Here is a 54,395-nt window from a genome sequence, read left to right as displayed (position 1 = left end):
TTCGTGCTTAGCGAGACGAATTTAGAGAATATCGAGGCGGCCATCGATGAGATCAGTCCCGATTTTGTCGTAATCGATTCGATTCAAACCGTGTATCATCCGGCGGTCACTTCGGCGCCGGGCAGCGTATCGCAAGTGCGGGAGTGCACCGGTCATTTCATGCGTATTGCCAAAATCAAAGGAATTGCGACCGTTGTAGTTGGTCATGTTACTAAAGAAGGGGCGATTGCCGGTCCGCGCATGCTCGAACACATGGTCGATTGCGTGCTGTATTTCGAAGGCGAGCGGCATCATTCGTACCGGCTGCTGCGCGCGGTCAAGAACCGCTTCGGCTCAACGAACGAAATCGGCATATTTGAAATGCAGGAGATCGGTCTCGTCGAAGTTAACAATCCTTCGGAGCTATTCTTGTCTGAGCGGCCGCTTGGCGTATCCGGTTCGACCGTTGTCGCCAGCATGGAAGGTACCCGTCCGGTGCTTGTCGAGCTGCAGGCGCTCGTGTCGGCGACGAACTTTCCATCGCCGCGACGAATGGCGACTGGGTTCGATCATAACCGGCTATCGCTCATTATCGCCGTTCTTGAGAAACGAATGGGGATGTTCCTGCAGAACCAGGACGCTTACCTGAATATTGCCGGCGGGGTTAAACTGGATGAACCAGCAGTCGACTTGGCAGTGGCCGTGAGCATAGCGTCCAGCTTTCGCGATCAGCCCACGCAGCCGTATGATGTGATTTTCGGGGAAGTCGGCTTAACCGGCGAAGTACGCGGAGTATCCCGGGTCGACCAGCGCGTACGCGAAGCGCAAAAGCTGGGCTTCAAGCGCGTCATTGTGCCGCAGAAAAGCTTGAAAGGCTGGACTCCGCCGGCTGGCATTGAAATCATTGGCGTGAATACGGTAGCCGAAGCGCTTTCGGCTGCTTTACTATAACAAGAAACATCGAGAACGGAGGGACATAATGTGAGCAAGGAAACAGCCAAAAGGGATGTGATGAGCCAGCTGCTGCAGCTCGTCGCCCCCGGCACACCGTTCCGTGAAGGACTGGAAAATGTGCTGCGGGCCAAAACCGGCGGCTTGATTGTCGTCGGCTACAGTCCGGAAGTCATGGAAATCGTAGACGGAGGTTTTTCCATCAATTGCGATTTTTCGCCCAATTATTTATATGAGCTGGCCAAAATGGACGGAGCGATTATTTTAAGCGAAGATTTGAAGCGGATTTTGTATGCGAATACGCAGCTTATTCCGGATTCGTCGATTCCTTCTACGGAAACCGGAATTCGCCATCGGACGGCCGAGCGGGTGGCAAAGCAAACCTCCAAACTCGTGGTCTCCATCTCGCAGCGCCGGAATGTCATTACGCTGTATCAAGGGAATTTGCGGTACGCGTTGAAAGATATCGGCGTCATCTTAACTAAAGCGAATCAGGCGATCCAGACGCTGGAGAAATACAAGTCGGTGCTTGACCAAGACCTTACGAATCTCGGCGCGGCCGAATTCGAAGAGCTGGTTACGCTGCATGATGTGACCGGTGTCGTTCAGCGCGTGGAGATGGTCATGCGGATTCGGGCGGAGATCAAGAGGTACATCAATGAGCTGGGCAATGAGGGACGGCTGATCAGCATGCAAATGGAAGAATTGGTCGGTCATACCGAGCTTGAATCGTATTTGCTGATCAAAGACTACGTGCGCGATCCGAGCGACGAGAAGGTGAAGGAAGTGACGTCGTCGTTACGCCGGCTCGCTTCCGACGAAATACTCGACCACTCGCATATCGCACGGGTGCTCGGCTATGGGCATGCGGCGATCAACGCCGAAGAGACGGTTTCGCCGCGCGGCTACCGGGTGCTGAACAAAATTCCGCGTCTGCCCGCGGTTATCATCCACAATCTGGTGGAACGCTTCGAGTATCTTCCTCACTTGATGATGGCTACAATAGAAGAACTCGACGATGTCGACGGCATCGGCGAAGTACGCGCGCGCACGATCAAAGAAGGGCTGAAACGTATCCAAGATCAGGTACTCATTGACAGACATATATAACTTGCATACAATCAGAGGGTAGCCTAATATAATATGAATGATTGGGGTACAGTAAAACAGAGGTGGACTATAATCATGATAACGAAATCCCTGCCGAACTTATTTACCGTTGGAAACCTGTTCTTGGGAATTATTTCTATTATTTTGGTGTTTAACAATAATCCAGAGCTTGCGGCAATCATGGTTATTGTAGCCATGCTGCTCGACGGCTTGGATGGACGCGTGGCACGAGCCTTGAATGCGCAGAGCGAATTCGGTAAAGAGCTCGACTCGTTGTCGGACGTCATTTCGTTTGGCGTTGCTCCGGCTTTTATCATGTATGTGGTAGCATTTACGGAGTTGAATGCGGCGGCTGCATGGATTGTGACCGCGATTTTCCCGATTTGCGGAGCGCTTAGACTGGCTCGCTTCAACGTAGTGGCGGGTACGCCAGGCTATTTTATCGGCCTGCCGATTCCTGCGGCCGGCGGTGTGCTCTGTACACTTGCCCTGTTCCATAATGAATTGAGTACGCTTGTTCTCGTGCTTTCTACGCTGCTGCTCTCTTATTTGATGGTCAGCACCGTGAAGTATCCGAACTTCAAGAAGGTCGGTATTCCGAAGGCCGCTTTGTGGATTACGCCTGTTGTCGTCGCAGCCGCAGTGCTGCTTGCGGTCTTGTATCCGGGGCTGCTGTCCAAGATGATCTTTGTCCCGCTTGTCATTTATGCGCTGTGGGGGTTAAAAAAAAACGTTGATCGACTCTTCTTCTGGAGAAGGGCGAAGAACAAAAAAGTAGAGGAAAGCGAAAAGAAAACAACGACGTTCTGATCGTATACGGCTCTATAAAAGAATCGGCGAAAATGAAAAGCATTTATTTTCCGAAAGGAAAGTAGATGCTTTTTTTGTATTTTCTTGGACTTTCTAGGATTAGGCAGGAAGTTTTTGGTTCATAATTGTAACGAGGAAGATGAAATAATTGATTTATGGAGGTGAAGTCTGTGATGAGAAAGTGGTTTCAGCTTTTGTTTGCAGTTATCGGCGGTGCGCTTGGAGTACAATGGAGTGATACGATTCGTAAGCCATTTTTTGAAGGTTCGGGATTGGATTCGATGCCTGGATTTCAAATTTGGATGTTTGTACTGGGAGCCGCCTTGTTTTATTCCTTAGGTTCGTTCGTGCTTCAATACGTATCCAGACTGGTACAACGAGGAGAGGAGCATGTCGACAGCGTCCCGATAACGGAGCTGCTCGCCGGTTCCGCCGGTATGGCGATCGGTCTGCTTGTATCGTCCGTACTGTTCGGACCGCTGGATCATATCGGCATGACCAGTCCGCTCATTCATATGCTGTGTGTCGCGCTGTTCGCTTGGGCAGGGTACAGACTCGGTTCGGTCAAGAAGGATGAGCTCATGTCGCTGCTCGACAAGCGTCAGTCCGGACGGGATCGGGGAGGATCGGGGGAAGCCAAAGGCTTCGAGGAGCATAAAATTCTCGATACGAGCGTCATTATCGACGGCCGCATTGCGGATATTTGCAAAACCGGTTTTATCGAGGGAACGCTCGTCATCCCGGAATTTGTGCTTGAGGAGCTTCAGCATATCGCTGACTCGTCGGATTTGCTGAAGCGGAATCGCGGGCGTCGCGGGCTCGATATTTTAAACAAAATTCAGAAAGAGCTCGATGTGAAGGTGCTGATCTATGAAGGCGACTTCGAGGAAATTTCCGAGGTCGACAGCAAGCTGGTTCGGCTGGCCAAAGTGCTTCAGGGCAAAGTAATCACGAATGATTTTAACCTGAACAAAGTGTGCGAGCTGCAGGGCGTATCGGTGCTCAACATCAACGATCTGGCGAATGCAGTTAAGCCGGTGGTACTGCCGGGCGAGGAAATCTTGGTGCAGGTCATCAAGGACGGCAAGGAGCACGGACAAGGCGTGGCCTATCTGGATGACGGGACGATGATCGTCGTTGAGGGCGGACGCGACTTTATTGGCACGACGCTCGATGTGCTCGTGACCAGCGTATTGCAAACTTCCGCAGGCAGGATGATCTTCGCCAAGCCGAAGCTATTGGAAAAAGCGCTCTAACAAGGTATGATAAGGGAGATGCGCTTTTGGAGGACAGCGGCGAGGCGTACCGTGCCGCTACTTCTTGAGCCGATACGTTGTGGCAGGTGAGAGCATTGAAGGACAAGCTGGGAATTGTCATCGTCGCTGCGGGCAGAGGCTCGAGAATGGGCACGCAGGAGAGCAAGCAGTATTTGCAGATCGACGATAAACCGATACTGGTACATACGCTGCTTCGCTTTGAGCGGATGGCGGCCGTGGATGAGATCGTCCTTGTCACCGGCGCGGACGATGTGGAACGCTGCGAAGGATATGCACAGCAGTACGGTCTCGACAAAATAAAGCAAGTTATCCCGGGGGGGAAGGAGCGCCAGGACTCCGTGTATCAAGGTCTTCTGGCGCTGAGCGGGCAAGTGGAATGGGTGATGGTGCATGACGGGGTAAGGCCTTTTGCGGCGGAAGAACATGTAACGGCATGCTTCGTCAAATCGAAAGCGACCGGCGCCGCCGTGCTCGCCGTACCCGTGAAGGATACGATCAAAGTCGTTGACGGCGACGGCTTCATTAAAGCTACCCCCGATCGAAGCAGCTTGTGGGCGATCCAAACCCCGCAGGCTTTTCGCTTTTCATTGTTGCTGGAAGCGCATGAGCAGGCGCGCCGGGAGTCGTTTCTGGGGACGGACGACGCTATGCTGGTGGAGCGGCTCGGCACGAAAGTGGCCGTGGTGGAATCCGATTATTACAATATTAAAATCACGACGCCGGAGGACTTGCCTTGGGCCGAGTGGATCATACGTCATGTCAGGGGAGAGAAGAAATGATGATTCGTGTAGGACAAGGGTTTGATGTACACCAGTTGACGGAAGGGCGCAAATGCATTATCGGCGGAGTCGACATTCCTTATGAAAAAGGGCTGCTCGGCCATTCCGACGCCGATGTGCTGCTGCACGCGCTCAGTGACGCCATTCTCGGCGCGCTCGGGCTCGGCGATATCGGGAGGCATTTCCCCGATACCGACCAAGCGTTCAAGGACGCCGACAGCTATAAACTGCTGGAGCAGGTATGGACGATGGCCAAGGAAGCGGGATATCGTCTGGGCAACGCGGATTGTACGATCATCGCGCAAAAGCCGAAGATGGCTCCGCATATTCCCGCGATGGTAGAGCGGATCGCCACAGCGCTGGAAGCGGAGGAGCGGACGCAGGTCAACGTCAAGGCGACGACGACCGAGCAGCTTGGGTTCACGGGTCGTGGCGAAGGCATAGCGGCGCAGGCGGTTGTTTGTCTGGTAAAAGGTGTGCTATGATAACGAATAAACTTTTTTAGGAATTATCGGTTGCGTTATTTTTGAGAGGAGAACATGGCTATGGATTTTCGTGTAAGATACGCCCCGAGTCCGACTGGACATCTGCACATCGGCGGAGCCCGCACGGCGTTATTCAATTATTTGATCGCGCGCAAGGAAGGCGGCCGCTTTATTATCCGGTTCGAGGATACGGACCAGACCCGTCATCAGGAATCGGGCATCGGCAACCAGCTGGACGGGTTGAAATGGCTTGGCGTCGATTGGGACGAAAGCGTGGATATTGGTGGTCCGTACGGCCCTTACCGGCAGACGGAACGGCTGCACCTATACAAGCCGTTCATCGAGCAGCTGCTCGGCAGCGGCGATGCGTATTATTGTTATTGTTCGGAAGCGGATCTGGAGCAGGAACGGGCAGAGCAGGAAGCGCAAGGCTTGATGCCGATGTATTCCGGCAAGTGCCGTCATTTGACTCCGGAGCAGGCGGAAGCTTACCGCGTGGAGGGCCGCAAGCCTTCGATCCGGTTCCGCGTGCCGGAAAACCGTACGATCTCGTTTACCGACCGGATTCGTGAGCAGGTGGAGTTTGAAACCAATGGGATCGGGGATTTCATCATCGTTCGTCCCGACGGTATTCCGACGTATAATTTCGCCGTTATTCTCGACGATCACCTGATGAAGATCAATCTGGTTATCCGCGGCGAAGAGCATTTGACCAACACGCCGCGGCAAATCATGATGTACGAAGCATTGGGCTTGCCGATACCGGAATTTGCTCATCTGTCGCTCATCCTCAATCAGGACCGCAAAAAAATGAGCAAGCGCGACGAATCGATTATTCAATTCATGGAGCAGTATCGCGATTTGGGCTATTTGCCCGAAGCGATAATGAATTTTATCGCGCTTCTGGGGTGGTCGCCGAAAGGGGAAGAGGAGATCTTCTCCAAGGAGGAGCTCATCGCTCAGTTCGATCTGAGCCGCGTTTCCAAGAGCCCGGCCGTATTCGATATGGATAAGCTGAATTGGATGAATAACGTTTACATCAAGAAGGCCGACACGGATCGCATCGTCGCGCTGGCGCTGCCGCATTTGCAGAAGGCGGGGCGCTTACCGGAGTCGCTTAGCGCTGAGCAGGAGCAGTGGGTACGCTCGCTCGTCGGGCTGTATCAAGAGCAGCTGCGCTTCGCCGCCGAGATCGTGCAGCTGTCGGAGCTGTTCTTCCGAGAGGACGTCACGTTCGAGAATGACGAAGCGAAAGCGATGCTGGCGGAACCGCATGCGCCTATTGTGCTGGGCAGCTTCTTGTCCCAGGTCGAGCAGGCGGCCGACTTTACGGTAGACGCCATGAAAGGCATTATGAAAGCTGTCCAGACCGAGACCGGGTACAAAGGAAAGCCGCTGTTCATGACGGTTCGCGTGGCTCTTACCGGTCAAATGCACGGCCCGGATTTGAACATGACGATGTATTTGCTCGGCAAGGAAACGGTGATGAACCGGGTGAAGAAATTATTGTAATAGCGGATTATTTCCGTTATACTTAACAAACATAAAGCGAAGGCGACGAACGGGAAAGTACGGGAATGCCGGGATTTTCAGAGAGGACAATCGGCGTATGTTAATGTGCCGGCTGCGAGTTGTCCAGTCCTTGTCCCCGGAAGTGCACCCGGGAGCCGTAAAGACGATCTGGCGCAGCCGTGCGGCTGACAGACAGGGTAGTCTTTGCCGTGTCGTTCACGATATGAACGAATGAGATGAATGACGGGAAGCATCCTGTACGGATGTAACGGTTCGCATGGGAACTGTTCTTCGCATGTCATTCAAGCAGAGTGGAACCGCGATGCAACGCCTCTGCAGCCTGACGGCTGTGGGGGCTTTTTGTTGTGATTGTCCAATGAACGAGAGGCGCAAGGGGAGAAGAGGTGTGCTGAATGTTTGCGAGAATGCGTGAAGACGTCGCTACGATATTCGAGAATGATCCCGCGGCAAGAGGCTGGTTTGAGGTTGTATTTACGTATGCCGGGCTGCATGCGCTTTGGGCGCACCGGGTGGCGCACTGGTTTTACAGGAAACGGCTGTTTACGCTCGCGAGAATCATCTCGCAGGTGAGCCGGTTCATGACGGGAATCGAGATCCATCCCGGCGCGGTCATTGGCCGACGGTTCTTCATTGACCACGGCATGGGCGTCGTCATCGGGGAAACGTGCGAGATCGGCGACGATGTGCTGCTGTACCATGGAGTTACGCTTGGCGGTACGGGGAAAGAGAAAGGGAAACGCCACCCGACGATTGGCAACAACGTCGTCATTTCGGCAGGGGCGAAGGTCACGGGCTCTTTCAAAGTCGGTGACAATTCCCGAATCGGCACGAACGCGGTCGTATTGAACGAAGTACCGCCGAACAGCACCGTTGTAGGCATACCCGGCCGTGTAGTGAAGCGGGACGGTGTGCGCGTCGGCCGACTGGAGCACGACAAGCTGCCGGACCCGGTAGTGGATATGTTTCGTGAGGTGCAGAAGCAAATCGACGACTTGAAAGCAGAGCTGGCGGAAGCGAAATCGAAAAACGGAGGCAAAGAAACGAATGACGCTCAAGATTTACAATACCATGACGCGGGCCAAAGAAAAGTTCGAGTCGATTGAGCCCGGCAAAGTCAAAATGTATGTGTGCGGTCCGACCGTGTATGATTATATTCATATCGGTAACGCGCGTCCGGTCATCTTCTTCGATGTGGTGCGGCGCTATCTGGAGTCGGTAGGCTATGAAGTGCATTTTGTCGTAAACTTTACCGACGTGGATGACAAGCTGATCAAGAAAGCGGCGGAGATGGGAACGACAGTGCCCGAGGTCGCTGACCTGTTCGTGCAAAAATATTACGAAGACACGCAGGGGCTGGGCGTGCGTCAAGCGACGGTTCATCCCCGGGTAACGGAGAACATGACGGAGATCATCGCTTTTATCTCCGGGCTTGTCGAGAAGGATCTGGCGTATGAGGGCGGCGGCGACGTCTTTTACCGGACGGCGAAGTTCGCCGAATATGGCAAGCTGTCGCATCAAAACATGGAGGAGCTGCAGTTCGGCATTCGTGTGGATGTGGACGAGCGCAAAGAAAATCCGCAAGACTTCGTGCTGTGGAAAGCGGCGAAGCCCGGCGAAATCAGCTGGTCCAGCCCTTGGGGCGAAGGCCGTCCGGGCTGGCATATCGAGTGCTCGGCGATGGTTCGCAAATATTTGGGAGAAACGATCGATATTCACGGCGGCGGCCAAGATTTGACGTTCCCGCATCACGAGTGCGAGATCGCCCAATCCGAAGGCTTGACCGGTCATACGATGTCCAATTACTGGATGCATAACGGATTCGTCAACATCAATAACGAGAAGATGTCCAAATCGCTGGGCAACGGCATCAATGTGCATCAACTGCTTCAAACGATGCCGCCGCAAATTATTCGGTATTTCATGCTTTCCGGCCACTACCGCAATCCGCTCAACTTCAGCGATGAAGCCGTTGAGCAGGCGAAGGGCAGCCTGGCCCGGATCGAGAACTGCATCGCAGGCATCAAGCATCGGATGAAGACGGCGGATGCGGGAGACGCGGAACCAGCGGTCGAGGAGGCCGTGCGTAACGCGAAGGAAGCCTTCGAAACGAAGATGAACGACGATTTCAATACGCCGGATGCGATCACGGCCGTATTCGATCTTGTGCATGCCGCCAATTTATACATGAATCGGGACCGGGTCACGGCCGCTTCACTGCAGCTACTGGAGCAGCAGTTTGCGGCGATGGATAACGTATTGGGCATACTATCCCGTGCGGAAGAATCGCTGCTCGATGAAGAGGTCGAGCAGCTGATTATCGAACGGACCGAGGCGCGGCGCACGAAAAATTGGGCGCGGGCGGACGAAATTCGCGATCTCTTGACGGAGCGGGGCATAGTGCTTGAAGACACGGCCCAAGGCATCCGTTGGCGGCGGAAATAAAATGGCGCCGGATGATCTGTCCATTGCGGGAGGAATCCCATTGTTCGATTTTCCGCCGGCGCGCGACCCGAAGCTGCTGAATCCTTTGGTGCTGGCTTATATGGGCGATGCGATCTATGAGGTGTTCGTGCGGCAATATGTCGTATCGCAGCCGAATCACCGGCCCAATCACCTCCATCGTCAGGCGACGCAGTATGTGTCCGCCAAAGCGCAAGCCCGTGCGCTGGAGCGCTGGATGCCTGAGCTGACGGAGGAAGAAGTCGATATCGTGAAGCGGGGACGTAACGCCAAATCGGGTACATCGGCCAAAAACGCCGATATATTGGAATACCGTCACAGCACGGCGTTCGAATGTCTGATCGGCTATTTATATTACATGCAGCGGTGGGAACGGCTGAAGCATCTGATGATGCGCTCGCTCGACCACAGCATTTCCGGATAGAAGAATAGAAAGGGGATCACGACATGGAAGAATTTATTGGAGGCAAGCATTCCGTGCTTGAAGCGCTCCGCTCCGGTCGAACGATCAATAAAATATGGATCGCCGAGCAGGCGCAAAAACAGTTGACGCAGCCGATTATTGCCGAAGCGAAGCAAAACGGCGTGATCGTTCAGTTTGCGGACAAGCGGAAGCTGGATCAAATGGCTGCCGGCGTGCAGCACCAGGGCGTCGTTGCGCAGGTGGCTGCCTATGAATACGTCGAGGTGGAAGATTTGTTGGCCAAAGCCGCGGAGAAGGGGGAGCAGCCGTTCCTTCTTATTCTGGATGAAATCGAGGATCCGCATAACCTTGGCTCGATATTGCGTTCGGCCGATTGCACGGGCGTACATGGGGTTATTATTCCGAAACGGCGTTCCGTCGGCTTGACGGCAGCCGTCTCGAAAACATCGGCAGGGGCGGTAGAGTATGTTCCCGTCGCGCGGGTGACCAACTTGGCGCAGACGATCGAGCAATTGAAGGAGCTCGGGCTGTGGATCGCCGGAACGGATGTGGACGCGAAGCAGCATGTGTATGCAACGAACCTCAATTTGCCGATCGCCATCGTGATCGGGAACGAGAGCAAAGGGGTAGGGCGGCTGATCAAGGAAAAATGCGATTTTCTGCTGAAGCTGCCTATGTTCGGTCAAATCAACTCCTTAAACGCCTCCGTCGCCGCTTCCGTCTTGATGTATGAAGTGGTCCGTCAGCGTATGGCCGCTCAATAGCGACGGCGAGGCAAATGTGAATGATTCAAGAAATTTTAATTGTGGACGGCTACAACATCATCGGCGCTTGGCCGGAGCTGCAGAAGCTGAAGGACATTCGGCTGGAAGAGGCGCGCGACCGGCTGATCGCCATCATGGGGGAGTACCAGTCGTTTTCAGGAATGAAGGTCATTCTTGTATTTGACGCTTATTATGTGCCCGGGCTCGGACGCAAAGACGTGCATCATAAGCTCCCCGTCTATTTTACCAAAGAAAAAGAGACGGCCGATGAATTGATAGAGCGGCTTGTAACCGCTCATATCGGCCGTCGCAAACAAATCTACGTGGCTACCAGCGACATGACCGAGCAGCACGTCATTTTCGGCAAAGGGGCATTTCGGGTGCCGGCCAGCGAACTGCTGGTTAAAGTGAGGCAAGCCCGGCAGGAAATACGGAAGAAAATCGAAGAGGATAACCAGGCTAGTAGACATAATTCTTTCGACAGCAGGCTGACAGATGATGTCAAGGCGATGTTCGAAAAGTGGAGAAGAGGGCGTTGAAATATGCCTGAAAGTCTCGTAATATGAAGCTTTTTCAAGCGTAATCTTGTTGACGGTGATAGATTACATAATGTATACTAATCCTATCTTTGAAGCGCAGGGCCGGAGGGATATTGGTGAGTGTCGACCTCAAAGAACTGAGAATGTACGAATACGACCTCAAGGCAGACGAAGATATTGTGGATTCGGTCCGCGAAGGCGACAGCGATGCGCTCGAATATCTGATCAATAAGTACAAGAATTTTGTTCGCGCCAAAGCGCGTTCTTATTTTTTGATCGGAGCTGACAGAGAAGATATTGTGCAGGAAGGCATGATCGGCCTGTACAAATCGATTCGAGACTTTCGCGGCGACAAACTATCATCCTTCAAGGCGTTTGCCGAGCTTTGTATTACCCGCCAGATCATTACGGCTATCAAAACCGCTACCCGCCAGAAACATATTCCTTTGAATTCTTACGTTTCGCTGGACAAGCCTATTTATGATGAAGATTCCGATCGTACGCTGCTCGATGTCATTTGCGGCTCCCGGGTTTCCGATCCGGAGGAACTGATCATTAACCAGGAAGAGTTTAGCGGTCTGGAAGATAAGATGGGAGAAATCTTGAGCGATCTTGAGCGCAGAGTATTGATGCTGTATTTGGATGGCCGGTCTTATCAGGAAATTGCCGTTGATTTGGATCGGCACGTAAAGTCGATCGACAATGCGCTGCAGCGAGTGAAGCGCAAGCTTGAGAGATACTTGGAAGTACGGGATGCTTAGTACCAGGATTCAGAAAATGTAAGTCAGAACTGGTGTTTAACTGTTCTCATCTTTCAACGAACCGACGAATGTATGTATAATTCATAGTCCCGATTCGATGCTTTTCTTAAATAAGTGCCGTTGCTACGAAGCAGGGGCCTTTTTATTTTGCCTGCATTTCTATGGACGGTACGTGCCGCACGGCACGGTTTCCGTTTATTGGATACTTCTATAGTAGAACAGGCGTTCCCTGATGTCAACTATTTTGCGTTTTCGGTTGTGTTTAAGACCCGCTAGGTTTGCCAATAATGGGAAGACGCGGGGCGGATTGTTCATGTTAATCCTTTTTCCTTGACAGAAAAAAGGGCGTGTGCTAAAGTATTTTGGTAGCCTTAAGCTTTGGGGCTTTTTTTGCTGATCGCTTAAGTGTGAAAAAAATTAGGGCTAGAACGTAGGAGGTGTACATCATGCGGGTGATCATCACGTTAGCGTGCACAAACTGCAAGCAAAGAAACTATACATCCACCAAAAATAAGCGCAACCATCCTGACCGCATGGAGCTTAAGAAATATTGCAAGTTTTGCAATGAACAAACCGCTCATCGCGAAACTCGCTAGTTTTTGGAGGTGTGCAGGCCATGGCCTTTTTGGCTAGAATGAAGCAAGGGTTTGGCAGCACGTTTTCTTTTTTCACGGACTGCTGGTCTGAATTGAAGAAAGTCAAGTGGCCTACACGTAAGGAAATGACTAGCTATACGCTGGTTGTATTATTTACGGTCGCCTTCGTGACGTTGTACTTCTACGTTCTTGACTTGGGTATTTCTGAGCTGCTTCGCCTTGTATTCCAATGATGATGACAATGGGTGGCGCTATGGAAATGGAGAAAAGATGGTACGTCGTACATACCTATTCGGGGTATGAGAACAAGGTAAAGGCAAACTTGGAAAAACGTGTTGAATCCATGGACATGAAGGACAAGATCTTTCGAGTGCTTGTGCCTATGGAAGAAGAACTTGTGAATAAGGATGGCAAGAAGAAGACGGTCATGCGCAAAGTGTACCCAGGGTACGTGCTTGTGGAGATGATCCAGACGGACGATTCCTGGTATGTCGTGCGCAATACGCCCGGCGTTACCGGGTTCGTAGGTTCGACCGGATCCGGTTCGAAACCGACGGCGCTGCTTCCCGAGGAAGTGGATTCGATCCTTAAACACATGGGTATTGAAGAGCCGAAGCCGAAAATCGATTTCGAGCTCAAGGATACCGTTCGCGTCAAAGTCGGGCCTTTCGCCAACTTTGTCGGTACGGTTGAAGAAATACTTGTGGACAAAAGCAAGTTGAAAGTTCATGTCAACATGTTTGGTAGAGAAACGCCGGTTGAGCTTGACTACCACCAAGTGGAAAAGCTGTAATGCGGTGCAAACTGCCATACTAGAACGAGGAGGTGTCACACAATGGCAAAAAAGGTCATCAAAATGGTAAAGCTTCAAGTTCCTGCAGGTAAAGCGAATCCGGCACCGCCGATCGGTCCTGCACTCGGTCAAGCAGGGGTTAACATCATGGCGTTTTGTAAAGAATTCAACGCCCGTACAGCCGACCAAGCTGGCTTGATCATCCCTGTCGTTATCACGGTATTTGAAGATCGCTCCTTCACATTTGAGACGAAAACGCCTCCGGCTGCCGTATTGCTGCGCGTAGCTGCAGGGATCGAAAAAGGATCCGGCGAACCGAACAAAAAGAAGGTTGCAACTGTAAAGCGTTCGAAAGTACGCGAAATCGCTGAGCAAAAAATGCCTGACCTGAACGCGGCATCCGTGGAAGCGGCTATGCGTATGGTTGAAGGTACAGCTCGCAGCATGGGCGTCGTAATCGAAGACTAATTCGATTGCACAACCGATTAACAGCTGCACATACATGACAACCGACATAGCTTCGCCTATGTAACGGTTGCATGGTCAGTGACAATCAACACAGTTTCACATGTGTAATGATTGCACTATCAGTGGGAGGACATTCCGCTAATACCACTTAGGAGGACTAACAATGGCTAAACACGGTAAGAATTACCTCGAAGTAGCCAAGCAGATCGATTCTGAAGCGTTCTATGAGCCGCTTGAAGCGATCGAGCTTGTGAAAAAGACCGCACGTGCCAAGTTCGACGAAACTGTTGAAGTGGCCGTACGTTTGGGCGTAGACCCAAGAAAACAAGACCAGGCTGTCCGCGGCGTCGTTGTACTGCCACACGGTACTGGTAAAACAAAACGTGTTCTTGTATTTGCCAAAGGGGACAAAGCAAAAGAAGCGGAAGCGGCTGGCGCTGACTTCGTAGGCGATCAAGACATGATCAACAAAATCCAACAAGGTTGGTTCGACTTCGATGTCTGCGTAGCTACGCCGGACATGATGAGTGAAGTCGGTAAACTCGGCCGTATCTTGGGTGGTAAAGGTTTGATGCCGAACCCGAAAGCGGGTACCGTTACGTTTGACGTAGCGAAAGCCGTTCAGGAAATCAAGGCAGGTAAAATCGAATACCGTCTGGATAAAGCCGGACAAATCCACGCGCCGATCGGTAAAGTGTCCTTCGACGCTGAGAAGCTTGCTGAGAACTTTAAAGCGCTCATCGACGCGCTGAACAGAGCGAAGCCTGCTGCAGCAAAAGGCGTTTACTTGAAGAACGTTGCGGTTTCCTCCACTATGGGACCGGGCGCTCGCGTCAACGCGGCTAACCTCCGATAATAGGAATAGCTTTACAGTTGACTTTCTATAGTCAACCATGCTAACCTGTTAAAGGTCTAACAAACGAATATGCTTACCGTAGACAGTAGGTGCTTCTCTTGGAGGCTTAATTTCCTACCGAGGTGTTATGATATAAGTTCGGTATTCTTTGCTTAATAGTTCAAAGAATTCAGGAATGATCATGCCTTCGCCTTGTCTGCGAAGGCATTTCTCATGTATTGGAGAAATGCCGGACAGATGCACGCATGTGATCGGGGCGTTTACGAGGGTAAGCTTCGCACAATGAAGTTGTAAAATCGCTGCATGAAAAGAGGTGCAAATATGGCAAACGCGAAAATTATCGAGCAAAAAGCGGCGCAAGTGACAGAAGTAAGCGACAAGCTGAAAGAAAGCTCCTGCGCGATCGTTGCGGATTACCGCGGTTTGAACGTAGCTCAAGTGACTGAGCTTCGCAAGCAATTGCGTGAAGCAGGCGTTGAGTTCCAAGTATTGAAAAATACGTTGGTTCGCCGCGCTACGGCAGCATCCGAGTTGTCTGCACTGGATGAGTACTTGAGCGGTCCTACCGCGATTGCATTCAGCAAGGACGACATCGTGACTCCGGCCAAAATCTTGACGGATTTCGCCAAGAAAAACGAGCAACTGAGCGTAAAAGCCGGTGTCGTAGAAGGTAAAGTGGTTGATTTCAGCCAAATCAAAGCGTTGGCAGAACTTCCTTCCAGAGAAGGTCTTCTGTCCATGTTGCTCAGCGTGCTCCAAGCACCTGTTCGCAACTTCGCCCTTGCGGTTAAGGCTGTGGCCGAGAAGCAAGAAGGCGGCGCACAAGAAGCTTAATGATTACAAGCTTTTCGCATCCTAAAAAAATTCATATCGAACGATAAATGGAGGTTTAACCATGAGCAAAGAGCAAATCTTGGAAGCCATCAAAGGCATGACTGTACTTGAACTGAACGACCTGGTTAAAGCAATCGAAGAAGAATTCGGCGTAACAGCAGCAGCTCCTGTAGCTGTAGTAGCAGGCGGCGGAGCAGCAGAAGTTGCTGAGCAAACAGAATTCGACGTAATTTTGACAAGCGCTGGCGCTTCCAAAATCAACGTTATCAAAGTTGTTCGCGAAATTACAGGCCTCGGCTTGAAAGAAGCAAAAGATCTCGTAGACAACGCACCGAAGGCGCTTAAAGAGAAAGTATCCAAAGAAGAAGCTGAAGCCGTTAAAGCAAAATTGGAAGAAGCAGGCGCTGCCGTAGAAGTGAAGTAATACGGATTTGCATGTAAAAGACCCCTTGCAGAGGCGACTCTTCAAGGGGTTTTCTTTTAAGATTAAGAAATTCCTTTTCAATAAAGGTTTCATCCAAGTCACGAATGTATCTTGTAGGAGGGTGATGCGGCTTGTCGGAGCATTATTATTCCCAGAAGCCAAGTACGGCCCACGATCAGCACACGATCGAAGAAATAATGATCGGACGGAAGTTTGCATTTACAACCGATGCCGGTGTCTTCTCCAAACGAGGGATTGATTACGGCTCCAAGCTGCTCATCGAAACGGTACGGCTGCCGGAAGAGGCGAAAGTTCTGGATGTAGGCTGCGGCTATGGACCGATCGGGCTCGCGGCGGCCGTAATTGCGGGTAAAGGGACAGTTACGATGGTTGACATCAACGAACGGGCCATCGAACTGGCGAAGCTCAATGCGAAGCGCAATCAGATTGCTAATGTCGAGATCGTGCAGAGCGATCTTCTGGAGCAAGTGGCTGGCCGCACGTTCGACGCGGTGCTTACGAACCCGCCGATTCGCGCAGGGAAGGATACGGTGCATCGCATTTTTGAGCAGGCATATGAGGCGCTCGCACCTGGCGGCTCGCTCTGGGTTGTCATCCAGAAGAAACAGGGAGCCCCATCTGCCGTCAAGAAGCTGGAGTCTCTGTTTGCCGAAGTAGCGGAAGTGGAGCGCGATAAAGGCTACTGGATACTGAAGGCGACCAAATAGAAGCCAGCCTGAGGCGGAATATGCCGGTTAAGTGAAATTCTAGGATTCGAAAGTTAGCCGTTATATTCCGCCTCAGGAAAATATGTTGACTTGATATTTCGACTGTGGTATTATTATAAAATGTCAGCATTATGATTGGGATATATGTCTTTAGTTGGCTAAAATGTCAAGAAATATTTTTCCTGCATGTAGTGTATAAAATTAAGGCATTCAACGTATAATGTTTAAATTTTAGGTGAAACCTACATGGTATGAGGAAAAATGCGGAAAGTGATAGGAAAGTCTCCAATTCTCATTTCAGTAATTAGAAGCTTCCTAAAGAAGTTCCAACTTCGGGCAATATTTACTCGAGAAGGCTTCCCAAGAGGCTTTTATTTTGTTCCATTGAGTAGACATGAGGGGTGAATCTAAGTTGGCGGGTCATCTTGTTCAATTAGGTCGACGTAAACGCAGGTCGTACGCGCGCATCAATGAGGTTTTGGATATTCCGAACCTGATTGAGATCCAGCAAAAATCATATCAGTGGTTTTTGGATGAAGGGCTGCGCGAAATGTTTCAGGATATTTCCCCGATACAGGATTTTACGGGGAATTTGGTGTTGGAGTTTATTGACTATAGCTTGGGTGAGCCCAAATACTCGGTTGATGAATCCAAGGAACGCGACGTCACCTTTGCAGCACCGCTTCGTGTGAAAGTTCGGTTGATTAATAAGGAAACCGGAGAGGTAAAAGAGCAGGAAGTATTTATGGGCGATTTTCCTCTGATGACGGAGACGGGTACGTTTATCATTAACGGCGCCGAACGGGTTATCGTCAGTCAGCTGGTTCGTTCTCCTAGCGTTTATTTTAGCACGAAAGTCGATAAGAATGGCAAGAAAACATACACGGCTACGGTCATTCCGAACCGGGGCGCATGGCTTGAGCTCGAGACCGACGCTAAAGACATCGTCTACGTTCGAATCGACCGGACGCGGAAAATTCCAGTCACCGTGCTGCTGAGAGCGCTCGGTTTCGGTACCGATGCGGAGATTATTAATCTGCTCGGCGATAACGAGTATATCCGCAACACGTTGGACAAGGATAACACCGATTCGACGGACAAAGCGCTGATCGAAATTTACGAACGCTTGCGTCCAGGCGAACCGCCGACGCTCGATAATGCCAGAAGCTTGCTGGTCGCTCGTTTCTTCGATCCGAAGCGCTACGATTTGGCTAATGTCGGCCGTTACAAAATCAACAAAAAGCTGCATATCAAAAACCGGCTGTTCAATCAGCGTTTGGCTGAAACGCTGGTCGATACCGCCACTGGGGAAATTATTGCCGAGGCGGGCCAGTTGATCGATCGCCGTTTGCTTGATTCTATTATGCCTTATCTCGAAGAGAGCGTTGGCTTCAAAGAATATACTGCCGTCAACGGGGTTATGGAAACGAATCAAATTCCGCTGCAGGCGATTGACGTGTATTCTCCGATTGATGACGGGAAAATCGTGAAAGTCATCGCCAACGGCAAGATCGACAAGTCGATCAAAAACATTACCCCTGCGGATATCATCGCTTCGATCAACTATTTCATGAACCTGCTTCATGGCATCGGCAGCACGGATGATATCGACCACTTGGGTAACCGTCGGTTGCGTTCCGTGGGCGAATTGCTGCAGAACCAGTTCCGTATCGGGTTGTCCCGGATGGAGCGCGTTGTGCGCGAACGGATGTCCATTCAGGATGTCAACACGATTACGCCGCAGCAGCTCATTAACATTCGTCCTGTTATCGCATCGATTAAAGAGTTTTTCGGCAGCTCCCAGTTGTCGCAGTTTATGGACCAGACGAACCCGCTGGCCGAACTGACGCACAAACGCCGTTTGTCCGCTCTCGGACCCGGCGGTTTGACAAGGGAACGCGCAGGCTTTGAAGTGCGCGACGTGCATCACTCTCACTATGGACGGATGTGCCCGATCGAAACGCCGGAAGGTCCGAACATCGGTTTGATCAACTCGCTCTCCACCTTTGCGCGTGTGAACGAGTTCGGTTTTATCGAAGCGCCGTACCGCCGCGTTGATCCGAATACGGGTATCGTCACAGACGATATTGCTTATTTGACCGCTGACGAGGAAGATAACTACGTTGTCGCACAGGCGAACGCCGAGCTTACGGAAGAAGGCAAATTCGCTAACGATACGGTTATCGTTCGTTACAAAGACGATATTTTGACGCTTCCTAAAGACCGCGTCGACTATATGGACGTATCGCCGAAGCAGGTTGTGTCCGTGGCGACAGCGCTCATTCCATTCCTTGAAAATGACGACTCCAACCGTGCGCTTATGGGTTCGAACATGCAGCGGCAGGCGGTACCGCTTCTCATTCCGAAGTCGCCGCTCGTCGGTACGGGCATGGAGCATAAGTCGGCCAAAGACTCCGGCGTATGTATCGTTTCCAAAGTGAACGGTGTCGTGGAGCGCGTATCTGCGAATGAAATTTGGGTTCGCCGCCAGGAGATGGTCGATGGCCGTCTGGTTAACGGTGACTTGATCAAGCATAAGCTCCATAAGTTTTTACGTTCCAACCAAGGAACATGCATCAACCAGCGTCCGATTTGCCATAAAGGCGAGCAAGTGCGCGTAGGCGACATTTTGGCCGACGGTCCTTCAACGGAGCAGGGCGAACTGGCGCTGGGCCGCAACGTCGTCGTTGCCTTCATGACGTGGGAAGGCTACAACTACGAGGATGCGATCTTGCTTAGCGAGAGGCTTGTGAAAGAAGACGTGTATACGTCCATTCACATCGAGGAATATGAATCCGAATCCCGCGATACGAAGCTGGGGCCGGAAGAAATAACCCGAGATATCCCGAACGTCGGCGAAGACGCGCTGAAAAATCTCGACGAACGCGGCATTATCCGCGTCGGGGCGGAAATCGCGGCCGGAGATATCTTGGTCGGTAAAGTAACGCCGAAAGGGGTTACCGAGCTGACTGCGGAAGAAAGATTGCTTCATGCGATCTTCGGCGAGAAAGCTCGCGAAGTACGTGATACTTCCCTTCGTGTACCTCACGGTACGGACGGGATCGTCGTCGACGTGAAGGTGTTCACACGAGAGAATGGCGACGAGCTGCCGCCGGGCGTTAACCAGCTGGTTCGCGTATATATCGCTCAGAAACGGAAAATTTCCGAGGGCGATAAGATGGCAGGACGCCACGGGAACAAAGGGGTTATCGCGCGCATTCTGCCGGAGGAGGACATGCCGTTCATGCCGGACGGTACACCGGTTGAAGTTGTGCTGAACCCGCTCGGCGTTCCTTCGCGGATGAACATCGGTCAGGTGCTCGAGGTTCACCTTGGCATGGCTGCCAGATTCCTCGGCATTCATACAGCCACACCGGTATTTGACGGCGCACGCGAGTATGACGTGTTCGATACGATGGAAGAAGCCGGAATGCAGCGCAACGGCAAGACGCTGCTGTATGACGGTCGTACAGGTGAGCCGTTCGAACGTGAAGTAACGGTCGGCGTCATGTACATGATCAAACTGGCGCACATGGTTGACGATAAAATCCATGCTCGCTCGACAGGACCATACTCACTCGTTACGCAGCAGCCGCTCGGCGGTAAGGCGCAGTTCGGCGGACAGCGCTTCGGGGAGATGGAAGTGTGGGCCCTCGAGGCATACGGCGCGGCGTATACGCTGCAAGAAATATTGACTGTCAAATCCGATGACGTGGTCGGACGGGTCAAAACGTACGAATCGATCGTCAAAGGCGAGAACGTACCGGAGCCGGGTGTACCGGAATCCTTCAAAGTATTGATCAAAGAGCTTCAGAGCTTAGGCATGGACGTGAAAATCTTGTCCGAGAATGAAGAAGAGATCGAAATGAAGGAAATGGATGAAGATGATGAGGTATCGAGCGATAAGCTGAACCTCAATCTTGAAGGCGCGGAACTTGGCGTCGAATAATAAACGTTTGCGTTAGTCGTTTGTCGTGGGCACTATAGCACGCACCACTAGCATCTCGCATCCGTTCGGGTGCAGTACGTTCCACAAAAGTTGGAGGAGGGTTGCTCCTTGATAGACGTTAACAATTTCGAATATATGAAGATCGGTCTGGCTTCACCGGATAAAATCCGCTCTTGGTCCCGTGGCGAAGTGAAGAAGCCCGAAACGATCAACTACAGGACGCTTAAGCCTGAAAAAGAAGGGCTGTTTTGCGAGAAGATTTTCGGGCCGACCAAAGACTGGGAGTGCCACTGCGGCAAATACAAACGCGTTCGTTACAAGGGCGTCGTTTGTGACCGCTGCGGCGTCGAAGTTACCCGTCAAAAAGTGCGTCGCGAACGCATGGGGCATATCGAACTGGCTGCGCCGGTATCGCATATTTGGTACTTCAAAGGGATTCCGAGCCGCATGGGCCTTGCGCTCGATATGTCGCCTCGTTCCCTGGAAGAGATCATTTATTTTGCATCTTATGTTGTGACCGACCCGGGGGATACGCCGCTGGAGAAAAAGCAGCTGCTCTCCGAGAAGGAATACCGCAGTTATAGAGAGAAATACGGTTACGCATTCCAGGCAGGCATGGGTGCGGAAGCGGTCAAAAAGCTGCTTCAGGACATCGACATCGAGAAAGAAGTCGACACGCTGAAGGAAGAGCTCAAAACCGCTCAAGGCCAGCGCCGCAACCGGGCGATCAAACGTCTGGAAGTCATGGAAGCTTTCCGTAATTCGAAAAATATGCCGGAGTGGATGGTACTGGACGTACTGCCGGTCATCCCGCCGGAGCTTCGTCCGATGGTGCAGCTGGACGGCGGACGTTTCGCCACGTCCGACTTGAACGATTTGTACCGCCGCGTCATCAACCGGAACAACCGTCTGAAGAGACTGCTGGATCTCGGTGCGCCGGACATCATCGTGCAAAACGAGAAGCGGATGCTGCAGGAAGCCGTCGACGCGTTGATCGATAACGGCCGCCGCGGTCGTCCAGTTACTGGACCGGGCAACCGTCCGCTCAAATCGCTGAGCCATATGTTGAAAGGGAAACAAGGCCGTTTCCGTCAAAACTTGCTCGGCAAACGGGTTGACTACTCCGGCCGTTCCGTAATCGTCGTCGGACCGAACCTGAAGATGTATCAGTGTGGTCTGCCGAAGGAAATGGCGCTGGAATTGTTTAAGCCTTTCGTCATGAAAGAGCTTGTAAACAAAGGGCTTGCCCATAATATCAAGAGCGCGAAGCGCAAAGTGGAGCGCGTCAGTCCGGAAGTATGGGATGTACTGGAGGAAGTCATTAGGGAACATCCGGTACTGCTGAACCGTGCCCCCACGCTGCACAGACTGGGGATCCAGGCGTTCGAACCCATCTTGGTCGAAGGCCGCGCCATCAAGCTGCATCCGCTCGTGTGTACAGCATATAACGCCGACTTTGACGGTGACCAAATGGCCGTTCACGTACCGTTGTCGGCAGAGGCGCAAGCGGAAGCACGCGTTCTGATGCTGGCCTCCGGCAACATCCTGAACCCGAAGGACGGCAAACCGGTCGTTACGCCTTCGCAGGATATGGTGCTCGGCAGCTTCTATTTGACGACGGACAACAAGCGCGCCAAGGGCGCAGGGACCATTTTGCGTACCGTATCCGAGGCTGTGTCGCTCTATCATAGAGGAGATGCTTCCTTGCATGCGCGCGTTGCGATTCCGGCCAAAGCGCTCAACAAAACGAGCTTTACGCCGGAACAGCAAGAAGCGGTGCTCATTACGTCCATCGGTAAAATTATTTTCAACGAAATTTACCCGGCAGATTTCCCATTCATCAATGAGGCGACCAAAGCGAATCTGTTGAACGGGATTTCGGATAACTATTTCGTATTTGGCAAAGGCGGAGACATCCGCGGCAAAATGGAAGAACTCCCGGAGACGAAAGCCGTCGGCAAAGACTACCTCGGCTCGATCATCGGAGAATGCTTCCGTCGTTACCACACGATGCGCACGTCTGTCATTTTGGATGATATCAAACAGCTTGGCTTTACGTATTCCACACGTGCCGGTATTACGGTGGCCGTGGCGGACGTTACTGTTCCGAAGGAGAAGGATGAAATTCTTCGCGATTCGGAAGATAAAGTCAGTGTCGTCACGAACCAATATCGCCGCGGCTTGATCACGGATGACGAACGGTACGACCGCGTCATTTCGATCTGGAGCAAGGCGAAGGACGAAATTACCGACGTATTGATGAAATCGCTCGACAAATATAATTCCATCAACATGATGGTTGAATCGAAAGCACGGGGTAACAAATCGCAGATTACTCAGCTCGGCGGGATGCGTGGTCTGATGGCGACGCCGACAGGCCGGATCTACGAGTTGCCGATCAAATCGAACTTCCGCGAAGGCCTGACGGTATTGGAATACTTTATTTCCACGCACGGCGCACGGAAAGGTCTTGCCGATACGGCGCTCCGGACAGCGGACTCGGGTTACTTGACGCGTCGTCTCGTCGATGTGGCGCAGGACGTTATTGTGCGCGACGAAGATTGCGGTACGGATAAAGGCTTCATTGTAAGCCGTATTCAGGACGGCAAAGAAGTGATTGAGGATCTGTACGATCGGATCGAAGGGCGTTATTCCTTTGAAACGATCCGCGATCCGAAAACCGGTGAAGTTATCGTGCCCCGCAATGGATTGATCGAGTCGCCTATCGCCGATCGAATCATTGAAGCAGGTATTGAGAAGCTGCAAATTCGCTCCGTACTCAGCTGCCGTTCCCGTCACGGCGTCTGCAAAAAATGCTATGGACGCAACTTGGCTACAGGCCAGCACGTGGAGATTGGCGAAGCTGTCGGCATTATTGCGGCGCAGTCCATCGGTGAACCGGGAACGCAGCTCACGATGCGTACGTTCCATACCGGTGGTGTTGCGGGCGACGACATTACGCAAGGTTTGCCGCGGATTCAGGAGCTTTTCGAGGCTCGGAATCCGAAAGGGCAGGCGACGATCTCCGAGATCGACGGTGTGATCAAGGAAATTCGCGAAGCGAAAGACCGCCGCGAGATCGAAGTGCAAGGCGAAGCCGAATCGAAGGTATATTCGATGCCTTACGGTTCCCGTATTCGGGTTACCGTCAATCAAACGGTTGAGGCAGGTGACGAGCTGACCGATGGATCCATTGACCCGAAAGAGATGCTGCGCATCAAGGGGATCCGCGGGGTGCAAAACTACATTTTGCAGGAAGTACAGCGCGTTTACCGGAACCAGGGCGTTGAGATCAACGACAAGCATATCGAGGTTATGATTCGCCAGATGCTGCGGAAAATCCGTATAATTGAGGCGGGGAATACCACGCTGCTGCCGGGATCGTTCGTTGACATTCACGAATACGAGGAAGCGAACAAGGTGGCGCTGTTTGCCGGCGATGAACCGGCGGTTGCTAAACCGGTGCTTCTTGGTATTACGAAAGCGTCGCTGGAGACCGACTCCTTCTTGTCCGCGGCATCATTCCAGGAAACGACTCGTGTACTGACGGACGCTGCGATCAAAGGGAAAGTCGACCAACTGCTCGGCTTGAAAGAGAATGTTATTATCGGCAAACTCATACCGGCAGGTACGGGGATGCCAAGATACCGGAATATCCGGATTACAGATCCAAATGCGGTAGAGCAAGATGAATTATTGGCAGAAGCCGAAGCGGTCACTGTCGAGTAAATCAAGGCTAACCGGCTTGCCTTCGAAAAGCTATGAAAAAAAGTTTTCGAAGGCAAGCGTCTATCCTTGACACGGTAAAACCGAGATGCTAATATATCGTAGTGTGCCATTTTATAAGAAACAGCTGTCTCTTTGGAGGATATGATTCATGTCTTATGATAAAGTGAAACAGGCTGCCAAAATAACAATCGGCACAAAACATGCGACTAGAACGGTCGAGCAAGGAATTGCTTCGGAAGTTTTCGTTGCTAAAGATGCAGATCCGCGAATTACGATAAAAATGGTTAACCTTTGCAAGAAAATGGGGGTTAAAGTAACATACGTGGACTCTATGAAATTGCTAGGTAAAGCGTGTGGAATTGAAGTAGGCGCCGCGATGGCTGCCGTAGTGAATGAATAGAACGAATCCGTTTTTGTCTGAGAAAAAGCACGAAGTTCGAAGGCAAAAGCTTTTCCTTTGTTCATTTACGATTCGCCTGGATCTGTGGGCTTGAAATTGTAGGATCATGATCTTGAAGGAGGTGGCCAACATGCCAACAATTAACCAACTCGTTCGTAAAGGACGCGAAGCAAAAGTTGTAAAATCCAAATCCCCGGCTCTTCAAAGAGGTTTCAACGCCTTGAAAAGAGAAGCGACGGATCTGAGCTCCCCTCAAAAGCGTGGCGTATGTACTCGTGTAGGTACCATGACGCCAAAGAAACCGAACTCCGCTCTTCGTAAATACGCGCGTGTTCGTTTGACTAACCGTGTAGAGGTTACTGCTTACATCCCGGGTATCGGACACAACCTGCAAGAGCACAGCGTCGTGCTGATTCGCGGCGGTCGTGTTAAGGACCTTCCAGGGGTTCGTTATCACATCGTTCGTGGCGCGCTCGACACTGCAGGTGTAAACAACCGCAAACAAGCTCGTTCCAAGTACGGCGCTAAGCGTCCGAAAGTGAAGAAGTAATAACAAAAACAAGAATGAACTTTTTGAGAAAGGGGGATAACTATGCCTCGTAAAGGTCCAGTTACTCGCAGAGACGTATTGCCAGATCCGATTTACAATAGCAAGCTTGTTACCCGTCTGATCAACCGCATCATGATTGATGGGAAAAGAGGAACGGCGCAAACGATTCTTTATAACGCTTTTAACACGATTCAAGAGCGTACGGGCAAAGATCCGATGGAAGTGTTTGAAGCAGCAATTAAGAATATCATGCCTGTTCTTGAAGTTAAAGCCCGCCGTGTTGGGGGTGCCAACTATCAGGTGCCGGTAGAGGTAAGACCGGAACGCCGTACGACGTTAGGTCTTCGTTGGCTCGTGAACTATTCCCGTCTTCGCGGTGAGAAGACAATGGAAGAAAGATTGGCTCAAGAAATTATCGATGCCAGCAACAACACCGGCGCTTCCGTTAAGAAGCGTGAAGATACGCACAAAATGGCAGAAGCCAACAAAGCGTTCGCGCACTATCGTTGGTAAAATATTATTCCTACTTTTAGGAAGGAGACAACCTGATGGCAAGAGAGTTCTCCTTAAAAGATACGCGTAACATCGGGATCATGGCGCATATCGATGCCGGTAAGACGACCACGACAGAGCGCATCTTGTTCTATACAGGACGTACGCACAAAATCGGTGAAGTTCACGAAGGTGCTGCGACAATGGACTGGATGGAGCAAGAACAGGAGCGCGGGATTACGATTACTTCCGCCGCTACGACGGCTCAGTGGAAAGGCCACCGCATCAATATTATCGACACCCCGGGACACGTTGACTTCACCGTTGAAGTTGAACGTTCCCTGCGCGTATTGGATGGAGCTGTAGGTGTATTCAGTGCGAAGGAAGGCGTTGAGCCTCAATCGGAAACGGTTTGGAGACAGGCGGACCGTTACGGTGTTCCTCGGATTGCTTACGTAAACAAGATGGACATCATCGGTGCGGATTACTTGCAAGTAATTCAATCGATGCGTGAGAAGCTTGGCGCAAATGCCGTAGCGATTCAATTGCCGATCGGTGCCGAGAACGATTTTGTCGGCGCGATTGACATCATTGAGCGTCAGTCCTATGTGTACAAAGACGATTTGGGCAAAGATCCGATCGTTGGCGATGTACCTGAGGAATTCAAGGAGCAAGTGGAAGAGCTTCGTCTTGAGCTGGTCGAGAAAGTGGCCGAGCTTGACGAAGAACTCATGATGAAATACCTGGAAGGCGAAGAGCTGACTGTGGAAGAAATCAAGAGCGCACTCCGTAAAGGCGTATGTTCGGTTAAAATCTTCCCGGTTGTTTGCGGTTCTTCGTACCGCAATAAGGGTGTTCAAATGATGCTGGATGCGGTTATCGCATACCTTCCTTCTCCAATCGATGTTCCTGACATCAAAGGTACGCTGGAAGACGGTACGGAAGTTGTACGCAAATCTGCTGACGACCAACCGTTTGCCGCATTGGCATTCAAAATCATGACTGACCCGTTTGTCGGTAAGCTTACGTTCTTCCGCGTATACTCCGGTGTCTTGAACTCCGGTTCGTACGTATTGAACGGAACGAAAGGCAAGCGTGAGCGGATCGGCCGTATTCTTCAAATGCATGCGAACAGCCGTCAAGAGATCACCGAAGTATATGCCGGTGACATTGCAGCTGCCGTAGGTTTGAAAGATACGATCACGGGCGATACGCTGTGCGACGAGAAGAACCCGGTTATTCTCGAGTCGATGAACTTCCCTGAGCCAGTTATCCAGCTTGCGGTTGAGCCGAAAACAAAGGCTGACCAAGACAAGATGGGTATCGCGCTTGCGAAGCTCTCCGAAGAAGACCCGACGTTCCGCGCGCACACAGACGAAGAAACAGGCCAAACGATTATCGCCGGTATGGGTGAGCTTCACCTCGAGATCATCGTTGACCGTATGCTTCGCGAGTTTAAGGTAGAAACCAACGTGGGTAAACCACAGGTTGCTTACCGTGAAACATTCCGTCAGCCTGCGAAGGTTGAAGGCAAGTTCGTTCGCCAATCCGGCGGCCGCGGTCAATACGGCCATTGCTGGGTTGAATTCGAACCTCTTGAGCCGGGCACAGGCTTCCAGTTCGAGAGCAAAATCGTCGGTGGTGCGATTCCTAAAGAATACGTCGCTCCGATTCAAGCCGGTATTGAAGAGTCCATGAAGAACGGCGTATACGCTGGCTTCCCGCTCGTAGATATCAAAGCTACTGTAGTGGATGGTTCCTACCACGATGTTGACTCCAGTGAAATGGCGTTCAAAATCGCAGGTTCCATGGCGCTCAAAGCTGCAGCCGAGAAATGTCGTCCTGTATTGCTTGAGCCGATCATGAAAGTAGAAGTTACCGTTCCGGAAGAGTATATGGGCGACGTTATGGGCGACCTGAACTCCCGCCGGGGCCGGATCGAGGGGATGGATGCACGCTTTGGCGCACAAATCATCCGCGCGAAAGTGCCTCTTTCCGAAATGTTCGGTTACTCCACGACACTTCGTTCCCGTACGCAAGGTCGCGGTGTGTACTCGATGGAAATTTCGCATTATGAAGAAGTGCCTAAGTCCATTGCAGAAGAAATTGTGGCAAAGCACAAAGGCGCTTAATATAAATTGATTATTTAAGGAGGCTTCTTTCCATGGCAAAAGCGAAATTCGAACGTAATAAGCCGCACGTTAACATCGGTACCATCGGTCACGTTGACCACGGTAAAACAACTTTGACGGCTGCAATCACGACAGTATTGTCGAAAAAATACGGCGGTGCTGCTGTAGCATTCGACCAAATCGATAAAGCGCCAGAAGAGCGCGAGCGCGGGATCACGATCTCCACAGCTCACGTTGAATACGAAACACCTAACCGTCACTATGCACACGTAGACTGCCCAGGCCACGCCGACTATGTTAAAAACATGATCACCGGCGCAGCACAAATGGACGGAGCGATCCTGGTTGTATCCGCAGCTGACGGCCCTATGCCGCAAACGCGCGAGCACATCCTGCTCTCCCGTCAGGTAGGCGTACCTTACATCGTCGTATTCCTCAACAAATGCGACATGGTTGAAGACGAAGAGCTCCTTGAGCTGGTTGAAATGGAAGTTCGCGACCTGCTCAACGAGTACGAGTTCCCAGGCGACGACACTCCGATCGTTCGCGGCGCAGCTCGTGAAGCTCTGCAAAACCCAGACGGTCCTTGGGCTGATAAAATCGTTGAGCTGTTCGAGCACATCGATACTTACATCCCTACGCCTGAGCGCGACACTGACAAGCCTTTCTTGATGCCGGTAGAGGACGTGTTCACGATCACAGGTCGTGGTACCGTTGCTACAGGTCGTGTAGAGCGCGGAACGATCAAAGTAGGCGACGAGATCGAAATCATCGGTCTGGCTGAAGAAACTCGCAAATCCGTTGTTACGGGCGTAGAAATGTTCCGTAAACTTCTGGACTCCGCTCAAGCGGGCGACAACGTCGGCGCACTGCTTCGCGGTGTAGATCGTAAAGACATCGAGCGTGGTCAAGTATTGGCAAAACCGGGTTCGGTTAAGCCTCACACGAACTTCACAGCTCAAATCTACGTTCTGACTAAAGAAGAAGGTGGACGTCATAAGCCTTTCTTCACAGGCTACCGTCCTCAGTTCTACTTCCGTACGACGGACGTGACGGGCATCATCAACCTGCCAGAAGGCACTGAAATGGTTATGCCTGGCGACAACATCACGGTTACCGTTGAACTGATCGCTCCAATCGCGATCGAAGAAGGTACTCGCTTCGCGATTCGCGAAGGTGGCCGTACGGTAGGCGCTGGCGCCGTTGCTACAATCCAAAAATAATTGCCTATTCGGCAGCCCTTCATCGCTTAGATGAAGGGTTTTTAATTTTTTAGGCCGATGTCATAAGTTTTCCTTGCTTTTTGTTTTTCTTTTTTATATAATAGTGAGCGTTGGTCTGTGACGTTGCGATGATGTGAGAGGTTGCTGACACACCCGGCCCCTTTGCCATAGGGACGGCGTCAGGAGATTTTCACGGAGTATGTCCGATACTAAATTGGGCGATAAAAGGAGGGAATACTATGGCAAAGCAAAAGATTCGTATTCGTTTGAAGGCTTATGATCACAGAGTTCTGGATCAATCCGCTGAGAAGATCGTGGAAACAGCCAAGCGTTCCGGTGCAGGAGTGTCTGGTCCGATTCCGCTTCCGACTGAGAAGCAAGTGATCACGATTCTTCGTGCCGTTCACAAGTACAAAGATTCGCGTGAACAATTCGAAATGCGCACACACAAGCGTTTGATTGACATCGTGAATCCGACGCCGCAAACGGTTGACGCGCTGATGCGTTTGGATCTGCCGTCCGGTGTGGACATCGAAATCAAACTGTAAGATATACACATGTGAATAAATACAAGCAAGAGAGGAAAAGAGGTGTCAACGATGACAAAAGGTATCTTAGGTAAAAAACTTGGGATGACTCAAGTATTTACACCTGAAGGATTGGTAGTTCCGGTTACGGTAATCCAAGCAGGTCCTTGCACCGTGTTGCAGAAGAAGGACTCGGAGAACGACGGATACGAAGCCATCCAGATCGGTTTTGCTGACAAGAAAGAAAAGAACGCAATTAAGCCTGAGTTGGGCCATGCGAAAAAAGCAGGCGCAACACCTAAGCGCTACATTAAAGAAATCCGCGGCGTGCAAATGTCTGATTATGAAGTTGGCCAGGAAATCAAAGCTGACTTGTTCGCTGAGGGAGAATTCGTTGACGTAACAGGAACTTCCAAAGGTAAAGGGTTCCAAGGCGTTATCAAAAGACATAACCAATCCAGAGGTCCGATGGCTCACGGTTCCCGTTATCATCGCGGTCCGGGTTCCATGGGTTCGATTCAAGCGAACCGCGTGCCAAAAGGCAAAAAATTGCCAGGGCATATGGGTACGGAGACGGTTACGATTCAAAAGCTCGAAGTTGTTAAAGTTGATGCAGAGCGCAATGTGCTTCTGGTCAAAGGCTCCATCCCGGGTCCTAAAAATTGCGTAGTTACCGTGAAGTCGACGGTAAAGAAGTAAGATAGCAAGAAAGGAGGATAACAGATGCCAAAAGTAGCAGTATTTAACGTTAGTGGTTCCCAGGTCGGCGAAGTCGAACTGTCCGAGTCCGTATTCGGAATCGAGCCGCATCTTCATGTGTTGAATGAAGCGGTATTGATGCAACGTGCATCGCTTCGCGCCGGTACGCATAAAACGAAAGGTCGTTCCGAAGTTCGCGGCGGTGGCCGTAAACCTTGGAAACAAAAAGGTACAGGACGCGCCCGTCAGGGTAGCATTCGTTCCCCGCAATGGAAGGGCGGCGGTGTCGTATTCGGTCCTACGCCTCGCAGCTATTCCTATAAGCTTCCTAAGAAAGTTCGTCGTTTGGCGATCAAATCCGCGTTGTCTTCCAAGGTGAAGTCCAGCGAAATCATCGTTCTCGATGCATTGTCCCTGGCTGCTCCAAAGACAAAAGAGTTCGCGGCGATTTTAAATAACCTTAAAGTAGATCGTAAAGCTTTGGTAGTGACTGCAGCGTATGACGAGAACGTAGCATTGTCCGCACGTAATATCCCTGGCGTGAAGTTTGTAGCCGCTGAAGGAATCAACGTGCTTGATGTTATGGTTTACGACAAGCTGATCATTACGAAAGAAGCGGTGCAAAAAGTAGAGGAGGTGTTTGCGTAATGAAAAACCCTCGCGATCTTATTAAGCGCCCGATCATTACTGAACGTTCCAGCGAAATGATGAGCGACAAGAAATACGTTTTCGAAGTCGACATCCGTTCGAACAAAACGGAAATCAAGCAAGCGATCGAGCAAATTTTTAAAGTGAAAGTTACGAATGTGAACACGCTGAGAATGCCGGCAAAGCCGAAACGCTATGGTCGTTACTCCGGTTACACTTCCGAATGGAAGAAAGCGATCGTAACCCTGAGCGCAGACAGCAAAGAGCTGGAGTTCTTCGAATCGGTATAAAACACCTTGTAAAGTAAGGAGGGAATCCACGTGCCAATCAAAAAATATAAACCAACGTCTCCTGCAAGACGTGCGATGTCGGTTTCTACATTCGAAGAAATCACAACATCCACACCGGAGAAAAGCTTGCTCGCTCCATTAAGCAAAAAAGCAGGCCGCAACAACCAAGGTAAAATTACGGTTCGTCACCAAGGCGGCGGACATAAGCGTAAATACCGTATTATCGACTTCAAACGGAACAAAGACGGAATACCCGGTAACGTTGCTACAATCGAGTACGATCCGAACCGTTCCGCTAACATCGCATTGATCCACTATGTGGACGGCGAAAAGCGCTACATCATCGCTCCAAAAGGCTTGAAAGTTGGCGATCAAATCGTATCGGGTCCGGAAGCCGACATCAAGATCGGAAACGCGCTTCCAATGGAAAACATCCCGGTAGGTACAGTGATTCACAACATCGAGCTGAAACCGGGCAAAGGCGGTCAATTGGTACGCGCAGCTGGTACGGAAGCTCAGCTTCTCGGTAAAGAAGAGCAATACGCGATCGTGCGTCTGTCTTCTGGCGAGATGAGAAGAATCCTGAAAGTTTGCCGCGCGACGATCGGTTCCGTAGGTAACGAAGATTATGAGCTCGTGAAAATCGGTAAAGCCGGACGTTCCCGTTGGCTCGGTCAAAGACCGGAAGTTCGCGGTTCCGTCATGAACCCGAACGATCACCCTCACGGTGGTGGCGAAGGCCGTTCTCCGATCGGACGCAAATCTCCGATGTCTCCATGGGGCAAACCGACGCTTGGTTACAAAACACGGAAGAAGAACAAAGCTTCCAACCAATATATTATTCGTCGCCGCACGAAGTAACGGCTACGTCAATCTTGTTTCGGTTAAAGAAGGGAGGAACGAAGCATGGGTCGCAGTTTAAAAAAAGGGCCATTTGTTGATGGCTATCTTTTGAAAAAAGTTGAAGCATTGGGTACTGACGGTGTGAAGAAGCAAGTGATCAAAACTTGGTCGCGCCGTTCGACGATTTTCCCGCAATTCATCGGCCACACTTTTGCAGTGTATGATGGCAAAAAGCATGTTCCAGTCTATGTAACAGAAGATATGGTCGGACATAAGCTTGGTGAATTTGCTCCAACCCGCACATACAAAGGTCACTCTGGTGACGATAAGAAAACCGGCAAGCGCTAAGAGTAGAAATCATGTTTAGAAGTGAATGAGAGGAGGTACATCCATGCAACAAGCTAAAGCCGTTGTAAGATATGTTCGCATTGCTCCCCGAAAGGCACAGCTCGTCGTTGATTTGATCCGCGGCAAGCAAGTGGGCGAAGCGATCGCGATTTTGCGCCATACGCCGAAAGCCGCTTCCCCGATCGTTGAGAAGCTGTTGAACTCGGCTATCGCAAACGCTGAGCACAATTACTCCCTGGATCCAAACAATCTGGTGGTTGCTCAAGTTTTCGTAGATCAAGGACCGACTTTGAAGAGATTCCGTCCTCGCGCTATGGGTCGTGCGAGCCGTATTAATAAACGTACCAGCCACATTACTTTGGTGGTATCTGAGAAATAAGGAGGGATAACGTGTGGGTCAGAAAGTAAACCCGGTAGGACTTAGAATTGGTATTATTCGCGACTGGGAATCCAAATGGTTCGCTGGCAAAGACTTCGGCGATTTGCTGATGGAAGATGTCAAAATTCGCGAATATCTTAAACAAAAGCTGAAAGAATCCGCAGTTTCCCGCATTGAAATCGAACGTGCGGCTAACCGCGTGAACGTTACGATTCATACGGCCAAGCCTGGCATGGTTATCGGTAAAGGCGGTTCCGAAGTAGAAGTGATCCGCGGCTATCTTTCCAAGCTGACGAACGGCAAGAAAGTTCACATCAACATCAATGAAGTAAAACATTCCGAGCTGGACGCGATCTTGGTAGCTGAAAGCATTGCACAACAATTGGAGCGTCGCGTATCGTTCCGTCGTGCACTGAAACAGTCGATCCAAAGAACGATGAGAGCCGGAGCCAAAGGTATTAAAACATCGGTTAGCGGTCGTTTGGGCGGAGCGGAAATCGCTAGAACGGAAGGTTATAGCGAAGGTACGGTACCACTTCATACATTGCGCGCAGACATCGACTACGGTACAGCTGAAGCTCATACCACTTACGGTCGAATCGGCGTTAAAGTATGGATCTATCGTGGCGAAGTTCTTCCAACGGCTAAGAAAAAGGCTGTTACGGAAGGAGGCAACTAATCATGTTAGTTCCTAAACGTGTAAAACACCGCAAGGAGCACCGCGGCAACATGCGCGGTCAAGCTAAAGGCGGAGCGGAAGTGCATTTCGGCGAATATGGTTTGCAGGCGCTTGAGCCGGCTTGGGTAACCAACCGTCAAATCGAAGCTGCCCGTATTGCGATGACTCGTTATATTAAGCGGGGCGGTAAAGTTTGGATCAAGATTTTCCCTTCCAAGCCAATTACGCAAAAGCCGCTTGAAGTCCGGATGGGTAGCGGTAAAGGTAACGTAGAAAAATGGGTTGCTGTCGTGAAACCGGGCAAAGTTCTGTTCGAACTTGCTGGTGTCAGCGAAGAAATCGCCCGTGAAGCTATGCGTCTCGCCTCTCACAAGCTGCCGATCAAAACGAAGTTTGTGAAAAGAGAAGAAGTAGGTGGTGAAGCAAATGAAAGCTAGTGAATTTCGCAACTTAACCACTGCTGAGATCGAACAAAAAGTCGCCGGATTTAAAGAGCAACTCTTTAACCTCCGTTTTCAACTGGCTACCGGTCAACTGGATAATCCCGTACAAATTCAAAAAGTCCGCAAAGAGATTGCCCGGGCAAAAACTGTTTTGCGTGAAAGAGAATTGGGAATCACTAGTTAATGAATGAGAGAGGAGGATCTCTGATGGCTGAACGCAACGAGCGCAAAACGCAGCTTGGTAAAGTCGTTAGCGACAAAATGGACAAAACCATCGTTGTTGCGGTAGAAACGTACAAAAAACACGACCTTTACCACAAGCGCATCAAATATACGAAAAAGTTCAAAGCGCATGATGAGAACAATGAAGCTAAAATCGGCGACGTTGTCGAAATCATGGAAACCCGCCCGCTCTCCAAAGACAAGCGCTGGAGACTGGTTAAAGTGGTTGAAAAAGCGGTTATCGTTTAATATAAGCAATTGGTATCAAGCCTGGAAGGAGGGAATACACAATGATTCAACCATTTACTCGATTGAAGGTAGCTGACAACTCCGGCGCAAAGTCGCTTATGTGTATCCGCGTGTTAGGTGGTACGGGTCGTCGTACTGCAAACATCGGTGATCTGATCGTTTGCTCCGTGAAAGAAGCAACACCAGGTGGCGTTGTCAAAAAAGGTGACGTAGTTAAAGCGGTAGTGGTGCGCACGAGACGCGGTGCTCGTCGTAAGGACGGATCCTACATCAGCTTTGATGAGAATGCAGCGGTTATCGTGAAAGAAGACAAGAGCCCTCGCGGCACGCGTATCTTTGGACCGGTAGCACGCGAACTTCGCGACAGAGACTTCATGAAGATTGTTTCTCTGGCTCCTGAGGTTATCTAAGTTAGGAAATCAATAAGTTTTCTTATGAAAGCTGAGGTGTAAACGAAATGCCAAAACAACCGAAGAAACTCGAGTCCCATAACAATAAATTGCATGTGAAAAAAGACGATACGGTTTTTGTTATCACAGGTAAGGACAAAGGGAAAAAAGGCCGCGTCATCGCAGCATTCCCTCGCGAAAACCGTGTGCTGATCGAAGGTGTAAACCTGGTGAAGAAGCACACGAAGCCTTCCCAACAAAATCCGCAAGGCGGCATCATTACGCAAGAGGCTCCGATTCATGTATCCAACGTGATGCTGATCGATCCGAAGAGCGGCCAGCCTACACGCGTCGGTTACAAAGTGCTTGAGAACGGCAAAAAAGTCCGCGTCGCGAAAAAATCCGGCGAGGTTATCGATTAATCGCAAAAGTAAGAAAGGAGGTACATGAACGATGGCAGCAAGAATGAAAGATCGTTTTCTGAACGAAATCACTCCTGCGTTGATGCAGAAGTTTAACTACACGACGGTAATGCAAGTTCCGAAGATCGAGAAAGTTGTTATTAACATGGGTGTGGGCGAAGCGGTATCCAACTCCAAAGTTCTCGATACGGCGGTTCAAGACCTGCAGCTGATTTCCGGTCAAAAGCCGGTTATCACCAGAGCGAAAAAATCGATCGCAGGGTTTAAACTGCGTGAAAATATGCCAATCGGCGTGAAGGTAACACTTCGCGGCGAGCGTATGTATCAATTCCTTGATAAACTGTTCAACGTTGCACTTCCACGCGTACGTGACTTCCGTGGCGTTTCCGCGAAAGCATTCGATGGCCGCGGCAACTACACGCTTGGTTTGAAAGAACAGCTCATCTTCCCGGAAGTTGAGTACGACAAAGTGGATAAAGTGCGCGGTATGGATATCGTTATCGTGACTACAGCAAAAACGGATGAAGAGTCCCGTGAGCTTTTGAATCAATTAGGTATGCCGTTTGTAAAATAAGGGCACTTGCTCATGAAGCAAGTTTCCGTGGGAAACTCCCAGGAGGTGTAAACCAAAAGTGGCAAAAACTTCGATGAAGATTAAGCAGCAGCGTCCTCCAAAATTCAAGGTGCAGGCTTACACACGCTGCGAGCGCTGCGGTCGTCCTCACTCAGTTCTTCGCAAGTTTAAAATTTGCAGAATTTGCTTCCGCGAATTGGCATACAAAGGCCAGATTCCTGGCGTAAAAAAAGCAAGCTGGTAAAACCTAAAGTTTCGGGAAGGAGGTTTACATTACATGGTTATGTCCGATCCAATTGCAGATATGCTTACACGTATTCGCAACGCTAACGTTGTTCGTCACGAAACTGTGGAAATTCCGGCTTCGAAGGTTAAGCGCGAAATCGCTGAAATCTTGAAGAAGGAAGGCTTTATCCGTGACGCTGAATATATCGAAGATAACAAGCAAGGCATTATCCGCTTGTTCCTGAAATATGGTGCGAACCAAGAGCGCGTTATTACCGGTTTGAAAAGAATCAGCAAGCCTGGCCTGCGCGTTTATGCAAAAAGCCAAGAGGTTCCGCGCGTACTCGGCGGTCTCGGCATCGCAATCCTGTCCACCTCCAAAGGGGTTATGACGGATAAAGAAGCTCGTCAATCCAAAGCTGGCGGAGAAGTCATCTGCTACGTTTGGTAATTACTGATTTTTAATGAACGGAGGTGCACAACATGTCCCGTATTGGCCGAAAGCCTATCACGATCCCAAGCGGAGTAAACGTGACTTTAGAAAATACATTAATTACGGTAAAAGGTCCTAAAGGTACTTTGAGCCGTGAGTTGCACAAAGATATGAAGGTTAGCGTTGAGGATAGTGTTCTGACTGTAGAACGCCCTTCCGACAATAAATTGCACCGCTCCCTGCACGGTACTACGCGCAGTGTAGTACAAAACATGGTTAGCGGCGTAACTGATGGATTCGTAAAAAACCTTGAACTTGTTGGCGTAGGTTACCGTGCGAACAAAACCGGCAATAAGCTGGTGCTGAACGTTGGGTATTCCCACCCGGTTGAGATCGAGCCAGAGAACGGCATCGAATTCGAAGTTCCTACCAACACCAAGATCATCGTTAAAGGGATCGATAAAGAATTGGTCGGCGCAACAGCTGCAAAAGTTCGTTCCGTACGTGAGCCTGAACCGTATAAAGGCAAAGGGATCAAGTACGAAGGCGAGCGTATTCTTCGTAAAGAAGGTAAAGCCGGTAAGAAGAAGTAAGGCGGCGTAACGGCTTAGCCTTCTGATTCGGAACCAACTCGAAAGGAGTGAACCCTGGAATGATTACCAAAGGCGATAAAAATAAAGCGCGTCTGAAGAGACATCTTCGCGTTCGCAAAAAAATTCAAGGAACGACTGAGCGTCCACGCCTCAACATTTTCCGTTCTTCCAAACATATGTATGCTCAACTGATCGACGACGTTCAAGGCGTAACGATCGCTGCAGCATCGACGCAAGACAAAGAATTGAATGAAGTCGGCAATGGCGGCAACGTTGACGCGGCTACGAAAGTTGGCGCATTGATCGCAGAGCGCGCTAAAAAAGCCGGCGTGACCCAAGTGGTATTTGACCGCGGCGGATATTTGTATCACGGCCGAGTAAAGGCACTCGCAGACGCTGCTCGTGAAGCAGGTCTTGAATTCTAATCAATCTATGAAACAAGGAGGTAAAGGACTTGCGTATTGATCCCAATACTTTAGAACTGACTGAAAAAGTCGTTCATATTAACCGCGTAGCTAAAGTCGTAAAGGGCGGTCGTCGTTTCAGCTTTAGCGCACTCGTAGTCGTGGGCGACGGCAAAGGTTGGGTAGGCGCTGGAATCGGTAAAGCTTCCGAGGTACCTGATGCGATTCGTAAAGGTATCGAAGACGCGAAGAAAAACCTGATTCACGTTCCTATCGTCGGAACAACAATTCCTCACCTGGTGACTGGACATTTTGGCGCAGGCCGCGTGCTGTTGAAGCCTGCTTCGAAAGGTACAGGAGTTATCGCCGGCGGTCCGGTTCGTGCGGTGCTTGAGCTGGCTGGCGTTGGCGATATTTTGACGAAGTCCCTCGGATCTTCGAACTCCATCAACATGGTTAACGCTACCCTGGAAGGCTTAGGACGCCTGAAGCGTGCGGAAGAGGTTGCTAAGCTTCGCGGTAAAACCGTAGAAGAACTTTTAGGTTAGGAGGGATACCATGGCTAAGCAATTGCAAATCACCCTCAAGCGCAGCCTGATCGGTCGTCCTGAAACGCAACGTAAAACCGTTGCCGCTCTTGGACTTCGCAAGCTGCATCAAACAGTTACGAAGGTAGACAATGCCGCAATCCGCGGTATGGTAAGCCAAGTACAACATTTGGTTGACGTTCAAGAAGTAGAAGCATAAGAAAGTAATTTAGAGCTAGAGGAGGTGCAAACGATGAAATTGCATGAACTTACTTCAGCGCCTGGCTCCCGTACTTCCCGCAAGCGTGTAGGTCGCGGTATCGGTAGCGGTATGGGTAAAACGGCTACTCGCGGTCACAAAGGCCAAAACGCTCGTTCGGGTGGCGGTGTTCGTCCAGGATTCGAAGGCGGTCAAAACCCGTTATATCGTCGATTGCCGAAGCGTGGATTTAACAACAGATTCCGTACGGAATATGCGACAATCAACGTTGAGGAATTGAATAAATTTGCAGCGGGTACGGAAGTTACTCCGGAAGTTCTGCTCGAGGCTGGCATCGTGAAAAACCCTAAAGACGGCATCAAAATCTTGGGGAACGGTGAAATCACAGTAGGGTTGAACGTTAAAGCCAACAAGTTTTCTCAATCTGCGGTAGAGAAAATCCAGGCTGCCGGCGGTAAAACCGAGGTGATTTAATGTTTCGTACCATATCCAATATTATGAAAGTGGCCGATCTGAGGAAGCGGATCTTGTTTACGCTTCTTGTTTTGATCGTCTACAGAATAGGTGCTTTTATTCCGGTACCTAACATCAACACAGAAATACTGAAACTTCAAGACCAGGCCAACAGGAGCGATGTATTCGGCTTGCTGAATACATTCTCGGGTGGCGCCCTGTTTCAGTTTTCCATTTTTGCGATGGGGATCATGCCGTATATTACGGCTTCGATCATCGTCCAACTTTTGTCCATGGACGTAATTCCGAGATTTACGCAGTGGGCGAAAGAAGGAGAAGTGGGCAGAAAGAAGTTGGGGCAGATTACCCGATATGGCACGATCGTACTTGGTTTAATTCAAGCATTTGGTCTATCGATCGGATTTAATCGCTTATACAGCGGTTTGGTAAATAATCCGAGCTTTACGACGTATGCTTTAATTGCCATCGTGCTTACGGCGGGTACTGCTTTTCTGATGTGGTTAGGGGAACAAATCACTGAAAATGGCATTGGAAATGGTATTTCCATTATCATCTTCGCGGGAATCGTGGCAGCAATTCCGACCGGCATTCACCAGATCTACCAATCGCAATTTGCAGATGCTGGTGACGCGCTCTTCCTGAATGTAGTGAAGATTGTGATTATTGCGGTCGTGATCATTGCGCTGATTGCCGGTGTCATTTTCGTACAGCAAGGCGTTCGCAAAATTCCGGTTCAATACGCAAAGAGAGTCGTCGGACGGAAAATGTTCGGAGGTCAATCCACGCACATTCCTTTGAAAGTGAATGCCGCGGGGGTTATTCCGGTCATCTTCGCACTTTCGTTGCTCGTATTCCCACCCACGATCGCAAGCTTTTGGAGAGGCAATGTCGTTGCGGAGTGGATCATTACCAATCTCAACTACACGCATCCGTTCGGAATGGTGCTTTATGTACTTCTAATCATCGGGTTCACATACTTCTACACCTTTGTGCAGATCAACCCTGTACAGATGGCGGATCAGATGAAGAAGAATGGTGGTTACATTCCAGGTATTCGCCCAGGTAAGACGACATCGGTTTACTTGACGCGGGTCATGACAAGAATCACTTTGTCCGGTGCGCTGTTCCTGGCTGCTATCTCGATTTTGCCGATGATCATGGGTAGTGTGGCCGGATTGCCAAACTCGGTACAGATCGGCGGCACATCGCTGCTCATCGTGATCGGCGTAGGTCTTGAAACGATGAAAACGATCGAAAGCCAGTTGATCAAACGCCACTACAAAGGTTTTATCAATAAATAGCAAATAGGTACTGGTAGCGGAGTTGCAACGGAATTCTCGGTTGTTTAGAGGGCAGTTGACAACGAACCTTTGGCTATCGGCACCTATTGTGCTGTTAGCATCGAAAGATGCTTTGGGGAGGAAGTCATGATGAACATCATCTTTATGGGGCCTCCCGGTGCAGGGAAAGGTACTCAGGCTGAAAAAATCGTTGACGAGTTTCAAATCCCGCATATTTCTACCGGGGATGCATTCCGGCTGGCGATGAAGCAGGAAACGCCGCTCGGCTTGGAAGCAAAGAAATATGTTGATCAGGGACTGCTTGTCCCAGATGAGATTACGATCGGTATTGTTCGCGAAAGATTGCAGCAATCCGATTGCAGCACAGGATTTCTGCTTGACGGATTTCCTAGAACTATTTCCCAAGCCGAGGCCTTGGATGAAATCATGGCAGCGATGGGAAAAACGATGGATCACGTCATTAACTTGAAAGTGGACCGGGATCGGTTGCTCGCACGTTTGACGGGTCGTAGAATTTGCAAGTCTTGTGGAGCAACGTATCATATCTTGTTTAACCCCCCTGCGCGTGACAATGTTTGCGACAAATGTTCTGGTGAGTTGTATCAGCGTTCCGATGACACCGAAGAAAAAGTAGGGACTCGTTTGGACGAGTACATCAATAAAACAGCTCCGCTCTTGGAGTATTATCGTAACAAGGGAATATTGCGTGAGGTTAACGGTGAGCAAGAGATTCATACGGTTACTGCACAAATCAGTTCACTATTGCGAGGGCAGGCTTAATGATCATCTGTAAGTCAGCTGCTGAATTGGAGCTCATGCGGGAGGCCGGTCGCATCGTTGCCGAAACGCACCGGTTGCTCAAACAGGCCATCAAGCCCGATGTTACCACCAAACAGCTCGATCAAATCGCAGAAGACTATATTCGCAGTCAAGGAGCAGTCCCGTCTTTCAAAGGCTACAACGGTTTTCCTGGCAGCATATGTGCTTCAGTCAATGACGAATTGGTTCACGGTATTCCGGGACAAAGAAAGCTACAAGATGGTGACATCATCAGTGTTGACATCGGCGCGAAGTATAAAGGATATCATGGAGACTCCGCTTGGACGTATGGGGTCGGCACTATTTCCGAGACTGCACGCAAATTGCTTGAAGTGACTGAAAAGTCGCTTTTTGCGGGCCTTGCGCAAGCAGGACCGGATGTGAGGCTGTACACGATATCGCACGCCATCCAAAAATGCATTGAAGATGAAGGTTTTTCGGTTGTCCGGGAATATGTCGGACACGGCATTGGAACGGAGCTCCACGAGGAGCCCCAAATTCCAAACTACGGCGTGGCAGGACATGGCCCGCGGCTAAAGCCCGGTATGGTGCTTGCGATCGAACCAATGGTCAACGTCGGCGAGCGGTACGTTCGCACGCTGGAGGACAATTGGACGGTCGTCACGGTGGATGGCACACTGTGCGCTCATTTTGAGCATACCATAGCGATTACGCCGGAAGGTTATGAGATCCTCACGCTGCCTGGAACGTAGGTGATGGCGATGGCAGCATCACACGATCCGCAGCCTGGACAAATCGTTAGGGTGATTCGGGGACAAGATACCGGAAAGTTTGCCGTCATTATCGGCGTCGTAGACCAACGATACGTGTGGATTGCAGACGGCAACAAACGGAGATTCGATCAGCCTAAGAAAAAAAACATTATTCATCTCGAGCTTCTGCCGGCCATCAGCTCCGAAGTGGCTGAAAGCCTGCTGGAGACCTCTCGTGTCACCAACGGGAAGCTGCGATTTGCACTGAATAAGTATGTGGACAATTTGGAAACTGAAGCGCTAGAGAAAGGAGAATGACTGTGGCCAAAGAAGATGTAATTGAAGTTGAAGGTACAGTGATTGAACCTCTTCCGAATGCAATGTTTAAAGTGGAACTGGAGAACGGTCATAAGATACTTGCTCATGTATCGGGGAAAATCAGAATGAACTTTATCCGGATCCTGCCCGGTGATAAAGTAACAGTCGAACTTTCGCCTTATGATTTGACCAGAGGCCGTATAACCTATCGTTTTAAATAAATGAAGTACGTTTTCTCACGAAAACTTAAGCTATGGCTTGTGAAGTAAGTTTTCTCTCGAAAACTTAGCTCAGGCTTACGAAGAAAGTTTTTCTAGCGAAGAACTCTTAGGAGGTAACCACCATGAAGGTAAGACCATCGGTCAAGCCGATTTGCGAAAAATGCAAAGTCATTCGCCGCAAAGGGAACGTTATGGTAATCTGCGAAAATCCGAAGCATAAACAAAAACAAGGATAAGGGGGTGCCCCAATAAATGGCACGTATTGCTGGTGTAGACTTGCCTCGTGACAAACGAGTGATCATTGCTCTGACATACATTTTCGGTATCGGAAATACGACAGCACAAAAAATCGTCGCTCAAACTGGCGTTAATGCTAGCACTCGCGTTCGCGATCTGACGGAAGACGAAGTAAGCAAAATTCGTGAAGTCATCGACAAAACGCTTAAAGTGGAAGGCGATCTTCGTCGTGAAATCGCTCTGAACATCAAGCGTCTGATCGAGATCGGCTGCTATCGCGGTGTTCGTCATCGTCGCGGCCTGCCTGTTCGCGGTCAACGTACGAAAACAAATGCTCGTACGCGTAAAGGTCCTCGTCGTACGGTAGCGAATAAGAAAAAATAGTAAAGGAGGGTAACTCTTAAATGGCTAAACCAAAAAAAGTAGTACGTACCAAACGTCGTGACCGGAAAAATATCGACTCTGGCGTAGCGCATATCCGCTCTACGTTTAACAATACGATCGTTACGATTACCGACCCGCACGGGAACGCAATTTCCTGGGCAAGCGCTGGTAACCTCGGTTTCAAAGGCTCCCGCAAAAGCACTCCGTTTGCTGCGCAAATGGCTGCCGAGTCCGCGGCTAAAGCGGCTATGGAGCATGGGATGAAAGCTGTCGAAGTTATGGTTAAAGGTCCTGGAGCAGGTCGTGAAGCTGCGATTCGTTCGCTGCAAGCGGCAGGTCTGGAAGTAAACCTGATTAAAGACGTGACTCCAATCCCTCATAACGGTTGCCGTCCTCCGAAACGTCGTCGTGTCTAATTCAGGATTGTTAAGCCGTGTGGTATAAATATCCAAAAGTTGAGAATACTATTTGGATGGGCATATTGCACGTTTTATACGTCTTAAGTTATCCAGAGGGAAACGACGTTTGAAGGAGGGTGTTTACCAATGATCGAAATCGAAAAGCCGAAAATAGAAACCGTATCATTGAGCGAAGACGGCACCTACGGCAAGTTTGTAGTGGAGCCTTTGGAAAGAGGCTACGGAACGACACTCGGTAATTCGCTTCGCAGAATTTTGCTTTCGTCTTTACCGGGGGCAGCGGTGACATCGGTGCAAATCGATGGCGTCCTGCATGAGTTTTCTACGGTTCCTGGCGTCATGGAAGATGTTACGGAGATTATCCTGAACCTTAAAGGCTTATCGCTGAAGATCCACTCCGACGAGGAGAAAGTGTTGGAGATCGATGCTGAAGGTGAAGGGGCTGTTGTGGCTGGCGATATTCGCGGCGATAGCGATGTGGAAATCTTGAACCCGGATTTGCACATTGCTACGCTTTCCTCCGATGCACGGCTTCACATGCGAATTCATGCGAACCGCGGCCGGGGGTACGTATCGGCAGACAAGAACAAAAGAGAGGATCAGCCGATCGGCGTGATTCCGATCGATTCGATCTATACTCCGATTACTCGCGTCAACTATAGCGTGGAAAATACGCGCGTCGGTCAAGTTACGAATTACGATAAACTTACCCTCGAAGTCTGGACCGATGGAAGTATTCGACCGGAAGAAGCCGTAAGTCTTGGCGCTAAAATTTTAACTGAGCATCTGATGCTGTTTGTCGGTTTGACCGACGAAGCGAAAGATGCCGAAATCATGGTGGAGAAGGAAGAAGACAAAAAAGAGAAAGTTCTGGAGATGACGATCGAAGAGCTCGACCTTTCCGTCCGTTCCTACAACTGCCTGAAGCGTGCCGGTATCAATACGGTGCAAGAACTGATTACCAAAACGGAAGAAGATATGATGAAGGTGCGCAACCTGGGACGCAAATCTTTGGAAGAAGTTCAAGAAAAGCTGGAAGAGCTTGGTCTTGGCTTAAGAATGGAAGATTAATGCCCTTAGGTGCGCGTGCTTTAACCATAATGCAGAAGGAGGGTGCACAATAGTGGCATACCAAAAGTTGGGTCGTGACTCCAGCGCACGTAAAGCATTGTTTCGTGACCTGGTAACCGACTTGTTCATACATGAGCGCATTCAAACAACAGAAGCCAAAGCTAAAGAATTGCGTTCGATCGCAGAAAAGTTAATTACACTTGCGAAACGTGGAGACCTGCACGCTCGTCGCCAAGTGGCTTCCTTTGTTCGCCGCGAAGCAGCTAACGAGAATCAAGATGCGATCCAGAAGCTTTTCGCTGACCTGGCGCCTCGTTACGCAGAACGTCAAGGCGGATACACGCGTATTTTGAAATTGGGACCTCGTCGCGGCGATGCGGCTCCTATGGTTTATCTGGAACTGGTAGACCGCGCTTAATAAGCAAAATCGGCATCTGCCGGTCTAAACAGCCGCAGCGGTTGCTATAGTTTTGAACACGGACAACGGCGCTGCCGTTGTACCGGTGCAAACGGAAGGGAAAGGGTGGACGGGATCTTGCGATTCTGCTGAAACCCTTTTTTTTGTAGGCTCAAGCGCCGGGAGCATTGCGATGTGGAGGCCGCGTGTGAGAAACATACGAATGACGGTAAGCTATGACGGAACCGCCTATAACGGCTTCCAGACACAGCCGGGAAACCTGAGGACGATTCAGGATCAACTGGAGCAAGCGATCGAACAGCTGACCGGAGAGCGACTGAAAATCACCGCCTCCGGCCGTACCGACGCAGGAGTGCATGCCAGAGGCCAGGTATTCAACTTTACGACGGAGTCGCTAATTCCGATCGAGCGCTGGTGCATGGCGCTTAATGGCGGACTGGCGAAAGACATCGTTGTGAGGGACGCGCGCATCGTTCCGATGGAATTTCACAGCAGACGTTCGGCCAAACGGAAGACGTACCGCTATACCGTGCGCTGCGGCAGAAATCCCGATGTGTTTAAACGGCATATGGAATTTCACCATCCCAAGTCGCTAGACATCGAAGCGATGCGCGAAGGCCTTCGCTATATCGTCGGGGAGCACGACTTTTCTTCCTTCTGTTCGGCCCGGACAACGAAGACTTCATTTGTCCGAACCGTATACGAAGCTAAGCTCATTTGCGATCCATATGAAGAGGAATTAGGTTCATACGCTTTTCATATTGTTTTGACGGGCAGCGGTTTTTTATACAATATGGTCAGGATTATTGTCGGCACGCTGTTGCAGGTCGGTGAGGGTAAGCGGCCGAGTTCGGATATAGGCGCTGTACTCGAAGCGAAAAGCAGACGGAGAGCTGGTCCGACGGCGATGGCTCACGGTTTGATGCTGTGGGAAGTTTTTTATGAGGATGAAGCGCCAGGTCCTTGATTATTTTGCCTTGGTGTAGTACAATAACAAATGGTGTTTCATGACTGGCTACCCCACGGCCCCGGGTCTTGAAATCCGTGAATAGGCAATTTCCATGACATATGAAAATGAATGATGACTTGTAAAGATAGATTTAGGAGGAACATTACATGCGTACCACATATATGGCGAAGCCAAATGAAGTAGAACGCAAATGGTACATCATCGATGCTACCGATAAAACGCTTGGTCGTCTTGCAAGCGAAGCTGCCAGCATTTTGCGCGGCAAGCACAAACCACAATTTACTCCGCATATTGATACGGGCGATTTCGTCGTTATTATCAACGCAGAGAAGATTTTCTTGACAGGCAAGAAGCTGCAAGACAAAAAATATTATCGCCATTCCTTGCATCCGGGCGGTTTGAAAGTAACTTCCGCTGGAGACATGTTGAAAAACAAACCGGAGCGCGTATTGGAATTTGCGATTCATGGCATGCTTCCGAAAAACCGTCTGGGCAACAGCCTGAAGACGAAGCTCAAAGTATATGCCGGTTCGGAGCATCCGCATCAAGCACAACAACCTGAAGTTTGGGAACTTCGCGGTTAATAAAGGGAGGACTGTCTTGTGGCACAAGTACAATATTATGGCACTGGCCGACGCAAACATTCGGTAGCGCGTGTACGTCTCGTACCGGGCGAAGGCCGTATCGTTATCAATAAGCGTGATCTGGACGAATATTTCGGTTTGGAAACATTGAAACTGATCGTAAAGCAACCGCTCAATTTGACAGAAACATTGTCCAAATACGACGTGTTGGTTCTGGCTCATGGCGGCGGCATTTCCGGACAAGCTGGAGCAATCCGTCACGGGATTTCCCGCGCATTGCTTAAAGTAGACCCTGAGTTCCGCGGTTCCTTGAAAAAGGCAGGCTTCCTGACGCGTGACCCGAGAATGAAAGAGCGTAAGAAGTACGGCTTGAAAGCCGCTCGTCGCGCGCCTCAATTCTCCAAACGTTAAGATCCGTACACATGCAAAAGACCTTTTCGATACAATGCGAAAAGGTCTTTTTTCGTTTCACCAAATAAGCCGGACACCAATAATATAAAGGTATCGGCCCACACAAAAAATTAAATTGACAAAAAGGTAGAGAGTATTATAATAAAATAAAAATATAATAAAACATATTAAAATACTCGGAATAATAATCTGAACGGAGGATTTTACATGAATTTATTCGAAAAAGAAGAACTGATTCGAACAGCTGCCGAACAATTCGAAGACCGGAGCCCGGAGGAACTTTTAGCCTGGGCGGTAGAAAGATTCCCAAATATTACGCTTGCCTGTAGTTTCGGGGCCGAAGATGTCGTCCTTGTCGACATGCTGCAAAAAGTAAGCCCCAAAACTGACATATTTTACTTAGATACCAACGTACATTTTAAAGAAACATACGAAACTCGGGATCGACTGGTACAGCATTACGGTTTGCAGTTTGTTCAAGTGCTTCCGAAGCTTACGCTTGCTGAGCAGGCCGAACAACATGGTGAAGAGTTGTGGAAGAACGATCCGACGAAATGCTGTAACATTCGTAAAGTGGACCCGTTGACCGATATTTTGAAAAATTACGATGCATGGATCACCGGGATTCGAAGAGATCAGGCGCCTACTCGTGCCAATTCCAAAAAGGTCGAGTATGATGTGAAGTTCGGATTAGTGAAGTTTAATCCGCTCGCGAGCTGGACTTCTGAGGATGTTTGGAACTACATCCAGAGCAATAACATCATTTATAATCCGCTTCACGACCAAAACTATCCGAGCATCGGCTGTGAGCACTGCACACGCCAAGTCGCGGCTGGTGAGGACCCGCGTGCCGGACGCTGGGCCGGTTTTGAGAAAACGGAATGCGGGTTGCACAAATAACCGAATATTAGCGGACCGGGAGGAGCAACGTGAATCATGCGTGAAACCATTAAACCGCACGGTGGAACATTGATTAATCGGGTAGTTCTCGGGGAACAACGGGATGAAATGCTGAAAGCTGCACGTTCGTTGTATCATCTGAAGATCAATGCTTGGGCCATATCCGATTTGGATCTGATTGGTGTTGGCTCCTTCTCTCCGCTAACCGGTTTTATGAATGAAGCGGACTATCGTTCTGTCGTCGAGTCCATGCGTTTAGCGGACGGCGCCGTGTGGAGCATTCCGATTACGCTCGGCGTAGAGAGCCGAGATGCCGAATCCATTTGCGCAGGCCAACAGGTAGCGCTTGTAGGCGAACAGGATGGGGTTATATACGGCATTATTGACGTTCAGAGCGTTTATACCGTCGATCAGAAGAATGAAGCCGTGAAAGTGTTTAAAACGGACGATACGGCCCATCCAGGGGTTCAAAAGCTGTATTCAAAGCCGTCGACATACATCGGTGGTCCAGTGCATGTATTGAATCGTCCGAAACCGGAAAAATTTGAAGACTATTATTTCGACCCGTCGGAAACGCGGCGGTTATTCGCCGAGAAAGGCTGGAGGACCGTTGTCGGTTTCCAGACCCGGAATCCAGTGCACCGGGCGCATGAATATATTCAGAAGAGCGCGTTGGAAATTGTCGACGCTTTGTTCTTGAATCCGCTGGTGGGGCAAACGAAGTCGGACGATATTTCCGCCGATGTGCGGATGCGCAGCTACTTGGTGCTGCTCGAAAATTATTATCCGAAAGACCGTGTGCTTCTTGGCGTGTTTCCGGCAGCTATGCGTTACGCTGGGCCACGCGAAGCGATTTTTCATGCGATGGTACGCAAAAATTACGGCTGCACGCATTTTATCGTTGGCCGCGATCATGCGGGTGTTGGCGATTATTACGGCACCTACGAAGCGCAACAAATTTTCAGCAACTTTACGCCGGAAGAGCTCGGCATTACGCCGCTGTTCTTCGAGCACAGCTTCTTTTGCACGAAATGCGGCAACATGGCTTCGAGCAAAACATGCCCGCATGGTAAGGAAGATCATCTGCATCTATCGGGTACGAAAGTGCGCGCGATGCTGCGAGGCGGCGATTGTCCGCCGCCGCAATTTACACGGCCGGAAGTGGCCGAAGTGCTGATCGAAGGCATGAAAGAAGCGGATGATCCGGCATAAACAAGCAGGTATAAATATCCACCTCGTCCCATAAGATGTACAGAGTCTATGGGGATGCGAGGTGGATTTCATTATGTTTGGAAGGAAGAAGAGGGTCATCGTCTGGTTGACGATGCACGGCGGATTAAAGATTGCGATGTCTGCCCTGCTTGTCCTGTTAATGCTGTTCATGTTCACGTACGAGCTGCCCGCCACGAAGACGTGGACCTACTGGACAATGCCCCTTTCAGGGAAGATCATTGCGCTTGATGCAGGACATGGCGGTCCCGACGGCGGCGCTCAAAGCAAAGACGGCGTATCCGAAAAAGACATCAATCTGGCGATTACCAAATTTTTGCGCGATTACTTGCAGCAATCGGGCGCACTCGTCGTCATGACCCGGGAGGATGACCGCGATTTGGCCGATCCTTCAACCAAAGGCTACAGCCGGAGGAAGACGGAGGATTTGCATAAGCGTGCCGAATTCATTTCGCAGCAAAAGTCGGATTTGTTCGTAAGCATTCATCTGAACAGCATTCCGTCCGCCAAATGGTCTGGGGCCCAAACTTTTTTCTATCCTGCCAACCATAAGGATAACCAAACCTTGGCTACATTAATTCAGGAAGAAATCAAGAAAAATTTGAAAAATACAGACCGGATCGCCAAGCAGGCGGATAAAGAAATTTATGTGTTAAAAATGCTCAATATTCCGAGCGCTCTTGTGGAGGTGGGATTTTTGTCGAATCCTGCTGAAGCGAAGCAGCTTGGCGACCCGAACTATCAGAAAAAAGTGGCCGCTTCGATTTATCAGGGCATCCTCCGATATTACTCGGGTGAAAAAGTAGGCTCTTACTAAAAGTATGATATAATAACCTCAGTGAAACAATGATTGTACAACTTAACTTAGAACGCTGAGGTGACACCGTGTTAGCTAGAGAAGATGTGTTGGCGGCTGCAAATGAGATTCAAGACCCGGAATACGGATTGAGCCTGACGGACTTGCATTTTATACGCGATATTATGATTAAGGAAGATCGCGTATCGGCGACCGTTCTGCTATCCCGCGAGGACGATGAGTATAAGGAACAGTTGCAAGCCGGACTGAGCGCGAAGCTTCTCGCGGCAGGGGCGAAGGATGTACATCTCCGGTTTCGGCCGCTTTCCGAATTTGAGCGGAATGACGCGGCGCGCAAGCTTCAGGAGCGTGCAGCTGCGACTGAGCCGGCTGGAGAACCGGCCGCGCCGGTGATGAATATATTGGATCCCGCATCGGGCGTGAAGTTTATTGCGATCGCCAGCGGTAAAGGCGGCGTCGGCAAATCGACCGTAACGGTCAATTTGGCGGTAGCCTTGGCCAGAATCGGCAAAAAGGTCGGCATCGTCGATGCGGACATTTACGGCTTCAGCATACCGGATATGATGGGCATCGAGGAACGTCCCCAGCTCGTAAACAACCGGATCATCCCGATCGAGCGGTTCGGCGTCAAGGTGATTTCCATGGGCTTTTTTGTGGAAGAAAATACGCCGGTCATTTGGCGCGGCCCGATGCTCGGCAAAATGCTGCGCAATTTCTTCAGTGAGGTAGAGTGGGGCAAGCTCGACTATTTGCTGCTGGATTTGCCGCCAGGAACGGGCGATGTTGCGCTTGACGTGCATCAAATGATTCCGCACAGCAAGGAAATCATCGTAACGACGCCCCATGCGACGGCCGCGTTTGTCGCAGCTCGCGCCGGCGCGATGGCGATTCATACGGAGCATGAAATTCTCGGTGTAGTCGAGAACATGTCGTACTACTCCTGTAGCCAATGCGGCCAGAAGGACTACGTATTCGGTAGAGGCGGCGGCGCCAAATTGGCCGACGAGCTGCACACGAAGCTGCTCGCGCAAATTCCGCTCGGCGTGCCGGACAACCATGTCGCTGAACCCGATTATTCTCCATCCGTTTATAAAGCGGATACGGAAACAGGGCTTATTTATAAAGAAGTGGCGGAAACGATTGCGTCGCAGCTAGAACAAAAAGGAGGACCGGCATAAGCCGGTCCTTTTCTCTATTGCTGTTTCTTGCTGCCGCTTTCCTGATCTCCCTCATTCTGATCGCCGCCTTGCTGCTCGCTGCTGCCGCTTTTGCCGCCTGCTTGCTTGTTTCCTTGACTTTGCGATTTAGGCATGGATTCTTCCTGCAGTACCTTCTTCATCAGCTCCATCAATTCCAAGCGGAACAGCGGGCTTTGCAGCGATTCCTGGATCACCGCTTTCGTTTGGGCGCGGTAAGGGGTACTTTTCATCGTATCGAGTAGCATCGTTTCGAAGTCAGGGCTTTTCATCGCGTTAAGCAGCTGCTTTTGATACTCCGGATCTTTCATTAGATCTTTTTGGATTTGTTTGGTGTCTTGCTGAATCGCTTTGGCGAACTGACCGGCAAACTTCGGATCGGTAATCATTTTTTGCAGAAACTGGGTGCTCTGCGTATCGACAAGTACATCCTTGACGGCTAGCTGCAGCATTTGCGTATCACCGGCAGACAAGGCTTGCAGCTTCGTGTTTTGCTGTATGGTTGCTTCCTGAATCGCTCTGCGTCCGTCTTCGGTTTTGAGAATATCCAGAACCATCGATTTCGTATCCTTATAATTGCTTCCGCTGTTGCCGGAAGAGGCTGCTTGCGTATCCGAACCGCAGGCTGTCAGAACGCCGACGATCAATATCACGGGCACGAAACGGGGCCACCGCTTGTTCATCCCATCTGACTCCCTTCATCGTTTTACGAATAGTATTTGTCAACGCGCAGGAGCTTAACACAAAAGTCGTTAGCTTTTTATTGAGAAGGTTGGTACAATTAACAACGGATATGAGAGGATGGGGGTACATAGATCGTGACGTTAAGAAAATGGTTTTATTTATTCTGGACCACGATGCTGATCGGGGCCGCGGCATCCGGGATTACCGGTTTTATCTTGCAAGCGGTTGATCAGGAATTCGATTTCATGGGACTATCCGCCATGGGCTACAATATATTTTGGATGCTCGTTGGAGGCGCCTTGATCAGCTTGGTGAGCCAAATCGGTTTTTTTGCTTATTTGATTATTCGTTTTATCGGGCTGGGCATGATCCGGAATATGTGGACATGGAACATGCTTCAACTGATCATACTGGTTATCGTGTTGTTCGATATGATTTACCTCAATTACACGAACATTGTGGGAACCGTCGGGTTGCTGCTGATCAGCGTGGCCGTAGCCTATTTCAAGGTGAAGCTAACCAATAAAAGCGCATGGATTCCCACTTTGTTTTTTATGTCGGTCGGAACAATCCTCGAAGCACAGCCTGCACTTACGCTGCATAACATCGCTTCTGCCGTATTTATGATCCTACCGCTCGTCGCCTGCAATACATGGCAAATATTAATATTGGGCAAAGTGTTAAACACAAACAAAGAGCCGGTGTAACGGCTCTCGATTTTTTTCGTATAAAGTTTTTAGTGCAACGGCTTCATCGTTTGATCTTCCACCGGGGGTTTGTTGTCGACTTGTGTCAGCTTCATCAATTCGCTGACGGTGACGAACTCGTAGCCTTTGGCTCGAAGCTTGTCGATAATGACCGGGAGCGCTTCATGCGTCTGTTTGGACGAATCGCTGGCGTGCATAAGCACGATATCGCCAGGATGCGCTTTGTCTACGACGCGATTAATGATGGTTTCCGTTCCTTTGTTCAGCCAATCTTGAGAATCCGTGTCCCATTGAACGACGGTATAATTCATATCATGAGCGATGCGCAGCACCCTTTTGTCAAAATCGCCGTTGGGCAGCCGAAGCAAATTCGGGGCTTTTCCTGTCACATCGGATAAAACCTTGTGCGCTGTCTGAATCTGAGTTTTGATTTCTTCATCGGTCAAACTGCTGTAATTGACATGCTTATGCCCGTGGCTTCCGATTTCCCAGCCCCCGTCTTTAATGTGCTTCACGATTTCGGGGTGGCTGCTGGCCCATGGCGAAGACAGGAAGAATGTCGCTTTTTTAATTCCTTTATCCTCAAGAATTTTGAGAATGGGCTCCGTCCGTTTATCCCCCCAGCTAATATCGAAAGTAAGTGCAATCAGCTTTTTCTCCGTCTGCACGCTGTATACGGCTGCTGGCTCATTTTGCGAGAAGACCGTTACATTTTCGCTTTCCGAGTAAATAATACCGATAGCGAACAAGACGGCGACGCAGATAATCATGGCTTGCTTTAGTTTTTTTCCGTTCATTACGTAGAAATAATTCACGTTGTTTGCCTCCTTTGCCTGACTTTTTGGGAAAGGCTTGTTTAGGATAATGGACTAGTACCAATGTATGCTCGTACCACTAACTTATGCTTAAAAAGGGGTGTATCGTTTGAATTGGTCTAATGCGGTAACGCAGATGAAACAAATGAAGCACTACTTCATTGCCTGTGCATTGGTGTTTGCCGCAGGCATCTTTATGGGAGCTTTATATTCAGAGCAATTTCATGCATTCATTGAAGCGCAAATGGAAGCATTGAAGCAAATCGTCAATTCGGTGGAAGGCAAAGAAAAACCGCAATGGACGTTATTTTGGATTATTTTTTGGAATAATGCTTCCAAGTCGCTTTTAATTATCGCGCTGGGCGTATTTTTCGGCTTCATCCCTTTGTTCTTTTTAATGGCCAACGGTCTGCTGCTGGGTTACATTTGCGCGGTTACGGCGAGCGGCACTTCTTTGTTCTTTGTGCTGAAATCGATAGTGCCGCATGGCATTTTGGAAATTCCGGCAATTATTTTTGCCAGCGCGTGCGGACTGCGTCTCGGCTTTCTCGTGCTTAAAGTGATGGTTTCCATCATAAATCCTGAGCGGATGGTTAAGAAGAGAGAAGATCTGCGTTTGTTCATCAAATCGTTAGTGCCGATTTGCGGTTTGCTTGTTGCAGTGCTGCTGGTTGCCGCGGTAATTGAAAGCACACTTACGTTTTGGCTCGCCCAAAAGTAAAATAATTTTCATTTCACCGACTCATAAAAATACCAAAAACTGTGCATAACAGTAAAGCAAGCAAGATGGCTGGGACGGTTAAGGGCATTGTTCTCTTAAAAAACACAGCCATTTTGCCCCAAGACCAGATGTATTTCGAAAGGGGCCTTACTGCGAACATGCTTGGTTTTTTATTTAATGAGCGCGAATGTAGAGAGTTGGATTATGTCCTGCGCAAGGAATTGGATGAGATGTTGTTCGATCTGAACGACAAAAGGATCGATTCCGAAATTAAAATGGCCATCGAATCGAGATACAAAGTAATTTTTCGTATGTACGCACGTCTGGCGTCGCCGAAAGAAATTTCAAGATATGCCCGCAATCGGATGTACCATTAAAATTCGGGAACCCTTGACATGTGCTGCTCAGATGTGATAATTTATAACTCGTTCTCATTTTGAAGGACAAGCAGTATGAATAGCTCGTCGTTCGAAGAGAAACAAGGATTTAAAAATAAAGCTTGCAATCGAATAGGCGAATGTGTTACATTATGAGAGTCGCCGCTAAAATGGTTGACAGCAAACGACATGGTTCATGTCGAGCATGAATTGCCCTTTGAAAACTGAACAACGAGTGAGTGAAATAGAGAATGTAAATTCTCGCTAGCAGTAAATTTTGAGCTCAATCAGCTTACATTATAGCGAACATAATCTTCGGGTTATGCAAGCAACCTTAATGGAGAGTTTGATCCTGGCTCAGGACGAACGCTGGCGGCGTGCCTAATACATGCAAGTCGAGCGGACCCTTCGGGGTTAGCGGCGGACGGGTGAGTAACACGTAGGCAAC

Annotated in this window: 71 protein-coding genes, 1 rRNA gene and 1 other annotated feature (1 of these 73 running past the window's edge); of the genes, 70 read left to right on the top strand and 2 right to left on the bottom strand. The window is 50.0% G+C overall.

Going from position 1 to position 54,395, the window contains the following annotated elements; all coding sequences use genetic code 11:
- The 66 genes from radA to KXG62_RS26665 all read left to right on the top strand — a co-directional run.
- On the top strand, positions 1–930 hold the 3' portion of the coding sequence (radA, locus tag KXG62_RS26990) for a DNA repair protein RadA (protein WP_218095136.1). It extends 438 nt beyond the left edge of the window; 930 of the gene's 1,368 nt are visible here — the last part of the coding sequence; its start codon lies beyond the left edge, outside the window; it ends in the stop codon at positions 928–930.
- Positions 931–960: 30 nt separating this feature from the next.
- Complete coding sequence (disA, locus tag KXG62_RS26985; protein WP_281427007.1) at positions 961–2,040, top strand: DNA integrity scanning diadenylate cyclase DisA; 1,080 nt, start codon at positions 961–963, stop codon at positions 2,038–2,040.
- Positions 2,041–2,115: 75 nt separating this feature from the next.
- Positions 2,116–2,850, top strand: coding sequence for a CDP-diacylglycerol--serine O-phosphatidyltransferase (gene pssA, locus KXG62_RS26980; RefSeq protein ID WP_218095135.1), 735 nt, complete (start codon positions 2,116–2,118; stop codon positions 2,848–2,850).
- A gap of 170 nt (positions 2,851–3,020) precedes the next feature.
- Positions 3,021–4,106, top strand: coding sequence for a PIN/TRAM domain-containing protein (locus KXG62_RS26975; protein WP_246627657.1), 1,086 nt, complete (start codon positions 3,021–3,023; stop codon positions 4,104–4,106).
- 95 nt (positions 4,107–4,201) lie between these two features.
- On the top strand, positions 4,202–4,906 hold the full coding sequence (gene ispD / locus KXG62_RS26970; RefSeq protein ID WP_218095133.1) for a 2-C-methyl-D-erythritol 4-phosphate cytidylyltransferase: 705 nt from the start codon (positions 4,202–4,204) through the stop codon (positions 4,904–4,906).
- Positions 4,906–5,391: a 2-C-methyl-D-erythritol 2,4-cyclodiphosphate synthase gene (ispF, locus tag KXG62_RS26965; protein ID WP_218095142.1), complete on the top strand. Its 486-nt coding sequence runs from the start codon at positions 4,906–4,908 to the stop codon at positions 5,389–5,391. Before ispD ends, ispF begins: the two co-directional genes overlap by 1 nt.
- Before the next feature lie 54 nt (positions 5,392–5,445).
- A complete protein-coding gene (gene gltX / locus KXG62_RS26960) occupies positions 5,446–6,903 on the top strand; it encodes a glutamate--tRNA ligase (RefSeq protein ID WP_218095132.1) in 1,458 nt (485 codons plus the stop codon).
- 413 nt (positions 6,904–7,316) lie between these two features.
- Positions 7,317–8,027 (top strand): serine O-acetyltransferase, encoded by a 711-nt coding sequence (cysE, locus tag KXG62_RS26955; protein ID WP_218095131.1) that lies wholly within the window; start codon positions 7,317–7,319, stop codon positions 8,025–8,027.
- Positions 7,969–9,366 (top strand): cysteine--tRNA ligase, encoded by a 1,398-nt coding sequence (cysS, locus tag KXG62_RS26950; protein ID WP_218095130.1) that lies wholly within the window; start codon positions 7,969–7,971, stop codon positions 9,364–9,366. The genes cysE and cysS overlap by 59 nt, the downstream gene beginning before the upstream one ends.
- A gap of 1 nt (position 9,367) precedes the next feature.
- Entirely contained in the window at positions 9,368–9,808 is a 441-nt protein-coding gene (locus KXG62_RS26945; RefSeq protein ID WP_218095129.1) for a Mini-ribonuclease 3, read from the top strand.
- Between the two features lie 23 nt (positions 9,809–9,831).
- Positions 9,832–10,572: a 23S rRNA (guanosine(2251)-2'-O)-methyltransferase RlmB gene (gene rlmB / locus KXG62_RS26940; RefSeq protein ID WP_218095128.1), complete on the top strand. Its 741-nt coding sequence runs from the start codon at positions 9,832–9,834 to the stop codon at positions 10,570–10,572.
- A 20-nt stretch (positions 10,573–10,592) separates the two neighbouring features.
- The gene (locus KXG62_RS26935) at positions 10,593–11,111 is read left to right on the top strand and encodes an NYN domain-containing protein (RefSeq protein WP_218095127.1); all 519 of its coding nucleotides are present in this window, start codon (positions 10,593–10,595) and stop codon (positions 11,109–11,111) included.
- Between the two features lie 116 nt (positions 11,112–11,227).
- The gene (gene sigH, locus KXG62_RS26930; protein ID WP_218095126.1) at positions 11,228–11,872 is read left to right on the top strand and encodes an RNA polymerase sporulation sigma factor SigH; all 645 of its coding nucleotides are present in this window, start codon (positions 11,228–11,230) and stop codon (positions 11,870–11,872) included.
- A 446-nt stretch (positions 11,873–12,318) separates the two neighbouring features.
- Complete coding sequence (gene rpmG, locus KXG62_RS26925) at positions 12,319–12,468, top strand: 50S ribosomal protein L33 (protein ID WP_025851018.1); 150 nt, start codon at positions 12,319–12,321, stop codon at positions 12,466–12,468.
- 20 nt (positions 12,469–12,488) lie between these two features.
- Positions 12,489–12,701, top strand: coding sequence for a preprotein translocase subunit SecE (gene secE, locus KXG62_RS26920; protein WP_218095125.1), 213 nt, complete (start codon positions 12,489–12,491; stop codon positions 12,699–12,701).
- Between the two features lie 26 nt (positions 12,702–12,727).
- Entirely contained in the window at positions 12,728–13,261 is a 534-nt protein-coding gene (gene nusG / locus KXG62_RS26915) for a transcription termination/antitermination protein NusG (RefSeq protein WP_218095124.1), read from the top strand.
- A 42-nt stretch (positions 13,262–13,303) separates the two neighbouring features.
- On the top strand, positions 13,304–13,729 hold the full coding sequence (rplK, locus tag KXG62_RS26910) for a 50S ribosomal protein L11 (RefSeq protein ID WP_072338039.1): 426 nt from the start codon (positions 13,304–13,306) through the stop codon (positions 13,727–13,729).
- Between the two features lie 163 nt (positions 13,730–13,892).
- On the top strand, positions 13,893–14,585 hold the full coding sequence (gene rplA, locus KXG62_RS26905; RefSeq protein WP_218095123.1) for a 50S ribosomal protein L1: 693 nt from the start codon (positions 13,893–13,895) through the stop codon (positions 14,583–14,585).
- 58 nt (positions 14,586–14,643) lie between these two features.
- Positions 14,644–14,806 (top strand) — a sequence feature (ribosomal protein L10 leader region).
- 100 nt (positions 14,807–14,906) lie between these two features.
- Complete coding sequence (gene rplJ, locus KXG62_RS26900) at positions 14,907–15,419, top strand: 50S ribosomal protein L10 (RefSeq protein WP_218095122.1); 513 nt, start codon at positions 14,907–14,909, stop codon at positions 15,417–15,419.
- A gap of 61 nt (positions 15,420–15,480) precedes the next feature.
- Positions 15,481–15,843: a 50S ribosomal protein L7/L12 gene (gene rplL / locus KXG62_RS26895; RefSeq protein ID WP_218095121.1), complete on the top strand. Its 363-nt coding sequence runs from the start codon at positions 15,481–15,483 to the stop codon at positions 15,841–15,843.
- Between the two features lie 131 nt (positions 15,844–15,974).
- Positions 15,975–16,571, top strand: coding sequence for a class I SAM-dependent methyltransferase (locus KXG62_RS26890; protein WP_218095120.1), 597 nt, complete (start codon positions 15,975–15,977; stop codon positions 16,569–16,571).
- 394 nt (positions 16,572–16,965) lie between these two features.
- Entirely contained in the window at positions 16,966–20,520 is a 3,555-nt protein-coding gene (gene rpoB / locus KXG62_RS26885) for a DNA-directed RNA polymerase subunit beta (protein WP_218095119.1), read from the top strand.
- A 108-nt stretch (positions 20,521–20,628) separates the two neighbouring features.
- Positions 20,629–24,249, top strand: coding sequence for a DNA-directed RNA polymerase subunit beta' (gene rpoC / locus KXG62_RS26880; protein ID WP_218095118.1), 3,621 nt, complete (start codon positions 20,629–20,631; stop codon positions 24,247–24,249).
- 148 nt (positions 24,250–24,397) lie between these two features.
- Entirely contained in the window at positions 24,398–24,649 is a 252-nt protein-coding gene (locus KXG62_RS26875) for a ribosomal L7Ae/L30e/S12e/Gadd45 family protein (RefSeq protein WP_218095117.1), read from the top strand.
- Positions 24,650–24,779: 130 nt separating this feature from the next.
- The gene (gene rpsL, locus KXG62_RS26870) at positions 24,780–25,199 is read left to right on the top strand and encodes a 30S ribosomal protein S12 (protein WP_218095116.1); all 420 of its coding nucleotides are present in this window, start codon (positions 24,780–24,782) and stop codon (positions 25,197–25,199) included.
- Between the two features lie 42 nt (positions 25,200–25,241).
- Positions 25,242–25,712, top strand: a complete 471-nt coding sequence (gene rpsG / locus KXG62_RS26865) for a 30S ribosomal protein S7 (protein WP_218095115.1) — start codon at positions 25,242–25,244, stop codon at positions 25,710–25,712.
- Positions 25,713–25,747: 35 nt separating this feature from the next.
- Positions 25,748–27,823 (top strand): elongation factor G, encoded by a 2,076-nt coding sequence (fusA, locus tag KXG62_RS26860; protein WP_218095114.1) that lies wholly within the window; start codon positions 25,748–25,750, stop codon positions 27,821–27,823.
- Positions 27,824–27,855: 32 nt separating this feature from the next.
- A complete protein-coding gene (tuf, locus tag KXG62_RS26855) occupies positions 27,856–29,046 on the top strand; it encodes an elongation factor Tu (RefSeq protein WP_218095113.1) in 1,191 nt (396 codons plus the stop codon).
- A gap of 239 nt (positions 29,047–29,285) precedes the next feature.
- Positions 29,286–29,594, top strand: a complete 309-nt coding sequence (gene rpsJ, locus KXG62_RS26850; RefSeq protein WP_009589214.1) for a 30S ribosomal protein S10 — start codon at positions 29,286–29,288, stop codon at positions 29,592–29,594.
- Positions 29,595–29,645: 51 nt separating this feature from the next.
- The gene (rplC, locus tag KXG62_RS26845) at positions 29,646–30,272 is read left to right on the top strand and encodes a 50S ribosomal protein L3 (RefSeq protein WP_218095112.1); all 627 of its coding nucleotides are present in this window, start codon (positions 29,646–29,648) and stop codon (positions 30,270–30,272) included.
- Between the two features lie 24 nt (positions 30,273–30,296).
- Positions 30,297–30,920 carry a 50S ribosomal protein L4 gene (gene rplD / locus KXG62_RS26840; RefSeq protein ID WP_218095111.1) on the top strand — a complete coding sequence of 208 codons (624 nt, stop codon included), beginning with the start codon at positions 30,297–30,299 and terminating at the stop codon, positions 30,918–30,920.
- A complete protein-coding gene (gene rplW, locus KXG62_RS26835; protein ID WP_218095110.1) occupies positions 30,920–31,210 on the top strand; it encodes a 50S ribosomal protein L23 in 291 nt (96 codons plus the stop codon). The genes rplD and rplW overlap by 1 nt, the downstream gene beginning before the upstream one ends.
- Positions 31,211–31,240: 30 nt before the next feature.
- Positions 31,241–32,071 (top strand): 50S ribosomal protein L2, encoded by an 831-nt coding sequence (gene rplB, locus KXG62_RS26830; protein ID WP_218095109.1) that lies wholly within the window; start codon positions 31,241–31,243, stop codon positions 32,069–32,071.
- A gap of 45 nt (positions 32,072–32,116) precedes the next feature.
- Positions 32,117–32,401, top strand: coding sequence for a 30S ribosomal protein S19 (rpsS, locus tag KXG62_RS26825; RefSeq protein WP_218095108.1), 285 nt, complete (start codon positions 32,117–32,119; stop codon positions 32,399–32,401).
- Between the two features lie 43 nt (positions 32,402–32,444).
- Entirely contained in the window at positions 32,445–32,780 is a 336-nt protein-coding gene (gene rplV, locus KXG62_RS26820) for a 50S ribosomal protein L22 (protein WP_218095107.1), read from the top strand.
- Positions 32,781–32,793: 13 nt separating this feature from the next.
- Positions 32,794–33,459, top strand: a complete 666-nt coding sequence (rpsC, locus tag KXG62_RS26815; RefSeq protein WP_218095106.1) for a 30S ribosomal protein S3 — start codon at positions 32,794–32,796, stop codon at positions 33,457–33,459.
- 2 nt (positions 33,460–33,461) lie between these two features.
- Positions 33,462–33,896: a 50S ribosomal protein L16 gene (rplP, locus tag KXG62_RS26810; RefSeq protein WP_218095105.1), complete on the top strand. Its 435-nt coding sequence runs from the start codon at positions 33,462–33,464 to the stop codon at positions 33,894–33,896.
- Positions 33,886–34,086, top strand: a complete 201-nt coding sequence (gene rpmC, locus KXG62_RS26805) for a 50S ribosomal protein L29 (protein WP_218095104.1) — start codon at positions 33,886–33,888, stop codon at positions 34,084–34,086. The genes rplP and rpmC overlap by 11 nt, the downstream gene beginning before the upstream one ends.
- A 23-nt stretch (positions 34,087–34,109) precedes the next feature.
- A complete protein-coding gene (rpsQ, locus tag KXG62_RS26800; RefSeq protein WP_218095103.1) occupies positions 34,110–34,373 on the top strand; it encodes a 30S ribosomal protein S17 in 264 nt (87 codons plus the stop codon).
- A gap of 41 nt (positions 34,374–34,414) precedes the next feature.
- Positions 34,415–34,783: a 50S ribosomal protein L14 gene (gene rplN, locus KXG62_RS26795; RefSeq protein WP_054818720.1), complete on the top strand. Its 369-nt coding sequence runs from the start codon at positions 34,415–34,417 to the stop codon at positions 34,781–34,783.
- A gap of 47 nt (positions 34,784–34,830) precedes the next feature.
- The gene (gene rplX / locus KXG62_RS26790; RefSeq protein WP_218095102.1) at positions 34,831–35,184 is read left to right on the top strand and encodes a 50S ribosomal protein L24; all 354 of its coding nucleotides are present in this window, start codon (positions 34,831–34,833) and stop codon (positions 35,182–35,184) included.
- A gap of 31 nt (positions 35,185–35,215) precedes the next feature.
- Positions 35,216–35,758: a 50S ribosomal protein L5 gene (gene rplE, locus KXG62_RS26785; RefSeq protein ID WP_218095101.1), complete on the top strand. Its 543-nt coding sequence runs from the start codon at positions 35,216–35,218 to the stop codon at positions 35,756–35,758.
- 58 nt (positions 35,759–35,816) lie between these two features.
- Positions 35,817–36,002 (top strand): type Z 30S ribosomal protein S14, encoded by a 186-nt coding sequence (locus KXG62_RS26780; protein ID WP_010498863.1) that lies wholly within the window; start codon positions 35,817–35,819, stop codon positions 36,000–36,002.
- Positions 36,003–36,035: 33 nt separating this feature from the next.
- Complete coding sequence (rpsH, locus tag KXG62_RS26775) at positions 36,036–36,434, top strand: 30S ribosomal protein S8 (protein WP_218095100.1); 399 nt, start codon at positions 36,036–36,038, stop codon at positions 36,432–36,434.
- 32 nt (positions 36,435–36,466) lie between these two features.
- Positions 36,467–37,009: a 50S ribosomal protein L6 gene (gene rplF, locus KXG62_RS26770; protein WP_218095099.1), complete on the top strand. Its 543-nt coding sequence runs from the start codon at positions 36,467–36,469 to the stop codon at positions 37,007–37,009.
- Between the two features lie 59 nt (positions 37,010–37,068).
- The gene (gene rplR / locus KXG62_RS26765) at positions 37,069–37,434 is read left to right on the top strand and encodes a 50S ribosomal protein L18 (RefSeq protein WP_218095098.1); all 366 of its coding nucleotides are present in this window, start codon (positions 37,069–37,071) and stop codon (positions 37,432–37,434) included.
- Positions 37,435–37,463: 29 nt separating this feature from the next.
- A complete protein-coding gene (rpsE, locus tag KXG62_RS26760) occupies positions 37,464–37,961 on the top strand; it encodes a 30S ribosomal protein S5 (protein ID WP_144853553.1) in 498 nt (165 codons plus the stop codon).
- Between the two features lie 10 nt (positions 37,962–37,971).
- The gene (gene rpmD, locus KXG62_RS26755) at positions 37,972–38,160 is read left to right on the top strand and encodes a 50S ribosomal protein L30 (RefSeq protein WP_218095097.1); all 189 of its coding nucleotides are present in this window, start codon (positions 37,972–37,974) and stop codon (positions 38,158–38,160) included.
- Positions 38,161–38,193: 33 nt separating this feature from the next.
- Complete coding sequence (gene rplO, locus KXG62_RS26750; RefSeq protein WP_218095096.1) at positions 38,194–38,634, top strand: 50S ribosomal protein L15; 441 nt, start codon at positions 38,194–38,196, stop codon at positions 38,632–38,634.
- Positions 38,634–39,935, top strand: coding sequence for a preprotein translocase subunit SecY (gene secY, locus KXG62_RS26745; protein ID WP_218095095.1), 1,302 nt, complete (start codon positions 38,634–38,636; stop codon positions 39,933–39,935). Before rplO ends, secY begins: the two co-directional genes overlap by 1 nt.
- 129 nt (positions 39,936–40,064) lie before the next feature.
- Positions 40,065–40,715, top strand: a complete 651-nt coding sequence (locus tag KXG62_RS26740) for an adenylate kinase (RefSeq protein ID WP_218095141.1) — start codon at positions 40,065–40,067, stop codon at positions 40,713–40,715.
- Positions 40,715–41,467 carry a type I methionyl aminopeptidase gene (gene map, locus KXG62_RS26735; RefSeq protein WP_218095094.1) on the top strand — a complete coding sequence of 251 codons (753 nt, stop codon included), beginning with the start codon at positions 40,715–40,717 and terminating at the stop codon, positions 41,465–41,467. The genes KXG62_RS26740 and map overlap by 1 nt, the downstream gene beginning before the upstream one ends.
- A 9-nt stretch (positions 41,468–41,476) precedes the next feature.
- Positions 41,477–41,785, top strand: a complete 309-nt coding sequence (locus tag KXG62_RS26730) for a KOW domain-containing RNA-binding protein (RefSeq protein WP_218095093.1) — start codon at positions 41,477–41,479, stop codon at positions 41,783–41,785.
- Between the two features lie 2 nt (positions 41,786–41,787).
- Positions 41,788–42,006 carry a translation initiation factor IF-1 gene (gene infA / locus KXG62_RS26725; protein ID WP_218095092.1) on the top strand — a complete coding sequence of 73 codons (219 nt, stop codon included), beginning with the start codon at positions 41,788–41,790 and terminating at the stop codon, positions 42,004–42,006.
- A 122-nt stretch (positions 42,007–42,128) separates the two neighbouring features.
- The gene (rpmJ, locus tag KXG62_RS26720; RefSeq protein WP_003333770.1) at positions 42,129–42,242 is read left to right on the top strand and encodes a 50S ribosomal protein L36; all 114 of its coding nucleotides are present in this window, start codon (positions 42,129–42,131) and stop codon (positions 42,240–42,242) included.
- Between the two features lie 16 nt (positions 42,243–42,258).
- Positions 42,259–42,627 (top strand): 30S ribosomal protein S13, encoded by a 369-nt coding sequence (gene rpsM, locus KXG62_RS26715; RefSeq protein ID WP_218095091.1) that lies wholly within the window; start codon positions 42,259–42,261, stop codon positions 42,625–42,627.
- 20 nt (positions 42,628–42,647) lie between these two features.
- Complete coding sequence (gene rpsK, locus KXG62_RS26710; RefSeq protein WP_013921137.1) at positions 42,648–43,043, top strand: 30S ribosomal protein S11; 396 nt, start codon at positions 42,648–42,650, stop codon at positions 43,041–43,043.
- 129 nt (positions 43,044–43,172) lie between these two features.
- On the top strand, positions 43,173–44,117 hold the full coding sequence (locus tag KXG62_RS26705) for a DNA-directed RNA polymerase subunit alpha (RefSeq protein WP_218095090.1): 945 nt from the start codon (positions 43,173–43,175) through the stop codon (positions 44,115–44,117).
- 52 nt (positions 44,118–44,169) lie between these two features.
- Complete coding sequence (gene rplQ / locus KXG62_RS26700) at positions 44,170–44,535, top strand: 50S ribosomal protein L17 (RefSeq protein WP_218095089.1); 366 nt, start codon at positions 44,170–44,172, stop codon at positions 44,533–44,535.
- Between the two features lie 187 nt (positions 44,536–44,722).
- Entirely contained in the window at positions 44,723–45,502 is a 780-nt protein-coding gene (gene truA, locus KXG62_RS26695) for a tRNA pseudouridine(38-40) synthase TruA (protein WP_218095088.1), read from the top strand.
- A 149-nt stretch (positions 45,503–45,651) separates the two neighbouring features.
- Entirely contained in the window at positions 45,652–46,089 is a 438-nt protein-coding gene (gene rplM / locus KXG62_RS26690) for a 50S ribosomal protein L13 (protein WP_218095087.1), read from the top strand.
- An 18-nt stretch (positions 46,090–46,107) separates the two neighbouring features.
- Complete coding sequence (gene rpsI, locus KXG62_RS26685) at positions 46,108–46,500, top strand: 30S ribosomal protein S9 (RefSeq protein ID WP_218095086.1); 393 nt, start codon at positions 46,108–46,110, stop codon at positions 46,498–46,500.
- A gap of 207 nt (positions 46,501–46,707) precedes the next feature.
- Positions 46,708–47,400 carry a phosphoadenylyl-sulfate reductase gene (locus KXG62_RS26680; protein ID WP_218095085.1) on the top strand — a complete coding sequence of 231 codons (693 nt, stop codon included), beginning with the start codon at positions 46,708–46,710 and terminating at the stop codon, positions 47,398–47,400.
- Positions 47,401–47,436: 36 nt separating this feature from the next.
- Positions 47,437–48,612: a sulfate adenylyltransferase gene (gene sat / locus KXG62_RS26675; RefSeq protein WP_218095084.1), complete on the top strand. Its 1,176-nt coding sequence runs from the start codon at positions 47,437–47,439 to the stop codon at positions 48,610–48,612.
- Positions 48,613–48,685: 73 nt separating this feature from the next.
- Complete coding sequence (cwlD, locus tag KXG62_RS26670) at positions 48,686–49,447, top strand: N-acetylmuramoyl-L-alanine amidase CwlD (RefSeq protein ID WP_218095083.1); 762 nt, start codon at positions 48,686–48,688, stop codon at positions 49,445–49,447.
- 68 nt (positions 49,448–49,515) lie between these two features.
- On the top strand, positions 49,516–50,625 hold the full coding sequence (locus KXG62_RS26665) for an Mrp/NBP35 family ATP-binding protein (RefSeq protein ID WP_218095082.1): 1,110 nt from the start codon (positions 49,516–49,518) through the stop codon (positions 50,623–50,625).
- Positions 50,626–50,639: 14 nt separating this feature from the next.
- Here the strand turns inward: KXG62_RS26665 and gerD are convergent, their stop codons facing one another.
- Positions 50,640–51,326: a spore germination lipoprotein GerD gene (gene gerD, locus KXG62_RS26660; RefSeq protein WP_218095081.1), complete on the bottom strand. Its 687-nt coding sequence runs from the start codon at positions 51,324–51,326 to the stop codon at positions 50,640–50,642.
- Between the two features lie 135 nt (positions 51,327–51,461).
- Here gerD and KXG62_RS26655 point away from each other — a divergent pair, with 135 nt between their 5' ends.
- A complete protein-coding gene (locus KXG62_RS26655) occupies positions 51,462–52,034 on the top strand; it encodes a KinB-signaling pathway activation protein (protein WP_218095080.1) in 573 nt (190 codons plus the stop codon).
- A gap of 29 nt (positions 52,035–52,063) precedes the next feature.
- Here the strand turns inward: KXG62_RS26655 and pdaB are convergent, their stop codons facing one another.
- Positions 52,064–52,849: a polysaccharide deacetylase family sporulation protein PdaB gene (gene pdaB, locus KXG62_RS26650; protein WP_218095079.1), complete on the bottom strand. Its 786-nt coding sequence runs from the start codon at positions 52,847–52,849 to the stop codon at positions 52,064–52,066.
- A 109-nt stretch (positions 52,850–52,958) separates the two neighbouring features.
- On the opposite strand from pdaB, the gene KXG62_RS26645 reads away from it, so the two are divergent.
- The 3 genes from KXG62_RS26645 to KXG62_RS26640 form a co-directional block, all read left to right on the top strand.
- Complete coding sequence (locus tag KXG62_RS26645) at positions 52,959–53,570, top strand: stage II sporulation protein M (RefSeq protein ID WP_218095078.1); 612 nt, start codon at positions 52,959–52,961, stop codon at positions 53,568–53,570.
- A 158-nt stretch (positions 53,571–53,728) separates the two neighbouring features.
- Complete coding sequence (locus KXG62_RS34220) at positions 53,729–53,947, top strand: hypothetical protein (protein WP_246627658.1); 219 nt, start codon at positions 53,729–53,731, stop codon at positions 53,945–53,947.
- 334 nt (positions 53,948–54,281) lie between these two features.
- Positions 54,282–54,395: ribosomal RNA gene (locus tag KXG62_RS26640) — 16S ribosomal RNA — on the top strand; the annotation flags it as partial.

The organism is Paenibacillus solanacearum (assembly GCF_910593845.1).
GTDB classification, from domain to species: Bacteria; Bacillota; Bacilli; order Paenibacillales; family NBRC-103111; genus Paenibacillus_G; species Paenibacillus_G solanacearum.
The sequence above is the reverse complement of the archived record's forward strand: the minus strand, read 5'-3'. Positions and strand labels throughout refer to the sequence as shown.

What these genes read in the sequence shown, in the direction of transcription:
- pssA (WP_218095135.1), top strand. Translation starts at nt 2,116, where the DNA reads ATGATAACGAAATCCCTGCCGAACTTATTTACCGTTGGAAACCTGTTC.
- ispF (WP_218095142.1), top strand. Translation starts at nt 4,906, where the DNA reads ATGATTCGTGTAGGACAAGGGTTTGATGTACACCAGTTGACGGAAGGG.
- gltX (WP_218095132.1), top strand. Translation starts at nt 5,446, where the DNA reads ATGGCTATGGATTTTCGTGTAAGATACGCCCCGAGTCCGACTGGACAT.
- cysE (WP_218095131.1), top strand. Translation starts at nt 7,317, where the DNA reads ATGTTTGCGAGAATGCGTGAAGACGTCGCTACGATATTCGAGAATGAT.
- cysS (WP_218095130.1), top strand. Translation starts at nt 7,969, where the DNA reads ATGACGCTCAAGATTTACAATACCATGACGCGGGCCAAAGAAAAGTTC.
- KXG62_RS26945 (WP_218095129.1), top strand. Translation starts at nt 9,368, where the DNA reads ATGGCGCCGGATGATCTGTCCATTGCGGGAGGAATCCCATTGTTCGAT.
- rlmB (WP_218095128.1), top strand. Translation starts at nt 9,832, where the DNA reads ATGGAAGAATTTATTGGAGGCAAGCATTCCGTGCTTGAAGCGCTCCGC.
- KXG62_RS26935 (WP_218095127.1), top strand. Translation starts at nt 10,593, where the DNA reads ATGATTCAAGAAATTTTAATTGTGGACGGCTACAACATCATCGGCGCT.
- rpmG (WP_025851018.1), top strand. Translation starts at nt 12,319, where the DNA reads ATGCGGGTGATCATCACGTTAGCGTGCACAAACTGCAAGCAAAGAAAC.
- secE (WP_218095125.1), top strand. Translation starts at nt 12,489, where the DNA reads ATGGCCTTTTTGGCTAGAATGAAGCAAGGGTTTGGCAGCACGTTTTCT.
- nusG (WP_218095124.1), top strand. Translation starts at nt 12,728, where the DNA reads ATGGAGAAAAGATGGTACGTCGTACATACCTATTCGGGGTATGAGAAC.
- rplK (WP_072338039.1), top strand. Translation starts at nt 13,304, where the DNA reads ATGGCAAAAAAGGTCATCAAAATGGTAAAGCTTCAAGTTCCTGCAGGT.
- rplA (WP_218095123.1), top strand. Translation starts at nt 13,893, where the DNA reads ATGGCTAAACACGGTAAGAATTACCTCGAAGTAGCCAAGCAGATCGAT.
- rplJ (WP_218095122.1), top strand. Translation starts at nt 14,907, where the DNA reads ATGGCAAACGCGAAAATTATCGAGCAAAAAGCGGCGCAAGTGACAGAA.
- rplL (WP_218095121.1), top strand. Translation starts at nt 15,481, where the DNA reads ATGAGCAAAGAGCAAATCTTGGAAGCCATCAAAGGCATGACTGTACTT.
- rpoB (WP_218095119.1), top strand. Translation starts at nt 16,966, where the DNA reads ATGAGGGGTGAATCTAAGTTGGCGGGTCATCTTGTTCAATTAGGTCGA.
- KXG62_RS26875 (WP_218095117.1), top strand. Translation starts at nt 24,398, where the DNA reads ATGTCTTATGATAAAGTGAAACAGGCTGCCAAAATAACAATCGGCACA.
- rpsL (WP_218095116.1), top strand. Translation starts at nt 24,780, where the DNA reads ATGCCAACAATTAACCAACTCGTTCGTAAAGGACGCGAAGCAAAAGTT.
- rpsG (WP_218095115.1), top strand. Translation starts at nt 25,242, where the DNA reads ATGCCTCGTAAAGGTCCAGTTACTCGCAGAGACGTATTGCCAGATCCG.
- fusA (WP_218095114.1), top strand. Translation starts at nt 25,748, where the DNA reads ATGGCAAGAGAGTTCTCCTTAAAAGATACGCGTAACATCGGGATCATG.
- tuf (WP_218095113.1), top strand. Translation starts at nt 27,856, where the DNA reads ATGGCAAAAGCGAAATTCGAACGTAATAAGCCGCACGTTAACATCGGT.
- rpsJ (WP_009589214.1), top strand. Translation starts at nt 29,286, where the DNA reads ATGGCAAAGCAAAAGATTCGTATTCGTTTGAAGGCTTATGATCACAGA.
- rplC (WP_218095112.1), top strand. Translation starts at nt 29,646, where the DNA reads ATGACAAAAGGTATCTTAGGTAAAAAACTTGGGATGACTCAAGTATTT.
- rplD (WP_218095111.1), top strand. Translation starts at nt 30,297, where the DNA reads ATGCCAAAAGTAGCAGTATTTAACGTTAGTGGTTCCCAGGTCGGCGAA.
- rplW (WP_218095110.1), top strand. Translation starts at nt 30,920, where the DNA reads ATGAAAAACCCTCGCGATCTTATTAAGCGCCCGATCATTACTGAACGT.
- rpsS (WP_218095108.1), top strand. Translation starts at nt 32,117, where the DNA reads ATGGGTCGCAGTTTAAAAAAAGGGCCATTTGTTGATGGCTATCTTTTG.
- rplV (WP_218095107.1), top strand. Translation starts at nt 32,445, where the DNA reads ATGCAACAAGCTAAAGCCGTTGTAAGATATGTTCGCATTGCTCCCCGA.
- rplP (WP_218095105.1), top strand. Translation starts at nt 33,462, where the DNA reads ATGTTAGTTCCTAAACGTGTAAAACACCGCAAGGAGCACCGCGGCAAC.
- rpmC (WP_218095104.1), top strand. Translation starts at nt 33,886, where the DNA reads ATGAAAGCTAGTGAATTTCGCAACTTAACCACTGCTGAGATCGAACAA.
- rpsQ (WP_218095103.1), top strand. Translation starts at nt 34,110, where the DNA reads ATGGCTGAACGCAACGAGCGCAAAACGCAGCTTGGTAAAGTCGTTAGC.
- rplN (WP_054818720.1), top strand. Translation starts at nt 34,415, where the DNA reads ATGATTCAACCATTTACTCGATTGAAGGTAGCTGACAACTCCGGCGCA.
- rplX (WP_218095102.1), top strand. Translation starts at nt 34,831, where the DNA reads ATGCCAAAACAACCGAAGAAACTCGAGTCCCATAACAATAAATTGCAT.
- rplE (WP_218095101.1), top strand. Translation starts at nt 35,216, where the DNA reads ATGGCAGCAAGAATGAAAGATCGTTTTCTGAACGAAATCACTCCTGCG.
- rpsH (WP_218095100.1), top strand. Translation starts at nt 36,036, where the DNA reads ATGGTTATGTCCGATCCAATTGCAGATATGCTTACACGTATTCGCAAC.
- rplF (WP_218095099.1), top strand. Translation starts at nt 36,467, where the DNA reads ATGTCCCGTATTGGCCGAAAGCCTATCACGATCCCAAGCGGAGTAAAC.
- rplR (WP_218095098.1), top strand. Translation starts at nt 37,069, where the DNA reads ATGATTACCAAAGGCGATAAAAATAAAGCGCGTCTGAAGAGACATCTT.
- rpmD (WP_218095097.1), top strand. Translation starts at nt 37,972, where the DNA reads ATGGCTAAGCAATTGCAAATCACCCTCAAGCGCAGCCTGATCGGTCGT.
- rplO (WP_218095096.1), top strand. Translation starts at nt 38,194, where the DNA reads ATGAAATTGCATGAACTTACTTCAGCGCCTGGCTCCCGTACTTCCCGC.
- secY (WP_218095095.1), top strand. Translation starts at nt 38,634, where the DNA reads ATGTTTCGTACCATATCCAATATTATGAAAGTGGCCGATCTGAGGAAG.
- KXG62_RS26740 (WP_218095141.1), top strand. Translation starts at nt 40,065, where the DNA reads ATGAACATCATCTTTATGGGGCCTCCCGGTGCAGGGAAAGGTACTCAG.
- map (WP_218095094.1), top strand. Translation starts at nt 40,715, where the DNA reads ATGATCATCTGTAAGTCAGCTGCTGAATTGGAGCTCATGCGGGAGGCC.
- KXG62_RS26730 (WP_218095093.1), top strand. Translation starts at nt 41,477, where the DNA reads ATGGCAGCATCACACGATCCGCAGCCTGGACAAATCGTTAGGGTGATT.
- rpmJ (WP_003333770.1), top strand. Translation starts at nt 42,129, where the DNA reads ATGAAGGTAAGACCATCGGTCAAGCCGATTTGCGAAAAATGCAAAGTC.
- rpsM (WP_218095091.1), top strand. Translation starts at nt 42,259, where the DNA reads ATGGCACGTATTGCTGGTGTAGACTTGCCTCGTGACAAACGAGTGATC.
- rpsK (WP_013921137.1), top strand. Translation starts at nt 42,648, where the DNA reads ATGGCTAAACCAAAAAAAGTAGTACGTACCAAACGTCGTGACCGGAAA.
- KXG62_RS26705 (WP_218095090.1), top strand. Translation starts at nt 43,173, where the DNA reads ATGATCGAAATCGAAAAGCCGAAAATAGAAACCGTATCATTGAGCGAA.
- rplM (WP_218095087.1), top strand. Translation starts at nt 45,652, where the DNA reads ATGCGTACCACATATATGGCGAAGCCAAATGAAGTAGAACGCAAATGG.
- KXG62_RS26680 (WP_218095085.1), top strand. Translation starts at nt 46,708, where the DNA reads ATGAATTTATTCGAAAAAGAAGAACTGATTCGAACAGCTGCCGAACAA.
- sat (WP_218095084.1), top strand. Translation starts at nt 47,437, where the DNA reads ATGCGTGAAACCATTAAACCGCACGGTGGAACATTGATTAATCGGGTA.
- cwlD (WP_218095083.1), top strand. Translation starts at nt 48,686, where the DNA reads ATGTTTGGAAGGAAGAAGAGGGTCATCGTCTGGTTGACGATGCACGGC.
- gerD (WP_218095081.1), bottom strand. Translation starts at nt 51,326, where the DNA reads ATGAACAAGCGGTGGCCCCGTTTCGTGCCCGTGATATTGATCGTCGGC.
- KXG62_RS34220 (WP_246627658.1), top strand. Translation starts at nt 53,729, where the DNA reads ATGCTTGGTTTTTTATTTAATGAGCGCGAATGTAGAGAGTTGGATTAT.